49 protein-coding genes and 1 pseudogene (2 of these 50 running past the window's edge) are annotated in these 57671 nt (G+C 62.8%); 23 read left to right on the top strand and 27 right to left on the bottom strand.

All coding sequences use genetic code 11. The annotated features are described in order from the left end of the window. Positions 1-393 carry the 5' end (the start) of a MalY/PatB family protein gene (locus TU79_RS16135; protein WP_057008901.1) on the bottom strand. The gene continues 747 nt to the left of window position 1, outside the view, so only the first 393 of its 1140 coding nucleotides appear in the window; its start codon is at positions 391-393; the stop codon falls past the left edge of the window. 168 nt (positions 394-561) lie between these two features. Here TU79_RS16135 and ggt point away from each other — a divergent pair, with 168 nt between their 5' ends. Continuing rightward, positions 562-2292, top strand: a complete 1731-nt coding sequence (gene ggt, locus TU79_RS16130; RefSeq protein WP_057008900.1) for a gamma-glutamyltransferase — start codon at positions 562-564, stop codon at positions 2290-2292. Between the two features lie 461 nt (positions 2293-2753). Here ggt and TU79_RS16125 read toward each other — a convergent pair whose 3' ends face one another. From TU79_RS16125 to TU79_RS26975, 5 genes and pseudogenes are all read right to left on the bottom strand, one after another. Then, on the bottom strand, positions 2754-4277 hold the full coding sequence (locus tag TU79_RS16125; protein WP_057008899.1) for an FAD-dependent oxidoreductase: 1524 nt from the start codon (positions 4275-4277) through the stop codon (positions 2754-2756). Between the two features lie 85 nt (positions 4278-4362). After that, positions 4363-4899 carry an AAA family ATPase gene (locus TU79_RS16120; protein ID WP_057008898.1) on the bottom strand — a complete coding sequence of 179 codons (537 nt, stop codon included), beginning with the start codon at positions 4897-4899 and terminating at the stop codon, positions 4363-4365. After that, entirely contained in the window at positions 4896-5459 is a 564-nt protein-coding gene (gene pnuC, locus TU79_RS16115; RefSeq protein ID WP_057008897.1) for a nicotinamide riboside transporter PnuC, read from the bottom strand. The genes TU79_RS16120 and pnuC overlap by 4 nt, the downstream gene beginning before the upstream one ends. An 86-nt stretch (positions 5460-5545) precedes the next feature. Further along, positions 5546-6280, bottom strand: a complete 735-nt coding sequence (locus TU79_RS26980; RefSeq protein ID WP_414896193.1) for a methyl-accepting chemotaxis protein — start codon at positions 6278-6280, stop codon at positions 5546-5548. A 123-nt stretch (positions 6281-6403) separates the two neighbouring features. Further along, a pseudogene (locus tag TU79_RS26975) lies at positions 6404-7090 on the bottom strand (cache domain-containing protein); the annotation flags it as partial. 310 nt (positions 7091-7400) lie between these two features. Between TU79_RS26975 and TU79_RS16105 the strand changes: the two are divergent. Both TU79_RS16105 and TU79_RS16100 read left to right on the top strand, forming a co-directional pair. Further along, a complete protein-coding gene (locus TU79_RS16105; RefSeq protein ID WP_057008895.1) occupies positions 7401-8231 on the top strand; it encodes an undecaprenyl-diphosphate phosphatase in 831 nt (276 codons plus the stop codon). Then, a complete protein-coding gene (locus TU79_RS16100; RefSeq protein ID WP_057008894.1) occupies positions 8228-8611 on the top strand; it encodes a DUF1294 domain-containing protein in 384 nt (127 codons plus the stop codon). Before TU79_RS16105 ends, TU79_RS16100 begins: the two co-directional genes overlap by 4 nt. Here the strand turns inward: TU79_RS16100 and TU79_RS16095 are convergent. Together TU79_RS16095 and TU79_RS16090 are read right to left on the bottom strand one after the other, a co-directional pair. Further along, positions 8600-8950 carry an MmcQ/YjbR family DNA-binding protein gene (locus TU79_RS16095; protein ID WP_057008893.1) on the bottom strand — a complete coding sequence of 117 codons (351 nt, stop codon included), beginning with the start codon at positions 8948-8950 and terminating at the stop codon, positions 8600-8602. The two genes, TU79_RS16100 and TU79_RS16095, sit on opposite strands and share 12 nt — an antisense overlap. A gap of 2 nt (positions 8951-8952) precedes the next feature. After that, entirely contained in the window at positions 8953-9861 is a 909-nt protein-coding gene (locus TU79_RS16090; protein WP_057008892.1) for a LysR substrate-binding domain-containing protein, read from the bottom strand. Between the two features lie 126 nt (positions 9862-9987). Between TU79_RS16090 and TU79_RS16085 the strand changes: the two genes are divergently transcribed. After that, complete coding sequence (locus TU79_RS16085) at positions 9988-10599, top strand: FMN-dependent NADH-azoreductase (RefSeq protein ID WP_057008891.1); 612 nt, start codon at positions 9988-9990, stop codon at positions 10597-10599. Positions 10600-10818: 219 nt separating this feature from the next. After that, a complete protein-coding gene (locus TU79_RS16080) occupies positions 10819-11856 on the top strand; it encodes an alpha/beta hydrolase family protein (RefSeq protein ID WP_057008890.1) in 1038 nt (345 codons plus the stop codon). On the opposite strand, the gene TU79_RS16075 is transcribed toward TU79_RS16080, so the two are convergent. The 3 genes from TU79_RS16075 to TU79_RS16060 form a co-directional block, all read right to left on the bottom strand. Next, positions 11850-13022 (bottom strand): MFS transporter, encoded by a 1173-nt coding sequence (locus tag TU79_RS16075; protein WP_057008889.1) that lies wholly within the window; start codon positions 13020-13022, stop codon positions 11850-11852. The genes TU79_RS16080 and TU79_RS16075 overlap by 7 nt on opposite strands. Positions 13023-13274: 252 nt before the next feature. Next, positions 13275-14861 (bottom strand): ABC-F family ATPase, encoded by a 1587-nt coding sequence (locus TU79_RS16070; protein WP_082638529.1) that lies wholly within the window; start codon positions 14859-14861, stop codon positions 13275-13277. A gap of 635 nt (positions 14862-15496) precedes the next feature. Further along, on the bottom strand, positions 15497-16738 hold the full coding sequence (locus TU79_RS16060; protein ID WP_057008928.1) for an MFS transporter: 1242 nt from the start codon (positions 16736-16738) through the stop codon (positions 15497-15499). A 148-nt stretch (positions 16739-16886) separates the two neighbouring features. Here TU79_RS16060 and TU79_RS16055 point away from each other — a divergent pair, with 148 nt between their 5' ends. Next, positions 16887-17699: a class I SAM-dependent methyltransferase gene (locus tag TU79_RS16055; protein WP_057008886.1), complete on the top strand. Its 813-nt coding sequence runs from the start codon at positions 16887-16889 to the stop codon at positions 17697-17699. Positions 17700-17836: 137 nt separating this feature from the next. On the opposite strand, the gene TU79_RS16050 is transcribed toward TU79_RS16055, so the two are convergent. Beyond that, positions 17837-18223, bottom strand: a complete 387-nt coding sequence (locus TU79_RS16050; protein WP_057008885.1) for a TIGR03067 domain-containing protein — start codon at positions 18221-18223, stop codon at positions 17837-17839. A 334-nt stretch (positions 18224-18557) separates the two neighbouring features. Between TU79_RS16050 and TU79_RS16045 the strand changes: the two genes are divergently transcribed. Together TU79_RS16045 and lpxO are read left to right on the top strand one after the other, a co-directional pair. Next, positions 18558-19838, top strand: a complete 1281-nt coding sequence (locus TU79_RS16045) for a GNVR domain-containing protein (protein WP_231986807.1) — start codon at positions 18558-18560, stop codon at positions 19836-19838. 250 nt (positions 19839-20088) lie between these two features. After that, entirely contained in the window at positions 20089-20988 is a 900-nt protein-coding gene (lpxO, locus tag TU79_RS16040) for a lipid A hydroxylase LpxO (RefSeq protein WP_057008883.1), read from the top strand. A gap of 226 nt (positions 20989-21214) precedes the next feature. Here lpxO and ku read toward each other — a convergent pair whose 3' ends face one another. Beyond that, a complete protein-coding gene (ku, locus tag TU79_RS16035; RefSeq protein WP_057008882.1) occupies positions 21215-22054 on the bottom strand; it encodes a non-homologous end joining protein Ku in 840 nt (279 codons plus the stop codon). Between the two features lie 183 nt (positions 22055-22237). Here ku and TU79_RS16030 point away from each other — a divergent pair, with 183 nt between their 5' ends. Together TU79_RS16030 and TU79_RS16025 are read left to right on the top strand one after the other, a co-directional pair. Beyond that, on the top strand, positions 22238-22552 hold the full coding sequence (locus TU79_RS16030; RefSeq protein WP_057008881.1) for a hypothetical protein: 315 nt from the start codon (positions 22238-22240) through the stop codon (positions 22550-22552). Positions 22553-22565: 13 nt separating this feature from the next. Then, on the top strand, positions 22566-23723 hold the full coding sequence (locus TU79_RS16025; protein WP_057008880.1) for a PQQ-dependent sugar dehydrogenase: 1158 nt from the start codon (positions 22566-22568) through the stop codon (positions 23721-23723). Between the two features lie 58 nt (positions 23724-23781). Here the strand turns inward: TU79_RS16025 and TU79_RS16020 are convergent, their stop codons facing one another. Further along, complete coding sequence (locus TU79_RS16020; protein WP_057008879.1) at positions 23782-24261, bottom strand: nuclear transport factor 2 family protein; 480 nt, start codon at positions 24259-24261, stop codon at positions 23782-23784. A gap of 150 nt (positions 24262-24411) precedes the next feature. On the opposite strand from TU79_RS16020, the gene pssA reads away from it, so the two are divergent. Both pssA and TU79_RS16010 read left to right on the top strand, forming a co-directional pair. Further along, complete coding sequence (pssA, locus tag TU79_RS16015; protein WP_057008878.1) at positions 24412-25755, top strand: CDP-diacylglycerol--serine O-phosphatidyltransferase; 1344 nt, start codon at positions 24412-24414, stop codon at positions 25753-25755. A 377-nt stretch (positions 25756-26132) separates the two neighbouring features. Further along, positions 26133-30641, top strand: a complete 4509-nt coding sequence (locus TU79_RS16010) for a hypothetical protein (protein ID WP_139136816.1) — start codon at positions 26133-26135, stop codon at positions 30639-30641. 185 nt (positions 30642-30826) lie between these two features. Here the strand turns inward: TU79_RS16010 and efeO (TU79_RS16005) are convergent, their stop codons facing one another. From efeO (TU79_RS16005) to efeU, 4 genes are read right to left on the bottom strand one after another with little or no spacing between them, the layout of a single operon-like run. Then, a complete protein-coding gene (efeO, locus tag TU79_RS16005; RefSeq protein WP_057008876.1) occupies positions 30827-31645 on the bottom strand; it encodes an iron uptake system protein EfeO in 819 nt (272 codons plus the stop codon). A gap of 16 nt (positions 31646-31661) precedes the next feature. Further along, complete coding sequence (efeB, locus tag TU79_RS16000) at positions 31662-32966, bottom strand: iron uptake transporter deferrochelatase/peroxidase subunit (RefSeq protein WP_057008875.1); 1305 nt, start codon at positions 32964-32966, stop codon at positions 31662-31664. A 13-nt stretch (positions 32967-32979) separates the two neighbouring features. Continuing rightward, positions 32980-34182, bottom strand: a complete 1203-nt coding sequence (gene efeO, locus TU79_RS15995) for an iron uptake system protein EfeO (protein ID WP_057008874.1) — start codon at positions 34180-34182, stop codon at positions 32980-32982. 10 nt (positions 34183-34192) lie between these two features. Next, on the bottom strand, positions 34193-35038 hold the full coding sequence (efeU, locus tag TU79_RS15990) for an iron uptake transporter permease EfeU (RefSeq protein ID WP_057008873.1): 846 nt from the start codon (positions 35036-35038) through the stop codon (positions 34193-34195). Between the two features lie 168 nt (positions 35039-35206). Here efeU and TU79_RS15985 point away from each other — a divergent pair, with 168 nt between their 5' ends. Continuing rightward, positions 35207-36232 carry an AraC family transcriptional regulator gene (locus TU79_RS15985; RefSeq protein WP_057008927.1) on the top strand — a complete coding sequence of 342 codons (1026 nt, stop codon included), beginning with the start codon at positions 35207-35209 and terminating at the stop codon, positions 36230-36232. Positions 36233-36444: 212 nt separating this feature from the next. Next, entirely contained in the window at positions 36445-36828 is a 384-nt protein-coding gene (locus tag TU79_RS26085; protein WP_139136817.1) for a hypothetical protein, read from the top strand. A 53-nt stretch (positions 36829-36881) separates the two neighbouring features. On the opposite strand, the gene TU79_RS15980 is transcribed toward TU79_RS26085, so the two are convergent. From TU79_RS15980 to mexE, 4 genes are all read right to left on the bottom strand, one after another. Further along, entirely contained in the window at positions 36882-37406 is a 525-nt protein-coding gene (locus tag TU79_RS15980) for a hypothetical protein (protein WP_057008872.1), read from the bottom strand. A gap of 207 nt (positions 37407-37613) precedes the next feature. Beyond that, positions 37614-39029: an efflux transporter outer membrane subunit gene (locus TU79_RS15975; RefSeq protein ID WP_057008871.1), complete on the bottom strand. Its 1416-nt coding sequence runs from the start codon at positions 39027-39029 to the stop codon at positions 37614-37616. Next, entirely contained in the window at positions 39026-42205 is a 3180-nt protein-coding gene (locus TU79_RS15970; RefSeq protein ID WP_057008870.1) for an efflux RND transporter permease subunit, read from the bottom strand. The genes TU79_RS15975 and TU79_RS15970 overlap by 4 nt, the downstream gene beginning before the upstream one ends. 15 nt (positions 42206-42220) lie before the next feature. Then, positions 42221-43462, bottom strand: coding sequence for a multidrug efflux RND transporter periplasmic adaptor subunit MexE (gene mexE / locus TU79_RS15965; RefSeq protein ID WP_057008926.1), 1242 nt, complete (start codon positions 43460-43462; stop codon positions 42221-42223). Between the two features lie 284 nt (positions 43463-43746). Between mexE and TU79_RS15960 the strand changes: the two genes are divergently transcribed. Genes TU79_RS15960 through TU79_RS15950 form a run of 3 tightly spaced genes read left to right on the top strand, consistent with a single transcriptional unit; the run spans position 43747 to position 46285 of the window. Then, positions 43747-44163, top strand: coding sequence for a nuclear transport factor 2 family protein (locus tag TU79_RS15960; protein ID WP_057008869.1), 417 nt, complete (start codon positions 43747-43749; stop codon positions 44161-44163). Then, entirely contained in the window at positions 44160-45629 is a 1470-nt protein-coding gene (locus tag TU79_RS15955; protein ID WP_057008868.1) for an FAD/NAD(P)-binding protein, read from the top strand. The genes TU79_RS15960 and TU79_RS15955 overlap by 4 nt, the downstream gene beginning before the upstream one ends. Continuing rightward, complete coding sequence (locus TU79_RS15950) at positions 45626-46285, top strand: glutathione S-transferase family protein (RefSeq protein WP_057008867.1); 660 nt, start codon at positions 45626-45628, stop codon at positions 46283-46285. The genes TU79_RS15955 and TU79_RS15950 overlap by 4 nt, the downstream gene beginning before the upstream one ends. 3 nt (positions 46286-46288) lie before the next feature. On the opposite strand, the gene TU79_RS15945 is transcribed toward TU79_RS15950, so the two are convergent. Continuing rightward, a complete protein-coding gene (locus TU79_RS15945; protein ID WP_057008866.1) occupies positions 46289-47017 on the bottom strand; it encodes an ArsR/SmtB family transcription factor in 729 nt (242 codons plus the stop codon). Between the two features lie 156 nt (positions 47018-47173). On the opposite strand from TU79_RS15945, the gene TU79_RS15940 reads away from it, so the two are divergent. The 6 genes from TU79_RS15940 (at position 47174) to TU79_RS15915 (ending at position 54199) form a co-directional block, all read left to right on the top strand. Continuing rightward, complete coding sequence (locus TU79_RS15940; protein ID WP_057008865.1) at positions 47174-48547, top strand: MFS transporter; 1374 nt, start codon at positions 47174-47176, stop codon at positions 48545-48547. Between the two features lie 112 nt (positions 48548-48659). Further along, a complete protein-coding gene (locus tag TU79_RS15935; RefSeq protein WP_231986808.1) occupies positions 48660-50000 on the top strand; it encodes a lysine N(6)-hydroxylase/L-ornithine N(5)-oxygenase family protein in 1341 nt (446 codons plus the stop codon). A 16-nt stretch (positions 50001-50016) separates the two neighbouring features. Then, positions 50017-50370, top strand: coding sequence for a cupin domain-containing protein (locus TU79_RS15930; protein WP_057008863.1), 354 nt, complete (start codon positions 50017-50019; stop codon positions 50368-50370). Continuing rightward, positions 50367-51470, top strand: a complete 1104-nt coding sequence (locus tag TU79_RS15925; RefSeq protein WP_057008925.1) for an NAD(P)/FAD-dependent oxidoreductase — start codon at positions 50367-50369, stop codon at positions 51468-51470. Before TU79_RS15930 ends, TU79_RS15925 begins: the two co-directional genes overlap by 4 nt. A gap of 4 nt (positions 51471-51474) precedes the next feature. Then, positions 51475-53094 (top strand): methionine--tRNA ligase, encoded by a 1620-nt coding sequence (locus TU79_RS15920; protein WP_082638525.1) that lies wholly within the window; start codon positions 51475-51477, stop codon positions 53092-53094. Then, positions 53087-54199, top strand: a complete 1113-nt coding sequence (locus TU79_RS15915; RefSeq protein ID WP_057008862.1) for an NAD(P)/FAD-dependent oxidoreductase — start codon at positions 53087-53089, stop codon at positions 54197-54199. The genes TU79_RS15920 and TU79_RS15915 overlap by 8 nt, the downstream gene beginning before the upstream one ends. Positions 54200-54213: 14 nt before the next feature. Here TU79_RS15915 and TU79_RS15910 read toward each other — a convergent pair whose 3' ends face one another. The 4 genes in view from TU79_RS15910 to TU79_RS15895 are tightly spaced (each overlapping or abutting the next) and all read right to left on the bottom strand, a layout consistent with a single transcriptional unit that may run on beyond the window. Next, positions 54214-54660 carry a response regulator gene (locus TU79_RS15910; RefSeq protein WP_057008861.1) on the bottom strand — a complete coding sequence of 149 codons (447 nt, stop codon included), beginning with the start codon at positions 54658-54660 and terminating at the stop codon, positions 54214-54216. Beyond that, complete coding sequence (locus tag TU79_RS15905; protein WP_057008860.1) at positions 54657-56984, bottom strand: ATP-binding protein; 2328 nt, start codon at positions 56982-56984, stop codon at positions 54657-54659. The genes TU79_RS15910 and TU79_RS15905 overlap by 4 nt, the downstream gene beginning before the upstream one ends. Beyond that, positions 56981-57634, bottom strand: coding sequence for a response regulator (locus tag TU79_RS15900; RefSeq protein ID WP_057008859.1), 654 nt, complete (start codon positions 57632-57634; stop codon positions 56981-56983). Before TU79_RS15900 ends, TU79_RS15905 begins: the two co-directional genes overlap by 4 nt. Continuing rightward, positions 57631-57671 carry the end of a sensor histidine kinase gene (locus tag TU79_RS15895; RefSeq protein WP_057008858.1) on the bottom strand. The gene runs 1138 nt beyond the window's last position, so the window shows 41 of its 1179 coding nt (coding positions 1139-1179); its start codon lies beyond the right edge, outside the window; the stop codon is at positions 57631-57633. Before TU79_RS15895 ends, TU79_RS15900 begins: the two co-directional genes overlap by 4 nt.

The raw sequence follows: 57671 nt of genomic DNA, 5'->3' as shown, positions 1-57671 counted from the left end.
GATGCGCGGCAGATTCCAGTGGCCGGGCGCCAGGCGGATCGGCCGATAATTGGGGGTTTGCAGCACCACCGGCTGGCCCGGTTGCACAAACCCGTGCAGCGCCATATTGAAGCCGGGTTCGACGCCGGGCAAAAACAGCAGCTCTTCGGGCTGGACGCGCCAGGCGTACTTGGCCCACAGGTCGGCAATGATCGCCTCGCGCACGTCCGGGCCGGCCACGCTGTAGCCGAGCACCTGCTGGTCGAGCCGCGCGTGCAGGGCTTGCAGCACGGCCGGTGGTGCGGCGATGTCCATGTCGGCGATCCACATCGGCAAAACGTCGTGCGGGTAGCGGTTCCACTTGGTGCTGCCGGTACCGAGGCGGGCGTGGATCGTATCGAAATCAAAGCGCATGGGCGGGCTCGTGTCAGGGGGGCGGACAAACAATGGCGGCGATTCTAGCGCAGGCGCGAGCACGCAGGTTCTATCCCCGACAGGTTCTGTACTAAAAACGCCACCGCGCTGGGGATCGGCGTCGGGAAGGGCTAATTTGGTGCATCTCAATCAGCCGAGTACCCATGGATGAACTACCAACCCTTCAGCCGCACCTTGATCGCCACCGCCACCTCCCTCGTCTTCACCGTCAGCGCGGTGCAGGCCGCGTCCCAGGCCCCGGTCGTCGGTGAAAACGGCATGGTGGTCACGGCCCAGCATCTGGCCACGCACGTGGGCGTGGATGTACTCAAGGCCGGCGGCAACGCGGTGGACGCGGCCGTGGCCGTCGGCTATGCGCTGGCGGTGGTGTACCCGGCCGCAGGCAACCTTGGCGGCGGCGGCTTCATGACCGTGCAACTGGCCGACGGGCGCAAGACCTTTCTCGATTTTCGCGAAAAAGCCCCGCTGGCGGCCACCGCCAACATGTACCTGGACAAGGACGGCAACGTCATTGACGGCCTCAGCGCCAAGGGCCATCTGGCCGTGGGCGTGCCTGGCACCGTGTCGGGCATGGAGCTGGCGTTGAGCAAATACGGCACCCTCAAGCGCGCCCAGGTGATCGCCCCGGCGATAAAACTGGCGGAAAACGGCTTCGCTTTGGAGCAGGGGGATATCGACCTGCTGCACACCGCCACCGGCGAGTTCGAAAAGGACAAGGACCTGCGCGGCATTTTCCTGCACAACGGCCAACCGCTGCAGGTTGGGCAGAAGCTGGTGCAGAAGGACCTGGCCAGGACCCTCAAGGCGATTTCCGCCAAGGGCGCCGACGGTTTCTACAAGGGCTGGGTAGCCAAGGCTTTAGTGGATTCCAGCCAGGCCGGCAAGGGCATCATCACCCAGGCCGACATGGACAACTACAAAACCCGCGAACTGGCGCCCATCGAGTGCGATTACCGCGGCTACCACGTGGTCTCGGCGCCGCCGCCAAGCTCCGGTGGCGTGGTGATCTGCCAGATCATGAACATTCTCGAAGGTTACCCGATGGCCGAGCTGGGCTATCACTCGGCCCAGGGCCTGCACTACCAGATCGAAGCGATGCGCCACGCGTATGTGGACCGCAACAGCTACCTGGGTGATCCGGATTTCGTCAAAAATCCCATTGCCCACCTGCTGGACAAGGACTACGCCGCCAAACTGCGCGCCGCCATCGAGCCGCAAAAGGCCGGCGACTCCCAGGCGATCAAGCCAGGCGTGTCGCCCCACGAAGGCAATAACACCACCCACTATTCCATCGTCGATCAGTGGGGCAATGCGGTGTCCGTCACTTACACCCTCAACGACTGGTTCGGGGCCGGCGTGATGGCCAGCACTACCGGGGTGATTCTCAACGATGAAATGGATGACTTCACCGTCAAGGTCGGCGTGCCGAACATGTATGGCCTGGTGCAGGGCGAAGCGAATGCCATTGCCCCCGGCAAGGCGCCGCTGTCGTCCATGAGCCCGACCATCGTGACCAGAGACGGCAAGGCGGTGATGGTGGTGGGTACGCCGGGTGGCAGCCGCATTATCACGGCGACCTTGCTGACGATCCTCAATGTGATCGACTACAGGATGAACATTCAGGAGGCCGTGGACGCGCCGCGTTTCCACCAGCAGTGGATGCCGCCGGCCACCAACCTCGAGACCTTCGCGGTCAGCCCGGACACGCGCAGGATCCTTGAAAGCTGGGGCCACACGTTTGCCGGCCCGCAGGACGCCAACCACCTCGCGGCGATCCTGGTGGGCGCGCCGTCTCTGGACGGCAAGCCGGTGGGGAAAAACCGCTTCTATGGCGCCAATGACCCGCGCCGCACTACCGGGCTGTCGCTGGGTTACTGACGGGAGCCCTTTGGCAAGCGTGTTTGACGGGGCGCTCCAGATCAAAAAGCAAAAGCGCGGCGGCCTGACAGCCGACCGGAATAGGGGAGTGTAAACACGATCAAATGTGGGAGGCTCCGCCAAGTCTTCGACGTAGCGCTGTCGCGCAGCAAACTGGAGCCTCTGTGGCGAGCGGGCTTGCCCCGCGTTGGGGCGCGAAGCGCCCCCAATCAAAGAAAACGCGGTGTACCTGACACTACGCAGAACAGGGTTTTGGGGCTGCTGCGCAGCCCGACGCGGGGCAAGCCCCGCTCGCCACAGGAATGTGGCTGCCTGAAACTTCAGGTTTTAAAATCAATAAGTTATTTTGTGTTTGATAAGCGCTGCGGTGCGACGATTCGACTTGCCTGCGAACGTGTCGGCCCAGCAAACATTGATGTTGCCTGGCCCACCGCTTTCGCGGGCAAGTCCGCTCCCACAGGTCAGTGCCGGGTCTGACGGATCAGCTCAAGCGCTTCGGTTTTGCCCAGCGGTTGGCGCATGCGCCGGGACAGACGCGCCATGGCCTGCTGATACTGGCAGGCGATCACCGTCTCGACCTGATCGTCGCGGCAGAGCAGGGCGATGAAGGTGTGGCGTTGCAGGTCGCCTACCAGATGCAGGCGGTTCCAGTGTTGCGCATGCCCGAGCACCTCGAAGGTCTTGCCGAAGTGGTAAGTCCAGAAGAACGGCACCTCACTGAACGCCTGCGCATCGCCGAGCATGTTGCGCGCGGCCAGCACGCCCAGTTGCTGGGCCAGGCGCCAGTGTTCGATGCGCACCGGCTGCTGGTGCCAGGCGAAGGTGACGTTGTCGCCGGCGGCCCACAATCCCGGTGCCAGTTGCAACTGAGCGTCGGCGCTCAATGACTGGTCGTCCGTGCGGCTGACGCCGTGAACGAAGGCAGTGGCAGGCTTGACGCCGACGCCCATCAGCACCAGGTCGGCGGCCAGTCGCTTGCCGTTTTTGAGCAGCACGGTGCTGACGGCGCCATGGCCGTCGAAGCGCTCGGGCTCGGTGTTGCTGTGGAAGATCACGCCGTTGTCTTCGTGCAGTTGGCGCAGGGCTGCGCCGATACGTCGGCCCAGCTGCGCCGCCAGCGGTACCTCGTGACGACTGACCACTTGCACCACCAGCCCGCGCTGGCGCAGCGCCGAGGCCGCTTCGAGGCCGATGAAACTGTCGCCGATTATCACTGCGCATGCGCCTGACTGCGCGGCGTCGGCGATGCGCGCGGCGTCGTCGCGACTGCGCAGCACGAACACATTGCTCAGTACCGCGCCAGGGATGTCCAAAGGCTGTGCTGCGCCGCCGCTGGCGACCTGCGCGGCGTCGTAGTCGAAGCGGCGCCCGTCCACCAGTTCGATGCATTTGGCGGCGGCGTCCAGGCGTTTGACTTCGCCGTGAATGCCGAGGTCGGCGAAGCTGTGTTCCTCCAGCAGCGGCGGGGTGTCTTCAGCGGCCATTTCCCCGCTGATCACGAATTTGCTCAAGGCCGTGCGGTCGTAGGCGGGATTCGCCTCACGGTCGATCCACAGCAGGCGCCCGGCGAACCCTTCACGTCTCAGAGTGGCCACGGCCGCCGTACCCGCAGCGCCCGCGCCAATGACGGCGAAGCAGCGTGCGTCGAGGCGTGGAGCCGGCGGTTCAGGCGCGATGGGCTGGTCGCCGACGCTGACCACGCCGGCATTCACCTGCACCGGGTATTGCCTGAGCCCGACCAGTGCCGGTGGTTCCACGACGGCACCGCTGTCCACGGCAAAGGCGGCTTTGTGCCAGGGGCAGATCAGGTGCCCGTTGCAGATCACGCCGTCTTCCAGCGGTGCGCCGGCGTGGGGGCAGTCGGCCTGGAAGGCACGCACCTGGTTGCCGATACGCAGCAGCAACAGTGGGTGGGCCGCCGTTTGCACACGCACGGCTCGGTTTTCGGGCAAATTGATCAGGCGGGCAACGATGCGCAGGTTCATGGGCCAATCTCCTTTAGTAGGTTGACTGGCGATGCGGCAGGCGGACTGCGTCGGTCCGATGGTCGGTAGGCGAAGGAGCGAGCGCCTAGGGGCGAGATGGCTGATCCAGCAATTGATGGACGGCGGCAAACGCCTCGGCGCGGCGTGCTGCCCATTGGCCGCGAATCACCAGGGCGGGCTGCCGGTGCCGTTCGATCCAGTCCAGACTACTTTGGAAAAACGCGCGACGGTCTGCCAGTGCCGGCTGGCAGCGCTGGCCGTCGGCAGTCCAGTCGACGTCTTCGGGGGACAGCAGCAGGTGCAGGTCGTAGTGACGGGCCAGCAGTTCTTCGTCCAGCCAGGCGGGGCAGTCGCCGAACAGGGTCAGGCTCCACAGCCGGTTGGTCAGCAGGTGGGTGTCGAGGATCAACAGGTGCGGCTGCCGGGCACGTGCCGCGTCTTCCCAGGCCAGTTGGCCACGGGCGATGGTCGGTATGTCCGCAAGGGTAGTGTCGCGCTGGTGGTGATCGATGAAGTGGCGCACGTATTCGCCCACCATCAGTCCGCCAAAATGCCGATGCAACTCCGTAGCCAGCCAGCTTTTGCCGCTGGACTCAGGGCCCGCCAACACCACCACTTTCATGGGCGCAACGCCGGGTCGGCGCGCCATTCACGCCAGCCTTGCACGGCGATCACGGTGAACAGCGCGTAGAGCGCGGCCGTGAGGTAGAGCCCTTTATAGAGAAACAGTCCGACGAAGATCACATCCACCGCTATCCACAGCGGCCAGCATTGCACGCGTTTCTGCGCCATCCACATCTGCGCCACCAGGCTGAAGCCGGTGAGGGCGGCATCCAGCCAGGGCTGCGCGGCGTCGGTCCAGTGCGCCATGGCGGCGCCGAGCAGCAGGCTGCCAAGCGCGCCAACCGCGAGGCTCGCCAGGATTGCCGGGACCTTGAGGCTGGTCACCTGGCGGCCCTGCCTGACTTCGCCGGCGCGGGTCCACTGCCACCAGCCATACACTTGCAGCGCGGCGTAGACCACTTGCAGCAGCATGTCGGAATAGAGTTTCACGTCGTAGAACACCCAGGTGTAGAGCAGCACCATCACCAGGCCGATGGGCCAGCACCAGGGGTTCTGCTTGACCGTCAGCCAGACAGCAATCACCCCCAGGGCGGCGGCGAACAATTCAAGCCCGGACATGGCGGTACCTTGGGAGCGTGGAAGAGGGCGGTGATTGTACCCAGAGGTCGCTGATCTACAAAACACAGCCACTCTAAACGGTGACACTAGATCCTGAATTGGCGCAGCAGGCTGTCGAGTTGTTCACTCAACCCGCGCAACTGCGCACTGGCCAAGCTGGATTGTTCGGCCGCCCGCGCGGTGCTTTGGGACAGGTCCGCTGCCTGGGTGACGTTCTGGTTGATGTCTTCCACCACCTGCGCCTGCTGCAGGGTCGCGCTGGCGATCGACGCGTTCAGGCCGTTGAGGTTGTGCAGCGCCTGGCCGATGGCGGTGAGGCTGGCACCGGCCTGGCCGGCCTGCTCAATGGTCAGTTGCGAGGCACTGTGGCTGTCACTGATGACCTTGACCGCCGCGTCCGAGTGACCTTGCAGGCGTTCGATCATGGCCTGGATTTCGGCGGTGGATGTCTGCGTGCGCTGGGCCAGCAGCCGCACCTCATCGGCAACGACGGCAAAGCCGCGGCCTTGCTCGCCGGCGCGTGCCGCTTCGATGGCGGCGTTGAGCGCCAGCAGGTTGGTCTGGTCGGCAATCGAGCGGATCACCTCCAGCACGCCGCCGATCTGCGTGCTTTCGCTGGAGAGCGTGCGAATCACGTCCACGGCCTGGCTGATGGTGCCGGAAAGCTGGTCGATCTGCTGCAGGCTGCTGTCGATATTGACCTGGCCCTGCTGCGCCTGGGCCTGGGCGTCGCGCATCTCGCTGGCGGCGTGTTCGGCGTTTTTCGCCACGTCCTGCACGCCGTAGGTGACTTCGTTGATCGCGGTGGCCACCAGCTCCATCTGCTGCGACTGCTGCTGGCTGCGGTCATGGGCCTGGCTGGCGTTGGTGCCCAGCTCCAGGGACGACTGGCCCAGGGCGTTGGCGCAGGTCTGCAATTGCCCCACCACCAGGCGCAGCTTGGCGGTAAAGCTATTGAAATGTCGGGATAACTGGGTGACTTCGTCGCGCCCGTGGGTGTCGAGGCTGCGGGTCAGGTCGCTTTCACCGCTGGCGATGTTGGCCATGGCATTCACCGCCTCCTGTAACGGCTGCACGATGCTGCGCGCGATCAACAGCACCAGCAGCGCCATCGCCAGCGCGATGCCCAGGCCGATCAGCGAGGCTTTCCACACCTGGCCCTTGAACTCGGCCTGCACGTCGTCCACGTACACCCCGGAGCCGATGATCCAGCCCCAGGGTTCGAACAGCTGGATGTACGAGGTTTTCTGCACCGGCGCTTCGGCGCCTGGCTTCGGCCAGCGGTAATTGACGATGCCAGCGCCTTTGGCTTTGGCCAGGCTCACGAACTCGTTGAACACTGCAAAGCCGTCCGGGTCGCGGATCGCCGAGAGGTTCTGGCCGTCGAGTTTGGGGTTGGCCGCGTGCATGATCATCACGGGCGTGAGGTCGTTGATCCAGAAGTAGTCGTCATGGTCGTAACGCAGGCCACGCACGGCGCTCAGGGCCTGTTTCTGCGCGGCGTCACGGGTCATGACGCCGCTGGTTTCAAGCGTGTGGTAGTAGGTGAGGATGCCGCCGGCGGTCTGCACCACGTGCTGGGTTTGCTGGCGCTTGGCCTGGTAGAGGTCGTCGTGGATCTGCTTGAGCATCAGTACGCCCAGGGTCAGCAGCATCAGTACGGCGACGATCAGGATCAGCCACAGGCGGCGGCTGATCGACATGGTGCGCAAACTGTTCATCGTCCTGTCACTCCGGGCTTTTTATAATTGTGGGTGTTGCATCGACATTTTCGGCGGGTCTGATAGGCTTTCGGCCCGTCAGCGCAAAACCTGAGTACTGTCTGATTTTTCACGGATTTTTTGCAGCCCTGCGGTGCGCGTCAGCGCCGGGTCGTGTCGTCAATGAACCACTTAAAAATAGAAACCAGGCGTGCCGTCGCGCATGACCTTTGGGGGAAGTATGGATTTTTGGACCGCCATTCAGGCATTGATTCTTGGCATCGTGGAAGGGCTGACGGAGTTCCTGCCGATCTCCAGCACCGGCCACCAGATTATCGTCGCCGACCTGCTCGATTTCGGCGGTGAGCGGGCCATGGCGTTCAACATCATCATCCAGCTTGGCGCCATCCTGGCGGTGGTGTGGGCGTTCCGGCGCAAGATCCTCGATGTGGTCACCGGCCTGCCGACCCAGCGCAATGCTCAGCGCTTCACCGTCAACCTGCTGATTGCGTTCCTGCCGGCGGTGGTGCTCGGGGTGGTTTTCGCCGACCTGATCCATCACTACCTGTTCAACCCGATTACCGTAGCCACCGCGCTGGTCGTGGGCGGCATCATCATGCTGTGGGCCGAACGCCGTGAACACCAGGTGCACGCCGAAACCGTCGACGAGATCACCTGGAAGGATGCGCTCAAGGTGGGTCTGGCCCAGTGCCTGGCGATGATCCCGGGCACTTCGCGTTCCGGCTCGACCATCATCGGCGGCCTGCTGTTCGGCCTGTCGCGCAAGACCGCCACCGAGTTTTCGTTCTTCCTGGCGATGCCGACCATGGTTGGCGCAGCGGTGTACTCGGGCTACAAGTACCGCGACCTGTTTCAGCCGGCCGACCTGCCGGTGTTCGCCATCGGCTTCGTCACCTCGTTTATCTTCGCGATGATTGCGGTCAAGGGCCTGCTCAAGTTCATCGCCAGCCACAGCTACGCGGCGTTTGCCTGGTATCGCATCGGTTTCGGCCTGCTGATCCTCGCAACCTGGCAATTCGGCTGGATCGACTGGTCGGCAGCCAACGCATGAGTCTCCAGCACCCACGCCTTAAAGCGCTGATGTTCGCGCTGTTGTGCGCGGCGCCGCTGCTGGGTTCGGTGCTGGTGTGGCAGCGCGGCGAAACCCTGCTGCCATTGGCCGCCTACGCGGTGGTCAGTGTGATGGCGTTCTTTTTGTACTGGAGCGACAAGCGCAAGGCGCAGAGCGAAGGCCGGCGCATCCCGGAAAACATCCTGCACGCTGTGGAACTGGCAGGCGGATGGCCGGGCGCGCTGATTGCCCAGCAGGTGTTCCGGCACAAGACGCGCAAGGTGTCTTACCAGGTGCTGTTCTGGGTGATTGTGCTGCTGCACCAAGTGTTCTGGCTTGACCAGTTGTTCCTTGGCGGCACGCTGTTGTCAGTGCTCTAGCCATAAACCGGGCTGGGTTCGCCTGGGCAGCTTGCTCACCACCAACTGGTGCGAGCGCTGCAACAAGCCGCGCAGTTCCTGCGCGCCGAGCGGGTAGGGCAGATTCATGATGATCCACTGCGCCCGTGCCAGGTACGGCGCCGGGTGGATGCCGGGGCGGTCGACATGGCCGAGGAACAGTTCCTTGTCGACCTTGAACGCCAGCGAGTCACCGCGCAGGTTCTGCAGGGCGAACATCTTTTTGCCGGCAATCGAAAAGACGCGCACGCCGCCCCATTTGTAGTCTTCCCGCGCGCCGGGCAGGCTCAGGCAGAACTGCGCAACTTGCGCTTCGGTCATTGTCATAGCAAGCGGTCTCCACAGCCTTTGAAACCTTCATCCAGGTAATCGATCCACGCGCGAATCGCCGGCAGCACGCCGCGCCGGTGCGGGTAGACGGCCTGCAGCCAGCCGCCCGGCAATGACCATTGCGGCAGCAGTTGCACCAGACGGCCGCTGGCCAGTTCCTCTTCGCAATACATCATTGGCAGCACGGTAAAGCCCAGGCCCATGACGGCGCTGGCCTTGCGCACGATAAAGTCGTCGATGCCCAGGCGCGCCTCCATCACCAGATCGTGGGCATTGCCCTGTGGGTCGAGAATGCGCTGATGGACCATGCGGTCGGCTTCCAGTGCGCCGAGTATCGGCAGCTGCTTCAGGTCTTCGAGAGTATTGACCCGCCGCTCGCGCATGAAGCCTGGGCTGGCCACCAGCACGGTCTGGGCCTGGCGCAGGCGCTTGGTCACCAGCAACGGGTCTTCATCGCCCAGCTCGCGCACGCGCAGGGCCACGTCGATGCCTTCGGCCACCAGGTCGACGCGGCGGTTGACGAGCGTCATGTCCAGTTGCACCAACGGGTACGCCGCGAGAAACCCGGCCACCAGTTCCGGCATCATGTGCTGGGCCATGCCCACCGGGCAGCTCACCCGCAGGCGGCCACGGGGTTCGCTGGACATGCTGGCCACAGCCTCGTCGGCCATTTCCGCTTCCAGCAGCATCGCCTGGCAGTGGCGCAGGTAACGCTCGCCCACGGCGGTCAGCGTCAGTTGCCGGGTGGTGCGTTGCAGCAGGCGTGCGCTCAGGCGTTCTTCCAGCTCGGCGATGCGCCGCGACAGCCGCGACTTGGGAATCCCCAGCAGCCGGCCGGCCGCCGCAAAGCCGCCGGCTTCGACGACTTTGGCGAAATAGTAGAGGTCGTTGAGGTCTTGCATCGGGCGCCTATTGTCCTGTCAGTGGGACAAACTATCGCATTTTAGCGGGCTTATCGGCTATTGGTTTCATGCGTAGCATCACCACCATCTGATCGCCACTGTCGATCCCACTCACGGAGATCCACCATGAAACTGTTGCATATCGATTCCAGCATCCTCGGTGACCACTCGGCTTCCCGTCAGCTCAGTGCCGAGGTGGTCAAGGCCTGGCAGACCGCGCAGCCGGGTGTGGACGTGACGTACCGCGACCTCGCCAGCGACGCGATCAACCACTTCTCCGGCGCCACCCTGGGCGCCCTGGGCACCGCTGCAGAACTGCGCGATGCCGCACAGAAGCACGAAGCCGAGCTGAGTGCCGTGTCGCTGGCTGAATTCCTCGCCGCCGATGCCGTGGTGGTGGGTGCGCCGATGTACAACTTCACCATCCCGACTCAGTTGAAAGCCTGGATCGACCGCATCGCGGTGGCCGGCCAGACGTTCCGCTACAGCGAAGCCGGCCCTGAAGGCCTGTGCGGCAACAAGAAAGTCATCATCGTCTCCACCGCCGGTGGCCTGCATGCGGGCCAGGCGTCGGGCGCTGCCCATGAAGGCTACCTGAAGCTGCTGTTCGGCTTCCTCGGCATCACCGATATCGAAGTGGTGCGGGCCGAAGGCCTGGCCTACGGCGATGACGTGCGCAGCAAGGCGATGAGCGAGGCCAGCCTGCTGATCAATGAGCAACTGTTCGCCGCTGCGTAAGGCTTGTGTAAAATTCGCCGCGCTCCGGTATCAATCTGAAGCACGGCGCTTAAACTCTGTATTCTGATCGCCTGAACGCGAGCGGAGTACGGAGTTTTTTCGTTTGCGTGCGGTCCTTTCAATGTGGCCCGGGTTATGCAGACCTTAGGCAGACAAGGGTTCACGAACCCGGGTTTCTCATTCGATGTTGGTTCTCACGCGGCACAGGTGGACATCCCCATGATGCGTCTATGTGCAGTAATGGCTCTTTCCCTCCTCGGCGGCCTGATTTCAGTGCAGGCCGCACCGGTGTCGCTCCCCTATTGGAGTGTGGGTTTCCATCGCATGAGTTTTCTCGACCCGGTGGATCAGCAGCCGATGAAAGCCGTCGCGTTCTACCCCTCCACGGGCATGGAGCACACCACGCAGGTGGGCGCTTACACCGTTGGCGCCACGGAAGATTCCAAGGTCGCCATCGGGCGTTTCCCGATGCTGATGCTGTCCCATGGCAACACCGGCACGCCGCTGGCGCTGCATGATCTGGCCACCTCGCTGGCGCGCAAGGGCTTTGTGGTGGTGGCGGTGCTGCACCCCGGCGACAACTACAAGGACCACAGTCGGCTGGGCACGGTGAGCAACCTGTACGGGCGGCCGATCCAGATTTCCGAAGCGATCACCGCCACCCTGAGCGACCCGATGCTGGCGCCGTTCGTCAATGTCGAGCAGGTGGGGGTCATCGGCTATTCGGCGGGCGGCGAGACCGCGTTGATCCTCGCCGGGGCCAAGCCGGACTTTGACCGCCTGCGCCGCTATTGCCAGGAACGCCCCGAAGACCACGACGCCTGTACCACCAAAGGCGAACTGGTGGTGGACCGTGACGATTTGCAGCCCCATGCCGATGCACGCATCCACGCGCTGATGCTGATGGCGCCGCTGAGCCTGATGTTTGGTCGCCACACCCTGGCGGATGTGCATGTGCCGGTGCTGCTCTACAGCGGTGACGGCGACAAGCTGGTGGCCGTGGACAAGAACGCCGCCGCGCTTGCGCGCAAATTGCCCGAACCGCCGGACTTCAAACTGTTGGCCGGCGCCGGGCACTTTGTGTTCATGGCGCCGTGCGACAGCGATCAACTGGCGGCCATGCCGGCGGTGTGCACCGATGCCGACGGGGTTGACCGCGAGGGCATTCACCGCGACTTGATCTCCGAGGCCGGGCGGTTTTTCAGCCACACGCTGGGCCAGTCCAGCCGGGCCGGTTTGCAGACGGCCGATCAGTAAGCGCGACGCTTGAGCAGCAGGGTCACGCCCAGCGCGCTGACCGACAACAGCGCCGCGCAGAAGAAGATCCAGCCGTAACCCAGGTTCAGCGCGATGGCGCCCATCAACGGGCCGGCAATCGCCAGCGCCAGGTCAAAGAACACCGCATACGCACTCAGGCCCGCGCCGCGACTGCTATTGGGGACCTGCCTGATCGCCTCCACGCCCAGCGCCGGGTACACCAGCGACAGTCCGAAACCGGTCAGCCCGGCACCGAGCAACGCCACGCCGGTTGTTGGTGCCAGCCAGAGCAGAATCAGGCCCAGGGTTTCGATGAACATGCACGCGATGGCGGCGCGAAAACCGCCAAAACGGCTGATGGCGGAAATGAACAGCAGGCGCGACAGGATAAAACACACCCCGAACACCGTGAGGCAGTACGCCGCACCGGGCCAGCCGCGATTGAGGTAGTACAGCGTAATGAAGGTGGTCAGTGTGCCGTAGCCAATCGAGGCGAGGCACAGGCTGGCGCCAAACGGCGCGATGCGCCCGAATACCGCGAGGAAGGGCAGCCGCTCGCCGCGCACCACCGGCACCGAGGGTTTATTGCGGATCAACACCAGCCCGAGTGCCGCCAGCACTGACAGCGCCAGGCCCAGACTCGTGTAGCCATAGTGCGCAACCAGCACCACCCCCAACGGGGCGCCAATGGCAATGGCGCCGTAGGAGGCAATGCCATTCCAGGAAATCGAACGCGCGGTGTGTTCGGCACCGACGGCGCCCATGCACCAACTGATGGTGCCCACCCCGATCAGGCCTTGGGCCACACCCAGCAGCAGGCGCGAGGCAATCAGAATGCCCAGGCTCAGGGACGGCAGGCTCTGCGCCAGCGTGGCAAAAAACGTCAGTAAGCCGCTGAGCAGAATGCCGGCCAGGCCCAGCACAATCGCGCGTTTGGTGCCCACGTTGTCCGATACACGCCCGGCAAAGGGTCGGCTGAGCAGGGTAGCCAGGTACTGCGCAGCAATGGTGACCCCGGCCACCACCGCGCTGAAGCCCAGTTGCTCGTGCACATAGCTCGGGATCACCGCAATGGGCAGGCCGATGCAGATAAAGGCGATGAAGGTGTAGAAGACGATAGAGACGATCTGCAGGGTGATCGACAGAGAGGAGGGGGTGGCAGGCATGGCAACTCATTCGCGGGCGGGCGGTGGCTGCATCATGGCAAGGGCGGGCGGGAAATGAAAGCAGGCTAACTACTTCGTCTGAGGCCTGTCTCATCGAGTGAGCTTCTGTTGTGGCGAGCAGGCTTGCCCTGCGTTGGGCTGCGCAGCGGCCCCAATCAAAAACACCGCGTTCTGGCTGGCAGAATGCGGTGTCTGGTTTTAGGGCTGCTGCGCAGCCCAGCGCAGGGCAAGCCTGCTCGCCACGGAGGCCCCTTAGAACACCACGCCCTGGCTGCGCAGGTAGTCGTCGTACGTGCCGCTGAAGTCGATCACGCCGCTGGCGCTCAGCTCGATGATGCGGGTGGCCAGGGACGAGACGAATTCGCGGTCGTGGCTGACGAAAATCAACGTGCCCGGGTAGTTCTCCAGGGCCAGGTTCAGCGCTTCGATGGATTCCATGTCCAGGTGGTTGGTCGGTTCGTCCATGATCAGCACGTTGGGTTTTTGCAGGATCAGCTTGCCGAACAGCATGCGGCCCTGTTCACCACCGGAGATCACCTTGACCGACTTGAGGATCTCGTCGTTGGAAAACAGCATGCGGCCCAGGGTGCCACGAATCACCTGCTCGCCCTGGGTCCACTGGCCCATCCAGTCGAACAGGCTCATGTCGTTTTCAAAGTCGTGGGCGTGGTCCTGGGCGTAGTAACCCAGCTCAGCGGCGTCGGTCCACTTGACGGAACCGGCGTCCGGGGTCAGCTCGCCCACCAGCGTGCGCAGCAGGGTGGTCTTGCCGATGCCGTTCGGGCCGATGATCGCCACGCGCTCGCCGGCTTCAACCTGGAAGTTGAAGTCCTTGAACAGCGTTTTGCCGTCAAAGCCCTTGGCCATGCGATCAACCATGACGGCCTGACGGTGCAGCTTTTTGGTCTGTTCGAAACGGATGAACGGGCTCACGCGGCTCGACGGCTTGACCTCGGCCAGCTGGATCTTGTCGATTGCCTTGGCACGGGAGGTGGCCTGCTTGGCCTTCGAGGCGTTGGCCGAGAAGCGGCTGACGAAGGATTGCAGTTCGGAGATCTGCGCTTTCTTCTTGGCGTTGTCCGACAGCAGTTGCTCGCGGGACTGGGTCGCCACGGTCATGTACTCGTCGTAGTTGCCCGGGAACAGGCGCAGCTCGCCGTAGTCCAGGTCAGCCATGTGGGTGCACACGCTGTTCAGGAAGTGACGGTCGTGAGAGATGATGATCATCAGGCTGGAGCGCTGGGTGAGGATGTTTTCCAGCCAGCGGATGGTGTTGATGTCCAGGTGGTTGGTCGGTTCGTCGAGCAGCAGCACTTCCGGGTCGGAGAACAGCGCCTGGGCCAGCAGTACACGCAGCTTCCAGCCTGGGGACACTTCGCTCATCGGGCCGAAGTGCTGTTCCAGGGGAATGCCCAGGCCCAGCAGCAGTTCACCGGCACGGGATTCGGCGGTGTAGCCGTCCATCTCGGCGAATTCGGTTTCCAGCTCGGCCACGGCCATGCCGTCGTCTTCGCTCATTTCCGGCAGCGAATAGATACGGTCGCGCTCGGCCTTGACCTTCCACAGCTCCTCGTGGCCCATGATCACGGTGTCGATCACGTTGAATTCTTCGTAGGCGAACTGATCCTGGCGCAGTTTACCCAGGCGTACATTCGGCTCCAGCATGACCTGGCCGCCGGACGGCTCAAGGTCGCCACCGAGGATTTTCATGAAGGTCGACTTGCCGCAACCGTTGGCACCGATCAGACCATACCGGTTGCCGGCGCCGAACTTGACCGAGACGTTCTCGAAGAGCGGCTTGGCGCCGAACTGCATGGTGATGTTAGCTGTGGAGATCAATTACTTTACCTATCAATAGCTTGGGGTGCGCTTATGTGAGTTGGACCCAGGGCGGGGCCATCTGGAGCCTTTCCATTGGCTCCAGTCCGAGCTTGTTGATCCAACGCGCATAAGTCGAGAGCAGCACCTGACGTGATGGCCGGGCTGCTGGGAGATGAAGGCGGGGTTCATGCCAGACATGGCGCGCATTGTCGCATAGGTATGACGACAGTTGTATGGCGGTGTGCAGGCGCAACAGCTGTGAGTCGGCTTTGGACCAATGCGCCGCAAGGGCGCGCAGTATCAATAATGGCCAGGTGCCACCGTTCGTCGGTTCGACAGCGGCGCCGCTGAACGATTTTCCCAGGTTGGCGCTCTATCTCCGCGGACATAATCAGGTGCAAAAATGCAACGATCACTGCGGCGCTCTGCGGTAAGAACCTGGGCTCAGATCTACACCCAGGTTGTAAACGAACAGAATATTGAGGACAAATATTTCAAATTGCTGAGGACGGCCGATGATATGGAGAGCAGCGGCCTCATCGATGGGAGAGAGTGGAGGAAGCTTGTGCGCAAAGCCGGCGAATTCCTCGCAAGCACCGCAGAGTGAGTCAGCGGGTGAGCGCTGACTGGCTCTCCCCACCTTGCACCCCTATTCAAGCGACCGTCGTAACCCCCGCAAACGTCGGTTTTTTTGCCAGCGTCTCCGGCATGGCCAGCCATACCAGCGCCAGTGCCACGGCGGCGACGCCGGCCAGGGTCAGGAACGCGGCGTTGTAGCCCGCCTGCTGCACCACAAAACCGGCCAGGCTGCTGCTCAGTGCTGCCCCCAGACCAAACACCGTCGAGATTGCACCCAGGCTGACATTGAAGCGCCCGGTCCCCTGGGTCAGATCCTTGACGATCACCGGGAACAGCGCGCCGAAAATGCCTGCGCCGATGCCGTCCAGCAATTGCACGGTCACCAGCCAGTAAGGGTCGCCAGACAGGGTATAGAGCACCCCGCGCAGCGGCAGAATAATGAAACCGGCCAGCAGCAATGGTTTGCGTCCCCACACATCTGCCTTGGCGCCCACCAGCCAGGCCACCGGCACCATTACCAATTGCGCAGCGACGATACAGGCCGAGGTCAGCGGCGTAGCCATCTGCAGGTTGATCTGCGAGAGCTTCTGGCTGACCAGTGGCAGCATGGCGGCATTGGCCAGGTGGAACAGGGCGCAACAAATAGCGAACAGCAGAAGCGGTCGGTTGGACAGCAATACCGTCACGCCGGAGGGTTGCTCGTCGTCAGTGTGATGGGCGGGGTCGAAACCGCGTGCAACGTCGTGGTCAATAGCTGCGGCGGGCACGCAGCTGATCGCCACAAGACTGGCGACTGCCATGAAGGCCATCAGGTAAAACACCACCACCGGCCCGAACAGATACGCCAGGCCGCCGGCCAACAGCGCGGCCACCGCATTCCCGGCATGGTTAAAGGTTTCGTTGCGCCCGGTGCGCCTCGTGAAGGCCTTGGGCCCGGTAATCCCCAGGGAAATCGCTGAAATCGCCGGGGCAAATACGGAAGCCGCCACGGCGCTGGCGGCCTGGGTCAGCGCCACCAGACTGAAATTGCTGACAAACGGCAGTATCAGGCAACTGGCTGTCACCAGGATGGCGGCAATGGCGATCACTGCGCGCTTGCTGCGGGTTCGATCGAGCAGCGCGCCGGCCGGCCCCTGGGTCATCAGCCCGGCGATGCCCGCCAGGGTCATCACCACGCCGATGCTGGCCGGGTCCCATTTATGCACTGCGAGCAGGTAGATGGCCAGGTACGGCCCGAGACCGTCACGCACATCGGCCAGGAAGAAGTTAAGGCTGTCCAGGGACAGGGTAGTGCGCAGGTCGGAGTGTCGGGCCACGGCAGGATCTTCGAGAGCGGCGTCCACGGGGCTGGACGCTCGTTGGGCTAATGACCTGCGGCACTTGCTATAAGTTTCGCGCGAGGCTGAGGGTTTCATCTTACGGGTGATTGGCTTATTTTCTGTTGTATTCGTTATATGGAGAAACATGCAGATGCCATCAGCTCTACAGGCCATTGCCAGCAATAAGGACGCCTGGAATGCGTCCGCCAAGCTGCATAAGGATACCGACACCTGGCGGGCGTTAATGGAGGCGGTGACCAATCCCGGGTTTTCCTGCCTTGATACGACCCTCACGGCTGTGCTGCAAGACATTGGCGTCGCGGGCAAGGACATTGTGCAACTGTGCTGTAATAACGGCCGCGAAAGCCTGTCATTGTTCGGCTTGGGCGCGCGTTCTGTAGTAGGTGTCGATCAATCTGTGGAATTTCTGGCGCAGGCTCGGGAACTGGCTGGCGCCTCGCCTCATGAGCCCGTGTTCATCGAATCCGATGTCCATCAACTTCCCGAGCGTTTGCAGGCGGGCTTCGACATTGCTCTTGTGACCATTGGTGTACTGGGCTGGATGCCGGATGTGGCGCTGTTCATGCGGCATGTCGCGAGCACCTTGAGGCCTGGCGGCACGCTGGTGGTGTACGAAACGCATCCGTTTTTGGAGATGTTCGACCCGCGTGCGACCAACCCGATGCTGCCTGCCAGTTCATATTTTCAACGCGAACCCTTTGTGTTGCAGGAGTCGATTGTCTATGAGGGTGCACAGCACTTGAAGGGGCCAACTTCCTACTGGTATGTGCACACCCTGGGCAGCGTGATCAGTGCGGCGGTGGCTGCGCACTTGCAGATCGGTCATTTGCAGGAGTACCCACACTCCAATCGCGAGGAACTTTACGACCAGTACCAGCACCAGGCTGCGCAGTTGCCGCTGTGTTTCACGATGACAGCCACCAAGCGTGTGCCCTGAAGCTGTTTCCCACAGGCAAAAAAAAGCCCGCGAGGAGAGGCGGGCAAGTGATTCACTGGAGTAGGTAGGCCTCACCCTATAGGTCGGAAAGTGAAGGCTTCGTGAAAATCCTGTCGTGAATTCGGATGCTGTGGTGATCAGGACCTGCGCACAAACGTGCGCATGGTTTGCCCTGGGCCGGTACTGAATAAAGCAGGACGCGGCTGGCCCGCATCCGCAGCGATAAACACGAAGGTGTCGCCATCAAGGCGATAGCTCGCGGGTAGCGCCTTACCGGCATCCTCACCCATGGCGTCTACCCAGGTAATGCTTTTGGGGTGCTGACTGCTGTCCAGAGTGAATTGTCCGGCCAGCAAGACTTCGCCATCAACGGTGACCACTTCAAAGCGATCTGCGGCGATTGTCGTAATCGCACCGGGTGCGCTGTGGGCATCCGCAGGGTTGAGCACGCCGCTGTCTTCGAGCGACGTCTGCTCCCAGGTGCCCTGGAGGGCCTGGTAATCCGGGTCGGTGAGGGTCTGCATATAAGGTCCTTTTAGTTTTCCCTTTGTCGGCAACTATTTATCGATCTTTTTACTACGCTTGTGATTAGAATAATCCTACGTCATGTGTGCCTTTGCTAACGTCTATATAAATGCGACGGAAATAAACTACGGCGTCATGGGATTTTTCTTCTAGACCTAGTGGTCAGAACTCAGTTGGCGAACCTTGTTATCGGCGTCAGGTCGTTGTCCCTGATGGGTGTTCGAGGTCTTCGCGATGGCTCTTTGATATTAGCTTTCAGGTGCATACATTTTGAATCGAACTTCCCCACCCAATACTTCTCCTGCGTCAGATGAAATTGACCTGTTTGAATTGATGCATGCAGTGTGGCGACAGAAAAAGCTGGTATTGGGTTGTACGCTCCTGATGGGCGTGCTCGGGGCAGGCTATGCGTTTCTGGCGCCTAAAACCTACGAAGTCAGCAGTGTTCTGCGTCCGGCCGCGATCAATGAGCTGGACGCGTTGAACCGCTCCGAGGTCTACAAGCTGCCGCCGGCCGATGCTCTGGCCAAAGTCGGCGCACAGCTGGATTCCTATGAAGCACGGCTTGGCTTCTTTCGGTCCCACGAGCAGTTGTTCACCGCCTTTCAAAAGCCGGGCCAAAGCCTTGAGCAAAGTTTTGAGGATTTTAACCGCAACTCGGTCAACTTGATTCTGCCGGATCCCAAGAAATCCGACTCCCTGAGCAGCTACATTCGCCTCGAATTGCAGTATCCCGCCGACGTGGATGGTGTGGCGATTCTCAACGGATTTGTCGACTACGCTATCGGCTCCGAGCGTGAGCAAGTGGGCGCCGACCTCAAAGTGATCGTCAATAACCGCTTGAACGAGCTGAAGGGCAAGATTGACGCGGCGCGTGCCAATTACGAAACCGAGAAGGAATCCAAGATTGCCAAACTGCTGGAGGACGACCGCCTCAAGCGCGCCCGCCTGCAGGATGAGCTGAGCGCCCTGCGCCTGCAGATGAAAATGGAACGCACCAACCGTCTCGCCGAGTTGGCGGAGGCCATTTCCATTGCCAAGTCCATGGGCATCAAGACGCCTACCACACCTTCTTCCATGGCGGACTCCACGCGAAGCGGTTCGAACCAGGTGATGCGTACCGAGGTCAATAACCAGCAGATTCCGCTGTACTTCCTCGGTACCGAGGCCCTCGAGGCTGAGCGCACGGCGTTGCAGCAACGTACCAGTGACGATTTTACCAATCCTCGGATTGCCGAAATTGGCAAGGAATTGCAGTTGCTCGAGGCCAATCGTGAGGTTGAAGTACTGCGCAAGCGTGGGAACGAGGACATTTTCCTCAAGGACGTGGAACCGTTGCGTGCTGAAGTCGCTCGGTTGCGCAATCTGAACATCGACATGAGTAACCTGAAACTGGTCACGGTTGACCGTCGCGCCCAGGAACCGCTGGCGCCGATCAAACCGAAAAAGCCTCTTATCCTGGCGGTGAGCCTGATTGCAGGTTTGGTCCTCGGAACGCTGATCGCGCTGACCCGTGAGTTGATCAGCTCACGCAACCAGCCTGTGCCTTACTCGTCTCTTGAAGATGGGCGCTTTGCCCGTCGCGAGCGCAAGGACGACGAACCGTTGGCCTGATACGCAGGGCCTGCCGCTGGGCAGGCCCTCAATTGCTCGATGCACACTTCGTCGACAGTTTTTCACAATTCTTGGTTAACCTTTGGTTACAAAGTGTGGCTAAATAACGGCCAATGGCCGTAAAGCGGTTTGCCTCAAATCGCTGATTATCGCCTGTCTGTAAATTGTGAAATCAGGTGCTGCTTATCCATCCTCGGCCGTCGTGGGCACGCAGGAGCAGCCTGTTCTCTACTGACTTGTGACGAATTCCTTGAAACTCACCATCGTTGTTCTCTACGTCGTCTCCATTGCGTATGTCCACCTGCGCGGTCGGGTGCGGCACAAGCTGGGTCGCCAATTGAGTGATCACTCCACCTTCCTGGCGCCGATCAACTGCTTTCTCTATCTTTTTTCAAGGCTGCCGAGCCGGCCGTACCTGTCGCCCAGTGACTTCCCGGACCTGAGCCCGTTGCAGGAGCACTGGGAGGAAATCCGCCAGGAAGGCCAGAACCTGATGCGTGCCGGGGAGATCAAACGGTCGGACCAATACAACGACGTGGGTTTCAACTCATTCTTCAAGTCCGGCTGGAAGCGCTTCTACCTGAAGTGGTACGGCGACAGCCATCCGTCGGCAATGAAGCTGTGCCCGCGCACCACCGAGCTTGTGCAGAGTATCGGCTCGATCAAGGCGGCGATGTTTGCCGAATTGCCGCCGGGCTCCAAGCTGGTGCGCCACCGCGATCCGTACGCCGGTTCCTATCGTTACCACCTGGGGCTGGATACGCCCAACGACCCGGGCTGCTACATCAATGTGGATGGCGAGAGTTATTACTGGCGTGACGGCGAGCCGGTGATGTTCGACGAGACCTATATTCACTACGCGCAAAACACCACTCAACATAACCGCATCATCCTGTTCTGCGATATCGAGCGGCCGATGAAGTACCGTTGGGCGGCGGCATTCAATCGCTGGTTCAGCCGCAATGTGATGGCGGCGGCGGGCTCGCCCAATGATGCTGGCGACAAGACCGGCGCGCTGAACCGAGCGTTTACACGCCTGTACAAGATCCGCCTGCGCGGTAAAGAGCTGAAAAAGCGCAACCGCACGCGCTACTACCTGGAGAAGTGGGCGATATTCGCCGCGCTGGCGGCTGTTTTCCTGTTGATCTGAAGCGGCGCCAGGCTGCCACGCTTTGGCGAGCCTGCTTACCCCGGTGCCGCTCAGTTAAACGCAGATCCCTTGTGGGCGCTGGCTTGCCTGCGAAGACGGTAGTCCAGCAAACATTGATGTTGATTGACCCACCGCTTTCGCGGGCAAGTCGAACCGCCGCTCCCACATTTGATCTGCATCGCTTTGAGCGTTGCGTCGGCTTAACTGAACGACCACGGACAGTGACTCAGGAAGCCTTCTTACCGGATTTTTTCACCGCTGGTTTTTTTGCCGCAGGCTTGCCCGCCAGGCTGCGCTTGAGCAGCTCGGTCAGGTCGATCACATCGGCGGACTTGCGCTCTTCAACGCCTTCAGCGCTCTCCACATCCTCGATCTTGCCCGCCTTGGCCTTCTTCTCCACCAGCGCCATGATCTTCTCCTGAAAGCTGTCGCGGTATTCCTCCGGCTTCCAGTCCGCGCTCATGTCTTCCACCAAGCGCTTGGCCATGTCCAGTTCGCCCTTGGCCAGGGTGGGCTTGATCACGTCGCTGCCCAGTTCCAGCTCGTCCAGGCTGCGCACCTCGGCAGGCCAGCGCAGCATCACCAGCACCAGCGCAGAATCGAGCGCCATCAGCGCCGCCAGGTGCTGCTTGGTGTGCAACACCACATTGGCCAGGGCGACCTTGCCGGTTTTTTTCAGCGTCTCGCGCAGCAATGCGTAGACCTTGCCGCCGCGTTTGTCGGGCGCGAGGAAGTAGGGCGTGTCGATATTCTGCAGAGGGATCTGATCGCTGGCGACAAACGCGATGATCTCGATGGTCTGGGTGGATTTGGGGTGGGCCGAGCGGATTTCCTCTTCGCTCAATACCACATAGCGGCCCTTCTCATAGGCCACACCCTTGACGATATGTTCCTTGGTGACTTCCTTGCCGGTGGTCTTGTTGATGCGTTTGTAGCCCACCGGGTCCATGCTGCGCTTGTCCAGCCAGTCGAAGTCGACGCCCTGAGAGGAGGTCGCCGAGACCAGCGACACCGGGATGTGAACCAGGCCGAAGCTGATGGCGCCTTTCCAGATTGACCTTGGCATGAGTGCGGCTCCTTGTGAGTTGACGGTCTTCTGGTGACTCGCCGGATCCGGCAAAAGTTTCGCCACGCGGATGTGCGGACAGATCGTGTTACACCTGATGAGGAAGTATTTAGTGTCGAAATACGAACCCGGGGCGTAGCGTGTTATCGAAAGCAGGTACCACTCGCTCAGAGAGGCTTCGTCATGAACACTTGTGTGCGTCACCTTGCAGCGCTCGCGTTGGGCTTTACGCTTGTTTCCATGGCCCAGGCGCAGAACCTGCCCGGCAACAGCAACGCCAATCAGGGGCCGATTCATCGGGCCAACCCCAACAGCATGCAGGGCACCCAGCCCAATGCGCCGGCCCTGCGCGGCAGCCAGACCGGCCCCACCACGCCTGCGCCGACCCTGGAAAACCGCGGCATCGGCAACCGCTACCCCCAGCGCGAGGCCGCGCCCAGCCGGCCTTCGACCCAAACCAACGCCCCCTCCTATGATGCCAACGGCAACCGTCGCTAAGGATCCGTGTCTTATGTCTCTACGCAAAACGCTGCTTGCTGCGCTGTGCGCAACCACTTTTCTCCCCTTCGCGGCGGTATACGCTGCTGATCAGCAACAGTTTCCCAGCGAACAGGGCAGCGTCACCGCCACGCCTGTCGCCAAGGGTCTCGATCACCCGTGGGCAGTGGCCTTCTTGCCGGACAAGCAAGGTTTCCTGGTGACCGAGCGTCCCGGCCATCTACGGTTTGTCAGCCCCGAGGGCAAGCTTTCGGCGCCGCTGAGCGGCGTGCCCGAGGTCTGGGCCAAGGGGCAGGGCGGTTTGCTTGATGTGGTGCTCTCGCCGGACTTCAAGCAGGACCGCATGGTGTACCTGTCTTATGCCGAAGGCGGCGGCAAGGGTGGCACGGCCGGCACCGCGGTAGGACGCGGGCGTCTGGCGGAAGACTTGAGCGGGTTGAAAGACTTCAAGGTAATTCTGCGTCAGGAGCCCAAGCTGTCCACCGGCAACCATTTTGGCTCGCGGCTGGCGTTCGATCGTGACGGTTATCTGTTCGTGACCCTGGGCGAGAACAACGACCGGCCCACTGCTCAGGACCTCGACAAGTTGCAGGGCAAGGTGGTGCGCATCTTCCCCGACGGCCGGGTGCCCGACGATAACCCGTTCGTGGGCCAGCCGGGCGTGCGTCCCGAGATCTGGTCCTATGGCCAGCGCAATCCGCAGGGCCTGGCCCTGAACCCCTGGAGCGGTACGATCTGGGAGAACGAACACGGCCCGCGCGGTGGCGATGAAATCAACATCATTGAGCGTGGCAAGAACTATGGTTGGCCGCTGGCAACCCACGGTATCGATTATTCGCTGACGCCGATCCCCGAGGCCAGGGGCAAGACGGTAGAGGGCACGGTGGCGCCGCACCATGTGTGGGAAAAATCACCGGGTATCAGCGGTATGGCGTTCTATGACGCCGACCGTTTCAAGCCGTGGCAGCACAACGTATTCATTGGCGCGCTGGCCACTCAGGAGCTGATCCGCCTGCAGTTCGACGGCGACAAGGTGGTGCATGAGGAGCGCCTGCTGGGGAAATTGAAAGCACGCATCCGCGACGTGCGCCAGGGGCCCGATGGCTACCTGTATGTGCTCACCGATGAGGCCAATGGCGTGTTGTATCGCGTCGGTTTGAACGAGGACTGACGAATTCGAGCACAGCCAACCGTGGGAGGGTGCAGCCCCTTCCACCGTTGACGGAATGCTAGAGGCCCAGTTCGGACAGCCCCGGATGATCATCCGGGCGTCGGCCCAGGGGCCAATGGAACTTGCGCTCGCTTTCCTTGATTGGCAGGTCGTTGATGCAGGCAAACCGATTGGCCATCAGGCCGTTTTCATCGAATTCCCAGTTCTCATTCCCGTAGGAGCGGAACCAGTTGCCCGAATCGTCGTGCCACTCATAGGCATAACGCACGGCGATGCGGTTATCGGTGAACGCCCACAGTTCCTTGATCAGCCGGTACTCGAGTTCTCTGGCCCATTTGCGCGCAAGGAACTGCCTGGCTTCTTCACGGTTGCTGGCGAATTCGGTACGGTTGCGCCACTGGGTGTCCAGGGTATAGGCCAGGGATACGCGCTGCGGCTCGCGCGAGTTCCAGCCGTCCTCGGCCAGACGGACTTTCTCGATGGCCGACTCGCGGGTAAACGGCGGCAGCGGCGGGCGGGCTTCAGACGTGGATGACATCGGCAAATCCTCAGGATCAAACGTCGCCCCTGGCGGCGGCGACAGATTAACGGGTGTGTGACGGCGCCGATGATAGCGCAGCTTTCGAGACCTCGGCAGCCTCATGGTGTAAGCTCGGGGCCTCTTCGGATTCGACCCATTGCGAGCCTTATGCCGTCGTTCTTCAAACGCTCCCTGCTGCCCAAACTGCGCGGTTTTCCGCTCTCCACCGATGCGATTGAGGTGCTGTCCGGCGCTGCGGCGTTTCGGCACTGCCTGCTGGAAAAAATCCCCCGGGCCACCCGACGCATCTACATCGTCGCGCTGTACTTGCAGCAGGACGAAGCCGGGCAGGAGATCTACGACGCGCTGCACGCCGCCAAGGCCGCGCGGCCCGAGCTTGAGATCGTGGTGGTGGTCGACTCGCTGCGGGCCCAGCGCGGCTTGATCGGCGCCGGCAAACAGCCGGGCAACAGCGCCTGGTACCAGGCCATGACCCAGTCCCATGCGAGTGAGGTGCCGGTGTACGGCGTGCCGGTGCAGACCCGCGAGCTGTTCGGCGTGCTGCACCTCAAGGGCTTCGTGATCGACGACAGCGTGCTCTACAGCGGTGCCAGCCTGAATAATGTGTACCTGCACAAGTTCGACAAGTACCGCTTCGACCGTTATCACCTGATCCACAGCCAGCCGCTGGCCGACTCCATGCAGCACCTGGTGGAACATGGCCTGGTTGCCTCCAGGGCCGTGCACCGCCTGGACCTGCCGAACCCGCCGACTACCCGCAGCCTGCGCAATGACATCGGCGACCTGCGCAGCCGTCTCAAACACGCCGCGTATGACACCACGGCCGGGCAGTTGCCCAACGGTCACTTGTCGGTCTGCCCGCTATTGGGGGTGGGCAAAAACAATCCCCTGAGCCGCGTGATCCTCGAATTGATCGCCAGCGCCCAGCAGCAACTGACCATCTGCACACCGTACTTCAACCTGCCGCTGCCGGTGACCCGTGAAATCAACCGGGCCCTGGCGCGGGGGGTGAAAATCGACATCATTGTCGGCGACAAGACCGCCAACGACTTCTACATCCCGCCCAGCGAGCCGTTCAAAGTGATTGCGGCGCTGCCGTACCTGTATGAAATCAGCCTGCGCCGTTTCGCCAAGCGCCATCAGCCGATGATCGACAGCGGCCAGTTGAACCTGCACCTGTGGCACCACGGTGACAACAGCTACCACCTCAAGGGCATGTGGGTGGATGAGCGCTACACCTTGCTCACTGGCAACAACCTCAACCCACGGGCCTTTCGCCTCGACCTGGAAAACGCCCTGTTGATCGACGATCCGCAAGGCCAATGGCTGGCGCCGCGCGCCCAGGAGCTGGCGCAGATCTTCCAGCACACCACGCGTATCGACGGCTATCAGCACCTGCAGACGCTGGTGGATTATCCGGCGGCCGTCGGCAAGTTCCTGCGCCGGGTCAGTCGGGTACGGATCGAGCGGTTGCTTTACCGCATCCTGTAGCGGGCAGCCTCACAGGGTGGCGCCTTCATCGGGTGTATTGAGAACTCCCCTACATGCGTCCTATGGGTTATCTCATAGGCTTTTTGTTGACGGTTCTTAAGGACGAGAGCTCTTGCGTTCAAACGTGAAGAGAACTTGAAATGTCGACACTTGCATCAGTGGGTTCTGCCCCATCTTCATTCGTATCTACAGTCAGCCGAGCTGAAAACGAACCTGACCATTCTCAGGCAGGATCACAGTCTGGGGACGTTCGCACGGTGACTGAGGTTCCGGGCGCACCACGGCGACAGGATGGGCAACTGAGACAGGCGCGGTTTGAGCCTGCCGCCGCTCGCCACAAGCGCGAGAGTCGGGCCGCAAATACTGGCCCTGCGGCCTTGGAAGAATTCGGAACCCCAGGGTTTACGCAAAAGGCTGATGAAAGGTTACAGCAAGCCTTGATTGAGTGGCTGATAACCGGCAAGTCCAAAGACCACCTCTTCCCTCGAAATGCCTCTATCCAGCCCTTCATTGATGTCTTCAACAAGGCCGCACGGGAGCCAAAGGTGCAGGCCTGGTTAAAATCCATGGGCATGGATGTCTCATCGGTGCGCGTGTTCAGCGAGGGTGTGGAAGGCACTGTGTTGATCAAAGGCAAGCAGGTCAAATGCAGATTCACCGCCACTGACGGGTCAGGATGGAACGAGGTCGGCGCCAGGTTGACTGAGGCAGCGGACAAACTGTCCCCCAACTCCGCCGGGGTACTGCTGCCGCAAAAAGGGCGCTTCGTGGATCTGGATACAGTCTTCAATTTCTACGGTGTGGAACCGCCCCACAGCGATCAGCAAAAAGCGTCCCTTGGTGAACTGCTCAAGACCGCCGGCTGGCCGGCGATAACCGACGATAAGCGCAGTCTGTGGCGTCAGCAGTACGCGCAGCTGCTACAGAAAATCAGCGATATTGATGCTCGGTCAAGCCTCGCGACTCAGCTCTGGCAGTTGGTCAAAGGCGCCGATGACACCCTGATGCTCAGCCTGGGTGATAGCGTGGCAGAAGTCGGGCCCGATTCGACACTGGCACAAAAAAGCCAGGCACCGCGCGAGCACTTTGCCGGGTGGCTTGCGCTGCCCGCGTTCAAGGCATTCATTGAAAAACTTGGCTACGGCGGCGCGGACCAGGTCTACAGGGTGTTCGATGGCAGTCTGCAAATACGCGACCGGCGTAGCCAATGGTTTTCCCTGGACCGTTTTCTGCAGGACGAGATCAGCAAGGTCAGTGCAGGTGGCAGTTCGACCGAAAGACAGGCCGTAGAGACCCTGAAGGCCGGCTTCAGCCAGTTGCGGGAAATGTGCAAGCCAATCGGCAATACGCTGTACTCCAGGCCTCTATACGATGCGCGGCAATACCTGGCGTTTGCCGGGCTGGGATCCCCCCGCACGCCGGCGCAGGTTTACGCGGCCATCAGCGGGCTGAGCGAAAATCTTCCGCCAGCCCCACCGCGCTGGACCCTGCCGTCTACACGGCCGGAGAACCCGAATCGTGCATGGGCGGATGCGGATTTTGGCAAGTACCTGCTCAGCTCGATGCAAACCGGTTATGCACTTGTAAAGATCCCTGAGGATACGTCCCTGGCGCCTGCTCTGGACATTTACCACCAGGTCCTGGCCCAGCCCGACCTGCAGGCGTGGATCAAAAGCAAAGGGTTGGAAACGCAAGGGCTTGAGCTGCACAGGGATAGCATCAGCGGCTATGCCAACCGTGACGGCGTGCGCACGGCCGTGACCTTCAGCACCGCTGACGATTCCGGCTGGTGGCAGGTCAGCGAGAAACTGCGCTTGATCACAGCGGTGCTGGACCCGGCGGACGAGGGCCTGTATTACCTGGAAGAGGGGGAGTCGTGGCTGCCTGTCGGAGTCGTCGTGCAGGGGTATGGATTGCCGCAGCTTGACGCTTACGAAGGCCGAAAACCGGTGATGGCTCAGCTGCAAACCGGCGGGCTGGTGATGCCCGCTGGACAGTACCAGAGCCTCAGCAGCCGTCTGGAGCACGTGCGGCAAACGATCGGTGACCTGGATGAGCGCGCCTACCTGGCCGATTACCTGGAGCGCAAGATCGGCAATGCGCCTGACGATGCGCCTTGGGACTGGTCCGAACATGCGGCGCAGCCATCCGCCAGCTCAACGTTGGTCGCGGGTGATGATGGGGTTCGGGCAAGTCTTCAGCGATTGACTGAATCGCCCGCGCTGCGCACTCATCTGGAAAAAGCTGGCTTCTTCTGGGAGGGGCAGCCATTTCGGCTGTCCGAAGGCAAATTCGAGCATCAGCTCCCGGACGGGCATTGGCTGGATCTTACAAGCGTCATCAGTGCGGATCGCGGGCTGGACCTGGAGCTGCGGCGGTTGATGGATCTGAGTCATTCCCGGGGACATGCGCTTTATTCGGTGCCGTCATACGACGTCCGCCAACTCCTGGACCATAAGGGCCTGGGCTCACCGCGCACGGTTGGCGAGACGCGCAATGTGGTGCGATGGTTGCGCAGTGCGTTGCCGCCGGCGCCGCCGTTGGGGAATTACTCCGACCTTTTGGAAGAACCGTGGTCTCCTGTCAGATTGACGGCAGGCGATAAAGCCAGCCTCAAGGCCGAGGCCGACAGGCGTCTGGGTGGGCAGAGACCGCGGGGTTTCGACTACCTTGAAGAGACATCGCTGGAACTGCTGCAACAGAATCCGGCGGAGCACCTGGAAAAATTTCTGAACAGCCGCGAGGTTCTCAACGACGGTGACACTTTTGCCCGCATGTTGAAATGGCATGCGTCACCAGTGCCCAAAGCCGTGCGGCAACAGTTGGCGCTCGCTGCGCTCACCTTGCACGCAGGAGTGAACGTACCGCCCCGGCCCGGCTATATCGCGGGCTATGCACTGTACCAAACGAGCAACATGGGGCGCACCTTCAACGCAGTACGGCGCGACCTTGAGAGACATCTGCAGCTTGAGCGGGGCCTTGACCCGAAACTTGCGGTGCTGGTGGCACAGGTCGGCCTTGCGCAGGGGGCGCCCGAGTTGCTGATCAGGGACGTGCCCAAGGAAATCAGAATTGGCACGCCTGCCTGGATGGAGCTGCGGCTGGGTGCTGCCATGGCAGAACTGAAGGGCCCAGGTACCAGCCGCATGATGAACGAACAGCAGATCAGCGATCTGACCACGCTGGCCGCCACCAGCGAAGAGCAGGCTACCCTGATTCAGCTGCCGGCCATGAGGATCCTGCTCGACTGGGCAGTGCTCAATGGGGTCATCCCTGCTGCTGTGGCGGGAGAGCATCCCGAATCGGCGCTCAAAACTGCCTCCGCAGCCTTCTTCAAACAACGCCGGGAGGTCAACGACGCCTTGAACGCCGTGGCAGAGCTACCGGCGCGCAAGGCCATTGCCATCAGGGAACTGCTCAAGGTATTTCCGGGCATCACGCGCAACGAACTGGAAACGATGAAAGTACTGCTTGCCGACGCCGATGCTCGACGCAATAGGCCCATTTCCGAGCCTCGCGCACGTTCGCTCATCGAAACCTACATGACCGGCGACTTGATGCCAGGCAAATGGATACTCAGGCGTGACATGCCTGAAAGGCTGTCAAGGCATCGATCGACTCCCTTTCAGACGAACCTCGCCGTTGACGCGCCCGCCGAGAAGCGCGCAGCACTCGATGAACGAATTCGTAGACTTCCCGCGTTGAAGCCGCTGCTTGAACAAGCCGTCGATGCGCACAGCGCGACCCTCAAGACTGCCTACGCCACTCAGCTCAAACTCATGTTTGCCAAACTCCCCCTGGCCGACCGTCAACTGCTTGACCACCCGCAGAGCGTCGTCACTGTGTTTACCGTGCGCGGCGAGACCGGGCTGCCGCCCGCCACGCAGACCGACGCCGATGTGCAAGCCGCGAGAGGTCGGCAAGGTACATTGATGAGGGTCGAACTGGGCAAGCAGGTGTGTTATTTCGAGGTGTTTGCCAATGGGAAAATCATCAAGCGCACTGACCTTCCTCAACAACTGAGAGAGGGCGATGTGCTTAAAGGTAAACCCAGTCCGTTAGGTTTGGATGGTATCTACGTAAAGGCCTTTACGGGCGGATTCAAACTTAACCTGGACCTGGACGCTTACCTTAAAGGTGCTACGCCCAGGCCGAACGTGTCGTCCAAGGTTATCGTTGAACGCATTGGCGAGCCCATTGGCGGCGTTAAAGCGGCCGGTGGTGCACCCCGCTCGGACATGATTGACACGTATGCATCGCCGAAGACCCACAGCATCGCGACGCTGATTGCCGACAAGAATTTGTATGAAAGCGATGAGCAGATGCTGCTCAGGGCCGAAGGTACCTTGCCGCTGGAAAAAAAACGCGAAGCGCTCGCCCGGGACAAGGCTATTTTGAAGGGCCTCGTCCCCTTTCTAGGTGCTTATCAGGCGTTTTCGGACGGCAATATTGGCAGTGGGTTGTTCGCCCTGACATTGGACGTGGGCGGGCTCCTTATTGGAGCCGGAGGCCAGGTGCGGTCGTTGTTGCGTACGGCCAAGGCGCTTACGCCCAACCCGTTGGGTAGCGCAGTTCGCCGGCTGGGAAGTGCGGTTGCGCCCCTGACACCGCGCAAGGCCTGGACAAAGCCGGTTGCAAGCTTCAGCGACAGGGCGTTCAACTTCATCAAGGAGTCGGCATTGTTGACAAACGGGGTCATGAATCCGGCGGATGGTTACGCGCAGTTGACAGAAGCCGCCGTCAAGGGCGTGTTCAATCTATCGCGGCTGGCGCCAAGTGCATCGTTGCTCGGCAAGGCTTCGCCCCACCTGATCACGATTGAAGAGAAATTGAGGGCTTATTGGTTGGCCGGTGGATGGGATTCGGCACCCGCGCCTCGCCAATGAGGCCAGGCCGGTACCCGTCAGGGTGCCGCCGTCGTAGCGTCCAGGGTCAACGTGCCTGGTATGCGCTCAACCCTGAAACGGGTAAGCCCGATGGAACACCGTTATCTGACTTCCACGCGTGGCCCGGCAAACACACCCAAAGCGTTCGGGCGCCCATACAGGCGGTCCGAACACTCCGTGGCATATCAGTTCAAACCCAACTTGCCACGCAGGGTCGACAGGTCTTCGGCCAACGTATTGACCGGACCCACCAGGGCCTTGCGGTCGTTTTCCTTGACCTTGTCGTAGGTCTGGAACCCACCGTCCAGGGTTTTGTATTTGGCGAGGATCTTGTCCACCGTTGCGAAGTTCTTGTCGACCTTGGCGAGGAACGCCTTGTCCTGTTTCTCAATCTGGCCGCGGAACAGGTCGACGATTTTCTTCGCGCCGTCGATATTGCCCTGGAAGTCGTACAGATCGGTGTGGCTGTAGCGGTCTTCCTCACCGGAGATCTTGGTCGCGGCGACTTCTTCGAGCAGCGCGGCGGCGCCGCCGACGACTTTTTCCGGCGGGAAGGTCAGGCCGTCGACGCGGGTTTTCAGGTCATTGACATCGGTGTTGAGCTTGGCGGTCAGCGCTTCCAGGCCCTGGGTGCTGTTCTGCGAGAACAGCGCGTATTCGATGCGGTGAAAGCCGGTGAAGTCTTCGGCGGTCACGCCTTTTTCGTGGTCGTCGACACGTGAGTCGATGGACGCATCCAGGTCGCTGAACAGTTCGGCAATCGGCTCGATGGACTCGTAGTGCACACGGGTCGGTGCGTAGAGTTTTTTCGCCGTGGCCAGGTCGCCCTGGTTGATCGCAGCGGTGAATGCCTGTGTTTGAGTGACCAGCTCGGCGATTTCTTCGGTGACGTAGAGCTTGTAGTCCGACACCGGACCGACCAGGTCCAGCGGCGCGGTGGCGGCAAATGCGCTCAGCGGCGAGAGGGTCATCAGCAACGACAACGCAATAATCGACTTCTTCATGGGACGCTCCGGTTTTTTAGGTAGTGGCAGTGGTTTGAGGGGGCGTGGCCGCCAGCAGCGTGCGTCCGATAAAGTCCCTGGGCCCGGTAACGCCCGGCAGGGTGAAGAAATACCCGCCGCCCACCGGCTTGAGGTACTCCTCCAGCGGCTCGCCATTGAGCCGGGTCTGCACGCTGATAAAGCCTTTCTCCAGGTCAGCCTGGTAGCAGATGAACAGCAACCCCATGTCCAGCTGACCGTTCTTGTTGACACCGTTGGAGTAGTTGAACGGCCGGCGCAGGATCAGGTTGGCCTGGGTCTGCGGCGTGCGCGGGTTGGCCAGGCGGATGTGCGCATCGAGCTTGGTCAGCTTGCCTTCCGGGTCCTTGCTGTAGTCCGGCACCTGGGATTCGCTGTGGCCCCCCATGGGTGCACCGCTGGGTTTGACGCGGCCGATGATGCTTTCCTGTTCCTGCAACGGGGTGCGGTCCCAGCGTTCGACGAAGTTGCGAATGATGCGCACCGCCTGGTAGCTGCCATGGGCGGCCCAGGCCGGTTCATCGCTGCCGGGCTGGACCCAGACGATCTGGTCCATGGTCTTGGCATTGTTGGAATCCGGATTGGCCGAACCATCGCGAAAACCGAGGAAGTTACGCGCGCTCTGCGCCGGTTCGCCGGGTTTGGTCGGTGCCTGGGGCGGCACGCTGCCTTCCTGTTTCCAGCGCACCAGCAGCAGGTCGGGCAGGTTTTTCACGATGTCGCGCAGGGCATGGATATTGGTGTCGGTGGTGTTGGCGCAGAATTGCAGGCTCAGGTCGCCGTGGCACTGCGCCGGCTCCAGCGCATCGTTGGGGAAACCGACCATGCGGCTCAGCCGCTTGGGCTTGACCGCGGCAAGGCCGAAGCGCTCATCGAACAACGACTCGCCGACCGACACCGTGACCGTCAGATTGTCCGGCGTCACCACCGGCCCAAGGATGCCGGAATCGGTGGGCGGCAGCTTCGGGTCGACCTGGGGCACGGTGCCGCCGGTCATCAAAAAGCTGATGCGCTCGTTGAGCGTGCGGAACAGCCGCTCCAGGTCTTCGCGGTCGCTGGCCAATACGTCGAATGCCACCAGCATGCCGCAGGCCGGGCGGGGGGTGACGATGCCGCTCTGGTGCGTGCCGAAAAAATCGTGGTGGTCCCGGGTCTTGTCACTGCGCGGTGCGCTGGTGACCTGTTCGGCCGCGGCGGCCATCGCCGGGCAGCTCAGGCTGCTGCCGGCAATCGCGGCGCCGGTGGCGGCCATGCCCAGCAGGACACGGCGGCGTTGTGCGCAAAACTGCTCTGAATCACTCATCTATGTGTTCGTCTCACTGCAGGCCGGAAAGGCCAAGGGCGGGGTCGATTCCATCGAGTGCGGCGGCCAGTGCCTTGGCCTTGTCGGCGATCTGCTTGCGCTGATCGGCGGTGATGCTGTCGTAGCGGGCGAAACCGCCATCCACCTTGAACCCCTGGAGTTCGCTGTCGAAGGCGGCGAGGGTGCTGTCGATGGTGGGCAACAGGTCGGCGGCGGACTTGTTCAGCAGTGGTCGCATCAGGTCCACCACTTTGTGCGCAACCTGAAGGTTGGCGGCAAACCCGTTAAGGTCGATATGGCTGTAGCGTTCCTCTTCACCGCTGGCCGCGCGTACATCGGCCAGGCTGTTGAGGTTGCGCACCACACTGCCCACCAGTTGCTCCGGCGGCAGGGACTGGGCCAGCAATTGTTGCTTGAGGGTGGTGACGTCGTTGACCAGGCGCTGGGCAATCGGGGTCAAGCCATCAAGGCTGCGCTGCTGGAACAGGCCGTACTCCAGGCGATGGAAGCCGCTGAAGGCCGGATCCTGCTCGCGCTGTTCAAAGTAGTCGGCGCGCGCATTGATCGCATTGTCCAGTTCGGCCAGGCGTTGAGCGGCGGGCGCCAGGCGCTGGTAGGCCTCACGCGCCGGCACATACAACGCCTGTGCCTGGGCCAGGTCGCCGGCCTCTATCGCGTGCCGCAGTGCACCTGTTGCCTTGACCAGCGCACTGCCCTGGGCGCTCAGGTACACGCGAAATTCCGACAGCGGTCCGATAAACGCCACCATCGACGGCTTGGCCTTGGCCTGGGCGTCGGACTGTGCAGTCGGCGTCACCCGCAGGGTGCCGCGCGGGTTGCTCAGCAGCCCGCAGGTGATCGCGTAGTCGCCGGGCTGCAGGTTGGCGTTGATCACCTGGCTCAGGCCCGGTGCAATGTTCTCGCGCTCCTCGACCACCAGCACGCCGTCGAGGATTTCCCACTCCACGGCGCGATCCGAACGGTTGACGATCCGGAAGCTTGCATGGCCGGCCGGTACGGTCAGCGCGTTGGGCTCGCAGGCATGCCCGTGGATGGTCACGGTGATCTCATTGTGGTTGGCCTGGCGTTTACTCGCGGCCAATTGTGAGGCGTAGTAAAACAAACCACCGGCGGCGATCATCACGACCACCGAGCCCGCCACGGCCCAGCGCAGGGCGCGGGACGGCGGAGCGGGTTGAGGCGTTGGGCTGGACAAGAGACGGTCCTTACTGACTGGAAGCGGAAGAAGGTTGGGCGACAGGCGCAGCGGGCGATGCGGGCAGGAAAAACATCACCAGCGCCATCACCAGGTAAATCAGGTAAGCGCCGAGGGTGCTCACGGTCGGCGCTTCCTGGTAGCCGAACATCCCGGCCAGTACCGAGCCCAGCGGGCTGTCCATTGGCAGCGCGCTGCTGAAATCGAACAGCACGGTTTGCAGGTGGTTCCACACACCGGCTTCATGCAGGGCCTGCACCGAGTTGGCGAGAATGCCGGCGGCCACCACCAGGATGAACAGGCCGGTCCAACGGAAGAACGCGCCGAGGTTCAGGCGCATGCTGCCGCTGTAGATGAGGAATCCAACGATGATCGCCAGGATCAGGCCGAGCAGCGCACCGATCGGCGCGCCAGGACCTTCGCTCTGCTGGAACACCGCCAGCAGGAAAAACACGGTTTCCAGGCCTTCACGGGCCACGGCGAAAAACACCATCAGGATCAAAGCCGTAACCTGGTGCCGGGAACCTGCCAGGGCGTGATCAAGGGAGGCGTGCAGCGAGTGCTTGATCGAACGCGCCACCTTGCGCATCCAGAACACCATCGAGCTAAGGATGACCACGGCCACCAGTCCGACGATGCCTTCGAACAATTCCTGCTGCTTTTGCGGAAATTCCGCGCTGATCAATTCCAGGCCGCCACCTACCAGCAAAGCCAGTGCAGCGGCGAGGAACACCCCGATCCATACCGCAGGCATCCACTGGCCACGGCCGGTTTGCTGCAGGTAACTGGCGATGATGCCAACGATCAACGCGGCCTCGATGCCCTCGCGCAGCATGATGAGAAAGGGGACAAGCATTCGGCACCACAGGGTAATTAGATAGGGTGCTAAGTTGTAACATAATGATACTCATTGCTAAACAGGAAATATTGACGTTTGCTGAACCTCGGCTGAACGGTGGTGGCAAAGCGCAAGCGCCCTTATGATGCTCGCCATCTTCAGCGTGATCGGATTGCCTCGCAGCCCATGTCGGAAAAAGACACCATCTCTGTCCACCTTGTGCGCGAGGCCCTGCTGCAGAGCTGTGCGCCGGGCGCGGTCACGCTCGAGGCCCTGAGCAAGGTCGGCATCGACCCGGCGCTGTTGGAGCAGCCGCTCGCCCGCGTGCCCGCCACGGCCTATGCGCGCCTGTGGCGTTTGCTCGCGCGGCGCAGTGACGATGAGTTCTTTGGCATGGACCCGCGCAAGCTCAAGTCCGGCAGCCTGGCGTTTCTCTGCCGGGCGTGCATGGCACAGCCCAGCCTTGCCGCAGGGCTGGAGACAGGCCTTGGGTTTCTGTCGTTGATGCTGGAACGCCTGCCGGCGCAGTTGGTGCGCCAGCAGAGCCTGGCGGAAATGGTGCTGCTCGAACCTGAACCCGAGCCCAGGCGAGCGTTTACCTATTTCACCTACTGGATGATCGTGCACGGCGTGGCCTGCTGGCTGGCGGGGCGGCGCATCCCGATTCTGGCCATCGAACTGCGTTGCCCGCCGCCGGATTTCTGCGACGACTATCGGGTGATGTTTTCCGACAATCTGCGCTTCAATCGTCCGCGAACGCGCATGATCTTCGCCGCCGATTGCCTCGATCTGCCGATCAAGCGCAGCCCACAGGAGCTGCAGCGTTTTCTCGCCCATGCGCCGGCCAACATACTGGTCAAATACCGCGACCCGCAAAGCCTGGCCACGCGCATCAAGCACGACCTGCGCCAGATGCCCGCTGACACCTGGCCGGAAACCGACGGCCTCGCGGCCTCGCTGTGCGTTTCCGCCTCCACCCTGCGACGGCGCCTGGCTGAAGAAGGGCAGACCTACCAGGGCCTCAAGGACAACGTGCGTAAAGAGTTGGCCATCGTATGGCTGGCCGAACCGCAGATCAGTTTTGCCGAGATTGCCGCCCGGTTGGGGTTTGCCGACACCAGTTCCTTTTATAAAGCCTTTCGTAAATGGTCAGGATCAAATCCGGGCCATTATCGAAGTTTGATCCTGAACGAAATAATGCCTGGCAAGTAGTGCCAGTGCGGGACTAGGACGTTGCTGACAACGTCCTTCTGTTAAGTATGACAGAGCGGTCCTTACTGTTTTTAGGAAGCGGCTGGCTTACATCGAATAAAAAGTCATGCACAGTTTTGGTCACGGTCCTACCCGGTGGCTGAGACGTGCAGTTCCAACCCTGAGTAATGCGCCGTAAACATCAAGCTCATTACTCTTGTCAGGGTGAACGTATGAAAGGTTTTATTGCATTGTCTGTTGCTGCGTTGATGTTGGTTTCTGTTGAGGTGTCGGCGCTGTGTTTAAATATCTCGGAAAGTTATACCGGCGTTGTACCACCTGACACCGAAGGCACGGCTTTCGGACCCTTCACGATAACCGGGGATAATGGTTGTTTAAACGCAAATATATCTGCAATGGTTTCCGCCGGTGGTGCAGGTAGAGCGCCGCAGATTTATATTCAGCAAGCAGTGGGGGCCGCGTGGAAAATAGTGGCGGGCAATCCATTGTCGGCGAACGCGCTGTGGGTAGGCCCCTTTGGTACTTATCGTGTGGTACTGATAAACCCCGATGGGGCGCCTAAGTCCTATTCAGGAACAGTCAGGTACGGTCGCTGACAGCCTGAAAGCCACAGTGTGCTGTAGCGCCAGCACGCTGTGGCAGGCGATCGTCATGCATATTCATCAACCGACAGATCTTCTCTCGAAGAGTTCACGAAGTATGCCAATGCATTAATTGCGCGGTTAGCGTCGAACATGCCTTGTATATACTCAGGAATTCCTTGCGATCTACCAACATTTGGATTGCTTTTAACAAACGCGAGATAATCCTCCAGTTGCTCATCGAACAAGGCCAATGCATTATATTTGACGTGCGTATTCGCCTGGCGACCCTGCGCATCAAACCCGCCGTCCCCGGATATGAAAATACCGAAAGCATTGACGTCGATTACGCCACTCTCATATAACCGCCTCCCCACCACCTTAAGTTCATCGGTGCTGATCGACGTCATGTCGTAATCCTTCAGAAATGCCTTCAGCTCCGTCAACTGCTCCTGTTTCCACAACTTCAATTCGTCAGCAGCTTTGGACGCCTCGGTAAATGTGTACACGTTAGTCGTCTTGGTGGGGTTCTTGATCAAAAAACCATCCGACTGCTTGGACAGGGTATTGGGTATTGTCAGCATCATGTCCATCTGCGTTGCCTCGCGGGAATTAAACGTACATACCGTTATCGACCGCTCATGGCCGACTTTAAGTTGATTGCTTAATTTGAGAAGTGTCTGACAGAAGTTATAACTTGTCCCGTAGCTCCTTTCCCAAAAGCCAAAAAAAGCCCCGTGACCGAATGGGCCGCGGGGCTAAAATTGGCTGGATGCGACCAACCAAAGGAGCTCTTCACATTACTTCGCGTTCGCGATGACCGTATCCGGTTGCCAGCCGCCGCCCAGCGCCTTGTAGATCGCTACAATCGCGCGATACAGATCCACTTCGGCCTGAGCCTGGGCGTCTTCGGCGGCCAGACGTTCCCGTTGGGCATCAAGCAATACCAAAAAGTCCACGGTGCCTTCGCGATAACGAATCGCCGCGAGATCGGCAGCGGCCCGGCTGGACTCACTCTGACGGATCAACGACAGCAGCCGCTGTTGGCGTTTGCCGTAATCACTGAAAGCATTTTCCGATTCTTCCAGCGCCAGCAGCACCTGTTGCTCATAGGTCGCCAGCGCGCCATCGGCCTCGGCATCCGCGCCGCGCAAGCGCGCACGCACGCTGCCCAGGTCGAACGCCGCCCAGGTAATGCTTGGGCCAAGCGCCCAGGCGTTGGCTGCCGCCGAGCCGATCTGCGAACCGCGCCCGGCGGTAAAACCGAGGAAGCCGCTGAGGCTGACCCGTGGGAACAGGTCGGCCTTGGCCACGCCAATGCGGGCGGTGGCGGCGGCCAGCTTGCGTTCGGCGCTGAGGATGTCCGGACGCCGTTGCAGCAGTTGCCCCGGGTCGCCAATCGGCAGCGCCTTGGCAATCGCCGGCAGGTCTTTGGGGCTCAGGTCGACGCTGAGCTTGTCCGGGCGCTGGCCGAGCAGGGTGGCGATGCGGTTACGCTCGCGCACCTGTTCGGCCTGCAGTTGCGGCACGCTGGCTTCCACCGAGGCCAGGCGTGCGTCGGCGCGCTCCACATCGAGCTGGTCGCCCACACCGGCATCACGCAGGCTCACCGTGATGCTGCGCGAGTCCTGCTGGTTCTTCAGATTGTCCAGGGCAATGCGTTCGCGCAGTTGCGCACCGCGCAACTGGCCGTAGGCATCCACCAGTTCGGCAATCATGCTCACTTGCAACTGGTACAGGTCGGCCTCGGCTGCCTGCTGGTCGGCGTCGCTGGCTTCCAGGTTGCGCTGGATGCGGCCGAACAGGTCCAGCTCCCAGGCCATGTCCAGCCCCAGGTCATAACGTTCGCTGTTGACCCGCCGGGTGGTCTGGCCAGGAATCTGCCCCTTGGCCAAATCACTGCTGGCGCGGCTGGTGATGGTCGGCATGGCGTCATTGCTGGCGTCATCACGAATCGCCCGGGCCGCACGCAGACGGGCAAACGCCACGCGCAGGTCACGGTTGCCTTGCAGCGACTGAGTCACCAACTGATTGAGGGTCGGGTCCTCGAACTGCTGCCACCAGATACCTTCGAACTTGGCGTGATCGTATTGTTTTGCATCCGCGGCGGCGGTGATGTTCGCCGCCTCCGGGGTCTGGGTTTTGTAGTCCGGGCCGACGGCACAGGCGGCGAGCGCCAGCACCAGCAAGCTCGGCAGGAATAGTTTCACGCTCATGGCTGTGTCTCCAGCTTCAAGGCCCTGGCCGCTTTGCGCGCCTGGCTGCGCTCCACATAGCGACGGATCAGTACGTAGAACACCGGCGTCAGCAACAGGCCGAAGAAGGTCACCCCGATCATCCCGGAGAACACCGCCACACCCATGGCATGGCGCATCTCGGCACCCGCACCGCTGGACAGCACCAGTGGCACCACGCCCATGATGAAGGCGAACGAGGTCATCAGGATCGGCCGCAGACGCAGGCGGCAGGCTTCGAGCACCGCAGCCAGCGGGTCAAGGCCCTCGGCCTGTTTGTCCTTGGCGAACTCGACGATCAGAATCGCGTTCTTGCACGCCAGGCCCACCAGTACGATCAGACCGATCTGGGTAAAGATGTTGTTGTCGCTGCCCGAGATGATCACCCCGGTGATCGCCGACAGCAGGGTCATCGGCACGATCAGGATCACCGCCAGCGGCAGGCTCCAGCTTTCGTACTGGGCGGCCAGCACCAGGAACGCCAGCAACACGCAGAGCGGGAACACGAACAGCGCGGTGTTGCCCGAAAGAATCTGCTGATAGGTCAGGTCGGTCCACTCGTAGGTCATGCCATTGGGCAATTCATCCTTCAACAGCTTTTCAATCGCCGCCTGAGCCTGGCCGGAGCTGTAGCCCGGTGCGGCGTTGCCGTTGATCTCTGCGGTGATAAAGCCGTTGTAGTGCATCACGCGGTCGGGCCCCGAGGTGTCGCTGACCTTGATGAAGGTCGCCAGCGGGATCATCTCGCCCTTGTTGTTGCGCACTTTCAACTGGCCGATCTGGTCTTCGTCCTGGCGGAACGGTTGTTCAGCCTGCACGTTGACCTGGTAGGTGCGGCCAAAGCGGTTGAAGTCGTTGGCGTACAACGAGCCCAGGTAGATCTGCAGGGTGTCGAAGATGTCGCTGATCGCCACGCCGTGGGTCTTGGCCTTTTCACGGTCGATGGCGGCATCGACCTGGGGCACGTTCACCGTGTAGCTGGTGAACAGACCAAACAGCTCCGGCACGCCACGGCTCTTGGCAATGATGTTCTGCACTTCCTTGTACAGCTCGTCGTAGCCCAGGTTGCCACGGTCTTCGACTTGCAGACGGAAGCCCCCGATGGTGCCCAGACCCTGCACCGGCGGCGGCGGGAAGATCGCCATGTAGGCTTCCTGGATGCCGCTGTACTGGCCGTTCAAGGCACCGGCAATCGCACCGGCGGACAGGCTCGCGTCCTTGCGCTCATCGAACGGCTTCAAGGTCACGAACACGATGCCGTTGTTCGGGCTGTTGGTAAAACCGTTGATCGACAGGCCCGGGAAGGCGATGGCACTTTCCACGCCCGGCTGCTTCAAGGCGATGTCGGACATGCGCTTGATCACCGCTTCAGTGCGGTCCAGGCTGGCGGCGTCCGGCAATTGCGCGAAGGCCACCAGGTATTGCTTGTCCTGGGCCGGCACGAAACCGGTGGGGGTGTGGGCAAAGCCGAACCAGGTCAGCACCATCAACCCGGCGTACAGGAACAACGCGATACCGCTGCCGCGAATCACCCGGCGTACGGTGCCGACGTAACCGTGGCTGGCTTTCTCGAAGAAGCGATTGAACGGCCGGAACAACCAGCCGCCGAACAGCTTGTCGAGCACCCTGGAGAAACGGTCCTTCGGCGCGTCATGGCTGCGCAGCAACACGGCGGCCAGGGCAGGGGACAGGGTCAGCGAGTTGAACGCCGAAATCACCGTGGAAATCGCAATGGTCAGGGCGAACTGCTTGTAGAACTGCCCGGTCAGGCCGCTGATGAACGCCGCCGGAATGAACACCGCACACAGCACCAGCGCGGTGGCGATGATCGGGCCGGTCACTTCGCTCATGGCCTTTTCAGTGGCCGGAAAGGGTTCCAGCCCCAGTTCGATATTACGCTCGACGTTCTCCACCACCACGATGGCATCGTCCACCACGATACCAATGGCCAACACCAGGCCGAACAGCGACAGCGCATTGAGCGAAAAGCCGAACAGGTGCATCACCGCAAAGGTCCCGATCAACGACACCGGCACCGCCACCAGCGGGATGATCGACGCGCGCCAGGTCTGCAGGAACAGGATCACCACCAGCACAACCAGAATCAATGCTTCGAACAGGGTGTGCACCACCGCCTCGATGGAGCCGCGCACGAACACCGTCGGGTCGTAGGCGATGCGGTAATCCATGCCTTCGGGGAAGCTCTTTTTCAGCTCCGCCATTTTGGCGCGCACTTCGTTGGAGATGTCGATGGCGTTGGAGCCAGGGCGCTGGAAGATCGGGATTGCCACGGCCGGCTGGTTGTCGATCAGCGAGCGCAGGGCGTATTGGCTGGAGCCCAGTTCAACCCGTGCGACGTCCTTGAGACGGGTGATCTCGCCGTTGTCACCGGCGCGGATCACGATGTTCTCGAACTCTTCTTCCGTCACCAGGCGACCCTGGGTGTTCACCGACAGCTGGAAGCTGGTGTCGGTGGGCGCAGGCTGCGCGCCCAGGGCACCGGCCGCCACCTGGCGGTTCTGTTCGCGAATCGCCGTCACCACATCGGTGGCGGTCAGGTTGCGCGAGGCGGTCTTGTTCGGGTCCAGCCAGACACGCAGGGAGTAGTCGCCCATGCCGAACAGTTGCACATCGCCGACGCCGCCGAGGCGGGCCAGCTCGTCCTTGATATTGAGGATCGCGTAGTTGGACAGGTAGAGCATGTCGTAGCGCTGATCCGGCGAGGTAACGTGCACCACCATGGTCAGGTCCGGGGAGGCCTTGTCCACGGTGATACCGATGCGCGTCACTTCCTCGGGCAGTTTGGGCTGAGTGCGCGTCACGCGGTTCTGCACCTGCACCTGCGCGTTGTCCAGGTCGGTGCCCAGGGCGAAGGTGATGGTCAGGGTCAGCTTGCCGTCAGCGGTGGATTGCGAGGACATGTACAGCATGTTCTCGACGCCGGTGATTGCCTGCTCCAGCGGCGCGGCCACGGTTTCGCCGATGACCTTGGGGTTGGCGCCGGGGAAGTTGGCGCGTACCACCACGGTGGGTGGCACCACTTCCGGGTACTCGCTGATCGGTAATTGAAACAGCGAGATTGCACCCGCGATCAGGATCAACAGCGACAGTACCGCTGCGAAGATCGGCCGCGAAATGAAGAACTTGGAAAAATTCATCTTGAGTCGTATCCCTTAACCGCGTGGAGTCGCGACAGCGGCGAGCTTGGGCGCGGTTTTTTCCGGCGCCACCTGTTCGAGGTTGCTGGCTTCAAGCGCGTGTCGTTGTTGGGCGAGGGCGGCGAGGGTTTCCTGGCTGGCCATCGGGATGGTCTCCGGGGAAACCGGTGTACCCGGGCGCACGCGCTGCAGACCCTTGACCACAATGGTGTCGTCCTTGCCCAGGCCGTTGCGCACGATGCGCAGGCCTTCGATCTTCGGCCCCAGTTCCACCGCGCGGTAAGCCGGCTTGTCGCCTTCCATCACCAGCACGAACTTCTTGCCAAGGTCGGTGCCCACGGCCTCGTCATTGATCAGCACGGCCGAATAGGTGCCGCTGCCCACCAGCTTGAGGCGGGCATACAGGCCAGGGGTGTATTCGCCCTTGCTGTTATCGAACACGGCACGCCCGCGAATGGTGCCGGTGGCCGGGTTGACCTGGTTGTCGACGAAGTTCATCTGGCCCAGGTGCGGGTTGCCGGTTTCATTGGACAGGCCCAGGTACACCGGGGTGCTCGCGCCACGACGGCCCTGGCGCGCCAGCTCGGTGTACTTGAGGTACACGCGCTCGTCGGCGTCGAAGTAGGCGTACACCTTGTCGGTGGAGACCACGCTGGTCAGTGCGGTGGTATCGGCCGTCACGAGGTTGCCGGCGGTGATCTGCGCGCGGCTGACCCGCCCGCTGATCGGCGAGGTCACGCGGGTAAAGCTCAGGTTCAGTTTGGCCAGGTCCAACTGCGCCTGGATCCCGGCAACGGCGGCGCGGGCTTCCTGGGCGGCAGTGGTGCGCGAGTCGGCCAGTTCGGCGGAAATCGCGTTGCTCTGGCGCAGACGGTCACCGCGCTGGGCTTCGTTATCGCTGCGGGTGGCGGCGGCCTTCGTCTGTTGCAACTGGGCTTCAAGCTGACGCACTTGCGCCTGGAACGGGCGGGGGTCGATCTGGAACAGCAGGTCGCCTTTCTTGACCAAAGCGCCTTCGGTAAAAGCGACTTGATCAATCTGGCCAGAGACCCGGGGACGAATCTGCACGGTTTCCGGGGCTTCGAGACGGCCGGTGAATTCGTCCCACTCATTGACCGGTTGTTCCAGCACCTTGGCCACGCTGACTTTCGCCGGAGGCATGGCGGCGGCCTGATCGGGGGTCTTGCCGCAGGCGCTCATCACCACCACGGCCAATATCGCCAGGGGGAAGCGCAAGTGTTTGAGTGACTGTTCCATGAGGTGCATCCGCCAATGTATTTGAGATGGGCGGATCATGCGCGGGGTGAGGGTATGTCACGAATCGAATGAGGCGAAGGTGACTATCATTCGGAATGATATAAGCAAACAGGCACGCCAGCTCCCACAGAGACGTGGATCGGCGAGTTGCACCTGCCTTTGCTTTGGCTTTTGATCTCAAGCGCCCCGTCAGACACTTCGACCCAGCCCGAAGCATCCCCCCTCAGCCATTCCCTATAGTCACAGGCTCTCTCAGCCCAGCGCTGCCACCCAAGGAAACCGCCATGACCTCGTCCATCGACCCTGGCCTGCTGGATATCTACGAATCCTGGCACACCACCGTCTGTGCCGGCGATCTGGCCGCCACCGCGGCGCTCTATGCCGAAAACGCAGTATTCGAAACGCCGCTGGTGCTGGCCATCTACCCCGATCACGGCAGCGGCGTGCTGCAAGGCCGCGCCACCATCCAGCGCTTCATGGAAGACAGCAAACGCAAGTTCCCCAGCGACCTCGCCGAGTGGTATCGCAGCGACAAGGCTTTTATCAACGGGCGCAACCTGACCTGGGAATACCCGCGCAAGACGCCCAAGGGCGAGCAGGTCGATTTGATGGAAATGATGGAAATCGAAAACGGCCTGATCACCTACCACCGTGTGTACTGGGGCTGGTACGGCGTGCGTTTGCTGGCGCGGGCGTTGTGAGCTTCAGTCGTGCGGTCGCCATCATCGGCGCCTCGGTCACCGGCGTTGCGGCCTTTATTGCGCTGGTGCGCCTGGGTACGGCGCGGCGTATCGACCTGATCGATCCCCAGGGGCTCGCCGATTCGATCGCCTTCACCACCGCCGAGGAGGGGCTGTTGTGCAACACCTCGGTGCAGACGATGTCGGTGCTCGACGATGACCCGCAGGACTTCCAGCGTTACCTGCACGCCCAGGGCATTGCCGCCAGTGAGGACGGTTTTGTGCCCAGGGCCTGGGTGTCGGGCTACCTCAAGCAGCGTTATACACAATACCGCGACCTCGCCGAAGCACGGGGCATCGCACATCGAGTCGTGCGCGCAACCGTGCGGCGTATCAAGCCGGTTGGGCCCGGTTGCTATCACTTGCAGCTGGACGATGGCGACGACCTCATCACCGCTGCGGTGCTGGTGTGCACCGGCAGCGCGGCGCCCTGTGTGCCGCCGCAGGTCGCGGCACATGTGGGCGCGCCGGGCATTTTCACCACGCCTTATCCCACCGGCGCCTGGTTGCAGCACTTGAATGCCCGGTCACGGGTGCTGGTGCTCGGCAGCCGCCTGTCCGCTGTCGACAGCGCATTGCTGCTGTGCGGCGCGGGGCACCAGGTGTTGATGGCGTCACCCTCCGGGCGCTTGCCGGGCGTGCGCACGGCCACGCCACGGCGCAGTGCGGTTGCCCTGGATGAAGCGCGATTTGCCCGGCTAAACCTGGAAAGTCCCAAGCTGTACTGGCATCTGCTGCGCCTGCTCGCCCAGGCGGCCAAGGCCATCAATGGGCGTCCGCTGCGCGAGCAGATTGATCGCAGCCGCGACCCGGCCCAACGCCTGCGCGGTGAAATCGCCCTGGCCAGCCGTGGCGCGACCGATTGGCAAAACCTGCTGGTGCACTGCATGGACCTGGCGGACCTGAAACTGCGCGCCGCGCCCGCGACGGTACGCATGGCCGCGCTGCAAAACTGCTGGGAAGCAGTGGGGCGCTATCTGTTCGCGGTGCCCCTGCAAACCGCCGTCACCCTGTCGCAGTGGATCGACGAGGGTCGCCTGCAACTGGCCGCGCATGTGCCCACCCGGCTTGAGTGGCAGGGCCGGTGGATCGCCCACGACGACCATGGCAACAGCCACGCGGTCGACGCCGTGGTGTGTGCCAGCGGTTTTCACAAACAACCGTTCCATGTCACGCCCCAAGCCCTTGAATTACAGGCGCCGGCCGGCACCCCCTGCATGCCACCGGCGGTCTCTGCGCAATTGCAGGTCAGCCTGCCGGGTGCCGACCGCCCGGACAACATCTGGCTGCTGGGCGTGGCGTCCTACCTGGCGGCGCCGATGGTCAACTCGGTGTACCAGTCGGTGCGCCAGGCTGCCGAGGTGGCACTGATGCTCAGCGAGCACCCGGCCTTCAGCGACGAACAGACAAACGAGGCAGTGGCATGAAAGTGTATGGCGACCGAGGCTCAAGCAACACCCGGCGGGTGCTGACCACCGCTGCTTGCCTGGGGCTGGACGTTGAATTCGTCTTCCTCGACCTGTTCAGCGGCCAGAACCGCACGCCGGAGTACCTGGCCCTCAACCCCAACGGCACCATCCCGACGTTCGTTGACGGCGATGTGGTGCTGTTCGAAGCCTCGGCCATCATGATCTATCTGGCCGAGCAGGCCGGTTCTGCACTGCTGCCCCAGGGCAAGGCGAAGTACGAAACCCTCAAGTGGATGTTCTGGGCCGCCGAGCATTTTCGTCGCGGGCCCACGGTGCTGATCGAGCAGCGGTTTATGGAGCGTCTCAAGGGCAATGCCGAAAACCCCGCACTGGTGGCCGAGGCGCTGCACGCGATCCATCGTTACACGGCGGTGCTGGATGAGCATCTGCGCACCCGGACGTTCATGGTCGGCGACGCCCTGACCCTGGCCGATATCGACCTGGCGGCGCCGCTGAGCCATATTCCGCGCACCCAGGCGCCGTTCCTCGAGTATCCCCATGTGGCGGCCTGGTACGCGCGCATCAACGCCCTGCCAGCCTGGCAGCAGAGCGGGGCGGCGCAGGAGCGGCGGATCGTGGACATTGAAGGGCTGTTCAGTCCTCAGCCCGCTTGAGGATCAGGCCGTGGTCAAGACGCGCAGCGGCGCTTCGAGATGGCGCAGGTGCTCAATCCCCAGGTGGGTCTTGAACGCACGCCAGCCGGCCACGGTGACAAACACGGCACGGCTGCCCGCCTGCCGGCGCAGCCAGCCCAACTGGGTAAAGGTGTCCAGCAGATGGCTGCCGAGCGGGCCGGCGATATGGTGCTCGCGCTCGGTCCAGTCCAGGCAGCGCCACGCTTGCACGTGGTCCTGAAAGCACGGTTCACCGCTTTCCGGGTTCAGCGATTGCAGCCACTCGATGCCGCGCAGGCTCAGCACGTATTCGCGCTCGTTGCGCTCCAGGATATAACCGCGCTCCAGCATGCCCTGGGTCACGGCCACACCGACCTGACCCGCCAGATGGTCGTAGCAGCAGCGCGCGAAGCGCAGATCATGGGCCGCGCGGTTGGGCAGGCTGCGCCAGGAACTGGTTTGCGGGGACACTGCGGCCAGGCTTTCGAGGACATGGGACACGTCGGGGCCGGCCAACTGATAAAAGCGATTGCGGCCCTTGATTTCAACGGTGAGCAGGCCGCCGTCGAGCAATTTGGCCAGGTGCGAGCTGGCGGTCTGCGGTGTCACGCCCGCCGCATCGGCCAGGGCACTGGCCGACAGCGCACTGCCGTCGGCGAGGGTGATCAGGATCACGGCGCGTACCGGTTCGGCGATCAGGTAGGCGATGGATGAAATTTTAGGTTGGGTCATTCCCTTGAACTCCGCGCTGTGCCAGGTGATATCAGGGCGAGAATGACACAAACACTAACACTTCGACACGCCTCGAAGCGTTTATCGGACAAAGCTGCTTATAGTCACGCCGCAATGAGTCACGCCGCAATCTTGTCGTTAAGGAAACACGCAGTCATGGAACTCAGCACGCGCTATCAACGACAGGTACTGATCGCCACCAGCCTCAGTTACGTGGTCGTCATCCTCGACACCTCGATCGTCAACGTGGCGCTGGAATCCATCTCCACCACCTTTGGTTCGGACATCACCGGGCTGCAATGGGTGATCAACGCCTACACCCTCACATTCGCCAGCCTGCTGCTCACCGGCGGCCTGCTCGGCGACCGCTTCGGCGCAAAAAAAATCTATGCCCTGGGCCTTGGCCTGTTTGCCCTGGCGTCCGCGCTGTGCGGCCTGGCCACCGACCTCCCGGAACTGGTCGGCGCCCGCGTGCTGCAAGGGCTGGGCGCGGCGTTACTGGTGCCGTGCTCGTTGATGCTGATCAACAGCGCCTACCCGCAGTCCCATCAGCGCGCCAGTGCCATCGGCGTGTGGGCCGGCTGCGGCGGCATCGCCATGGCCGCCGGGCCTTTGGTGGGCGGGGTGCTGATCGAACTGTTCGGCTGGCGCAGCATTTTCCTGATCAACGTGCCGATTGCGTTGATCGGCGTATGGCTCACCTCACGCATCCCGCACGCCGCGCCACTGGCGCCCAACCGACACCTGGACGTTACCGGGCAAATCGCGGCGATTATCGCGCTGGGCTCGTCGGTGGCCGTGTTGATCGAGGGCGCCAGGCTGGGCTGGAGTTCCGAATGGGTCTATGCGGGCGTGTTCGTCGCGTGCATTGCCTGGTGTGTGTTCCTGGTCACCGAAAGCCGCCACAAGGACCCGATGCTGCCGCTGCAGTATTTCCGTAATCCGACCTTTTCCGGCGCGACCTTCCTGTCGATGGCCTCGGCCCTGGTGTTCTACGGGCTGTTCTTCCTGCTGAGCCTGTATTTCCAGACTCATCGCGGCTGGTCACCGCTGGAAACCGGGCTGGCCTTTCTGCCGCTGACCGCCATGGTCACCCTCGGCAGTTTCACCTGCGGTCGCCTGACCCGTGCCTACGGCCCACGCGCCGTGCTGGTGGCGGGTTTCGGCTTGTACACCCTGGGCTTTATCGGCCTGTTCGCCCTGGCCGGTGACGCGCCGTACTGGCGTATCGCGCTGTGCTACCCGGCGGTGGGTTTTGGCGCGGGAATCATCACCCCGGCTGCCACCGCCGTACTGATGAGCGTGGTCGACCGCGCCAAGGCCGGCGTCGCCGCCGGCACCCTGAACGCCAGCCGGCAAAGCGGCTCGGCCTTTGGCGTGGCGATCTTCGGCGCGTTGCTCACCTCGGTTCAGCCATTGGACGACGCCATTGAGGTCGCGGTCGGCGTCGCGGTCGGCTTGTCGCTGCTGGCCATGCTGCTGTGTGTCCTGATGCTCAAGGCCCCGATTGTGCAGGCCGTGGAAAGTTGATGCGCCACCCGCTGTAACAGCACCACCCGTAACAGCCAGCGCCCGGCGCGCCTTCGTGATCATCGCGAGGCGTTGCTGCATCTGAAACCATCATCAATTAGGGATAGTGATCATGAGTGTGCTCTCTGCAGCCGCAGTGGTAGACATGGCGGGAATCGGCATCGGTCCGGCCAACCTGAGCCTGGCGGCACTGGCCCGGCCCCATGCGGGCATCAGCTCGGCCTTCTTCGAGCGCAGCAGCGAGTTCCAGTGGCATGCGGGCATGATGGTGCCCGAGGCCAGGTTGCAGGTGCACTACCTCAAGGACCTGGTCAGCCTGGTCGACCCCTCCAACCCACTGTCTTTTCTGGCCTACCTGTCGAAGAAAAAACAGCTGCTGAGTTTTATCAACGCCAATTTCGATCAGGTGCTGCGCCGCGAATTCAACCAGTACTACCGCTGGGCGTGCAGCCAGTTGCCCAACCTGCACTTCAATCGTGACGTGCGTTCGGTGACCTTCGACAACGGCCTGTTCATGCTCAAGGGCGATACCTGGATGCAGCCGGCGCGCAACCTGGTGCTGGGCACCGGCCAACAACCATCGGTGCCGGCGTTTGCGCAGGCGCACCTGGGCGAGACGCTGTTTCATGCCTCGCAATACATGACCCGCAAGCGTTCGCTCAAGGACAAACGCGTGGTGGTGATTGGCGGCGGCCAGACCGGCGCCGAGATCATCCAGCACCTGCTGTCCGACACCAGCGCACTGCCGGCCAGCGTGACCTGGGTGTCGCGGCGCTGGAATTTCGCGCCGCTGGACGAATCACCGTTTACCAACGAGCTGTACACCCCGCAGTACAGCGACCATTTCTTCGCCCAGCCCGAGGCCGTGCGCCAACCGCTGCTGGCCGAGCAAAAGCTGGCCAGCGACGGTATCTCGCAATCGCTGTTGCAGTCGATCTATCGGCGTCTGTACGAACTCAAGCATGTGCTGCATCACCCCTGTCACATCCGTCTGCTGCCAGGCCGCGAGCTGACGGCCGTGCAGCCCCGCGCGCAGCACTGGAGCCTGGCGCTGCTGCACGGGCACAGCCAGGCCCGCGAGGAACTGAGCGCCGACATCGCCGTGCTGTGCACCGGCTACGCCTACCAGATGCCGGCGTGCCTGGAGGCGCTCGAACCGCGCATCACGCGGCGCAACGACGAGTACGTGTTCAACCCGGACTACTCGGTGCAATGGGACGGCCCGCAGGGTTCGGCGCTCTATGTGCAAAACGCCGCGCGCAGCCAGAAAGGCATCGCCGACCCCAACCTGGGCCTGATCCCCTGGCGTTGCGCGCACATCATCAACAGTGTCAGCGGCCAGCCCCTCTACGACCTGGACGAGCCTGAAGCCTGCGTCCAGTGGGGCGCCAGCGCTGCCTTCGACGACGTCAGCGATGGGCGCTTCGATCGCCTCGCCGCCGTCGCCAACTAGACCCAGGAGTCCCGTCATGGAACCCATCACACTGCCCCCCAACGGCAACGCCCCGGTGATTCGCGAAACCGAGGAACCCGTTGCGCTGCAAGGCGTGCACCTGTACCTGCACCACTTTTCCGGCCGGCTGACCAATGCGCCGATCCAGTCCTCGCGCTTCACCATCGAGCCCGGCTGCGGTACCGAAGAAGACAAACACGCGGTGAACGAAATCTGGTTTATCAGCGGCGCCGATCTGGAGGTGTATTACGACGGCACCTGGCACGCGGTCAAAAATGGCGGCAGCGTGTATTTCGAGCCGTGGCGCCCGCATTTTGTGCGCAATAACAGCACCACCCAGGCCCAGGTGTTTTCGGTGTGGTGGGCATGAGCCGGCAGGCCGATTTCGACCTGGTGATTGTCGGCGGCGGCATTATCGGTGCCTGGGCCCTGCACCACGCCGTGCAGCGCTACCCGCACTGGCGGATCCTGCTGATCGACCGCTTCCGCATCGGCGACGGCGCCACCGCGCATTCGGCGGGCGTGCTGCTGGCCACCGGCAAGTCCGAGCGCGAGCGGCGCCTGGCCGGGGAGAGCGCCGGGCTGTATCGCGCCTTGCGTGACCGGCTGGGCCTGCGCACCACCCAGGCGCCGGTGTACTGGCTGGCCCATCACGGGTTCACTGCCGATATCCGGCGCGCCGTGGTCGAGGCGCCCGTGCTGCCGGCCGATGTGTCGCTGCAGGCCCTCGGCGAACGCCTGGGTACCGCGCTGCACCTCGGCGCCGACGAACACCTGTCCAGCGGCGGCACGGCGGAAAGCTACGAGCCGCCGCTGGTGGCACGGCTGCTGATCAGCCAGAGCCTGGCCAGTGCGAATGTGCAGTGCATCGAAGGGGTCGGCGTGGAGGCCATCACCCGCACCGGCCTGCGTCTCAGCGACGGCTCCCGCGTGCAGGCGCAGCGCACCCTGATGGCCACCGGGCCGTGGGTCAATGAGTCGCCCTTTGCCGCCGTCGCGGCCGAACACGGCCTGCGTGTGAAGAAGGTGGTGGCCCTGCATATCGACGGCCGGCCGCCGGCGGATGCCGCCGCGCTGTTCCTGCCGCAATCGGACGCCTACCTGATGCCGTTGCCGGCGCGTAACCAGTGGCTGTTCAGCTTTCGCTGCGACGAATGGGACGTGGCGCCGCGCAAACACGCGCTGGAAATCAACGCCCACGACGTGCAGGTCGCCACCCGCACGTTGGCGCGCTACCTGCCCGACCTGGTGGCGCGTTGCCGTGGTGGCCGGGTGTTCTGCGACAGCTACAGCCCCAGCGGTGAGTCGCGGGTCAGCTACCACCCCGAGCAACACCTGGTGTTCGCCGGGGCCGGCAGCGGTGCGGGTTTCCGCCTGGCCCCCGGCATTGCCCGCGAAGCCCTCGACCTGCTCGTGACGCACTGGCCCGACACGGCCGCCGCCACACCTTCCGCCGCCTTGATGGACTGAACCGATGACCGCCCCTCCCGCGCAAACCTTCTTCCTGATGCCGATTCCGCCCACGCCCAACGGCCGCTTGCACCTGGGCCACATCGCCGGACCCTACCTGCGCATGGACATGCTCGCGCGCTACCTGCGCAGCCAGGGTCACCACGTTGACGTGGTGTCGGCGGTGGACGGCTTTGACTCCTACGTGTTGTGGAAGGGCCTGCAGGAGCAGCGCGCGCCCGAAGCCGTGGTGCGCGACTACCACGCCCGGATCGCCAATGACCTGCGCGCCCTCGACGTGCACGTCGATGACTTCCTCGACCTGGTGCAGGGCCCGTATGCCCGCCAGCATGCCGCCAATGCCCAGCGCACGGTGGAGCGGCTGGTGGCGCTGGGCGTCACCGAAAACGTGACCGAGCGCGTGCTGTATTGCCCCGGCACCCGGCGCTATATGGCCGGCGCCTGGCTGGTGGGTCAGTGCCCGTATTGCCAGGCCGGCGCCGGCGGCTACTTTTGTGAAGCCTGTGGCGCGCTGTTCCGCCCGGAAAGCATGCTCAACCCGCAGCCACGCATGGGCGACAGCCCGCTGCAATGGGTCGAGGTCGAGAGCCTGTTCCTCAAGGTGGCCGACCCCGAGCAGTTGCTGCACCGCATGAGTGCCAGCGGCGCGCCGGCATCGATCATCGAGGTGATCGCGCGCTTTTTGCAGCGTGAAAACGGCCGCGTGCGCCTCACCGCGCCCGGTGACTGGGGCGTGGCCTGGAGCGCGGACCGCTTCGGCAACCCACGGGTGCTGTTCGAGTCCGGCTGGGAATACGCGCTGACCTGCGCCGACCGCGCGCTGGAGCAAACCCCTGAGCACGGCCACGCGATGCTGCGCAGCAGCGCAGTGACCACGCTGGTCAGCTTCGGTATCGACAATGCGGTGTTGCTGCTGGCCGGCAGTGCGGCGGTGATGGATGCGTTGCAGGATCACCGGTCGTTCGACTACGTGCTCACCAACTACTTCTACAACCTGCAAGGCGCGAAATTCTCCACCAGCCGCCTGCACGTGGTGTGGGCGGCCGACATCGTCGACCACACCCCGGCCAGCAGCGACGGCGTGCGTTACTTCCTCAGCCGCGAAAGCCCGGAAAACGGCGAAACCAACTTCGCCATCGAAGCATTCATCGAGGTGGTCAACGTGGAGCTTGCGGGCGCACTCGACAGCCGCATCGACCTGGCGCTGGCCCACCTCGATCAGCAGCGGCAGGTTATCGAGCCCGGGCTGCGCGCGAGCCTCGACGCGGCCGTCGAACGCCTCGCCTTCGCGTTCCGCCTGGACGCGGTCTCGGTGCGTGACGCCTGGGGCGTATTGCACCAGTGGATGCAGTGCCCTGAGCTCGACGTGACCGACAGCGCCGATGCCTACCTGTGGCTCAAGGGCCTGGCCTACCTGGCGGCACCGACCATGCCGCGTGTGGCCGCCTACCTGTGGCAGCGGCTGGGGCATGACGGGCTGCCGAGCCTGCAGGGGTTGTACAACGCCTCGACGCCTCGCGAGAACAGTGCGCCGCGCCCGCGTTTCAAGCCGTTGTCGCCCGCCAGCCTCGCACCCTGCCTGCCCGCCAGCGTGGTGCTCGACGGCGCTCCCGCCCATGCATGAGTCCGCCGACGTCATCGTGATCGGCGGCGGCACCACCGGCACCAGCGCGGCCTGGCACCTGGCGCGGGCCGGTGTGTCGGTGCGGCTGCTCGACAAGGGCGCTATCGCCAGCGGCGCGTCCGGCGCGTCGCCTGGGATCGTGCGTGAGTATTACGCCGACCCCGCCCTGAGCCGGTTGGCGGCGCAAGGGGTGCAGGCATATCGCGATTGGGCGCAACGCTATCCGGGCGCCTGCGGCTATCGGCGCACCGGTTTTCTCACCGGCATTGCGCCGCGCGAGCAGGCCGCGACCCAGGCCAATGTGGCGCGCTTGCCCGGCCTGGCATGGCTTTCACCGGCGGCCGCACGTGACCTGATTGCCGACCTGCACAGCGATGCGCTGGCCGGTGCGGTGTATGAACCCGACGCCGGCTATTGCGACCCGCGCCAGACCGCGCAGAGCTTTGCCGCGGGCGCGCGCGACCTCGGTGCGGTCATCGAAGAGGGGCGGGCCGTGCAGCGCATCGTCTGCGATGGCGGGCGGGTGACTGGCGTGCACACCGATCGCGGTTTTATCGCCTGCGCCCGCGTGGTCAACGCCGCCGGGCCCTGGGCTGCGCCACTGGGCGCCGACTGCCAGGCGCCGCTGCCGATCCATGCCACCCGACAAACCGTCGGTATCGTTCAGACGCCCGGCGCGCATCCGCCCATGCCTGGCTACTGCGACCGCGACGCCGGGTTCTACCTGCGCCCCGACACACCGGGCCGCTACTTTATCGGCTCATTGATCGCCAGTGAAAGCCAGCCCATCGACCCGGACGCCTTCGAGTGCAGCCTGAGCGATGCAAGCGTGTTGGCCCACCGCGACCGCGCCGCGCAACGCCTGAGCCGTCTGCTGGACGCGCAACCTGTCGGGCACCGCGTGTCATTCTTCGACAGCACGCCGGACGGTAACCCCATCGTCGGCGCCGACCCGCGCATTGGCGGCCTGCTGATCGCCGCAGGGCTGTGCGGGCATGGCTTCAAGTTCGCGCCGCTGTTTGGCGAGGCGATTGCGCAGTGGGTGGTGCAGGGCACGCTGCCTGCCGTGCTGGCGCCGTTTGCGCTGGAGCGCTTTATCGAGTGACCCGGCCGCCGGTTTCAGGAGCGTTGCAGCAAGGCAATCTGCTCGGCCGGCACCAGGGTGCGCAGGGTTTTGTAGAGCGCGCGGGTTTCCAGGAGGTTCCACACCCGCAGCATGGTTTCCAGCGCGTCCAGCGGTTTGCTGATGAAATCCCGCGCGCCGAGGGCCAGGGCGCGCAGGCGCGTGTCGCGGGTGGCGTCGGCGGTGAGCACCAGGATCGGCAGGTACTCGCCGTGGGGGATGCGCCGGTTGAGCTGTTCGAGCACCGCAAAGCCGTCGAACTGCGGCATATGCAGGTCGAGAATCACCAGGTCCGGCTCGAAGCTGTTGAACAGCTCCAGGGTGCGCAGCGGCTCGGTGCTGCTCAGCACATTGGTCAAGCCTTCGCGCGCCAGCAGTTGCTCCACCAGGTCGAGGTTGGGGCGTTGGTCGTCGATAATCAGAATGCGCAGGTCGAGGTTCACGCGGGCTCCGGAAAATACTGGTCGAGGTGGGCGAGAAACGCAGGCACGTTGATCGGTTTGTTCAGCACGGCGGTGGCGCCGGTGTGCTGCAAGGCTGTGCGGGTGAGGTTGCTGGCATCGGCGGTGAGCATCAGCACCGGCGTGTCGCGGGTCAGCGGCGCGCGGCGCAGGCGTTGCAGCACTTGCAGGCCGTCGATGTCGGGCAGCGATACGTCCAGCAGAATCAGTTGGGGCGCATGCTGCGCGGCCAGGTCCAGCCCGAGCTGGCCCTGCATGCTCGACAGCAGCTTGATGCCCGGCCTGCGCTGCAACAGGGTTTCGATCAGCGCCAGGCTGGCGAGGTTGTCTTCGATACACAGCACCTTGCCGTGGATCGCCTGCGTGCCGGGGGCAGGGCGGGCCAACGGGGCATCGCTGACGGCAGCGCCGGGACGTTGCGTTTCCTGCACCCGTACCAGCGGCAACTCCAGGGTAAAACGCGAACCGATGCCCGGCTGACTGTGCACCTGCAGGGTGCCGCCCATCTTCTCCAGCAGGCTCTTGCTCAGCGCCAGGCCCAGCCCGCTGCCTTCGACGGTGGGGTCGGCGCCCAGACGCTCGAACGGCTTGAACAGTTGCCCAAGGTGCCCGGCCGCAATGCCCTTGCCGGTGTCGCACACCGACACGCCGATGCGTTGGCCGTGCAGCGTCACCTCGATGCTCACATGGCCGGGGCGCAGGTTGTACTTGATCGCATTGGACAGCAGGTTGAGCAGCACCTGGGTAAGGCGTTGGCGGTCGGCGACGATGCCCAGGTCGGGGGCGAGCGCCGGCAGTGGCTGCAACTGGATGCCTGCGTCCGCCGCCATCGGCGACACCAGCGTCAGGCACTCCTGCAGCACTCCGGCCAACGGCAATGGCTCGATGTTGAGCGGCAGGCGCCCGGCCTCGATCTTGGCGATGTCCAGCACTTCATTGATCAGCGTCAGCAGGTGTTGCCCGGCACGCAGGATGTGACCGACGTTGGCTTTCTGCGCGGCCGGTGCGTCCATTTCCAGCAGTTGTGCAAAGCCCAGGATCGAGTTGAGCGGGGTGCGCAGTTCGTGGCTCATGCGCGACAGAAACTCGCTCTTGGCGCGACTGGCGCGTTCGGCCTCTTCGCGCGCGGTGCGCAGGGCGATTTCCGCCGCGCGGCGGTCGGTGATGTCGCGGGTGATCTTCGAGAAGCCGCGCAGCGCACCGGTGCCGTCGTACTGCGCGGTGATCACCACGCTGGCCCAGAAGTGCGTGCCGTCCTGGCGGCAGCGCCAGCCTTCTTCGGTGTAGTCGCCGTTGCGCGTGGCTTCGCGCAATGCCATGGCCGGGTGCTGCGGGCATTCCTCGGGCAGGTAGAACACCGAGAAATGCTGGCCGATGATTTCCTGTTCGGTGTAACCCTTGATGCGCTCGGCGCCGTTGTTCCAACTGGTGACGTGGCCCGCCGTGTCGAGGGCGAAGATCCCGTAGTCCTTGACCCCGTCGATGATCAGCCGCAAGCGCTCTTCGTTGTCGCGCAGCGCGCGCTCGCGCTCCGACAGCAGCAGGCCGGCCTCCACCAGGCGCGTGCCCAACTGGCCGATTTCATCGTGTTCCGGCGGTTGCGGCAGCAGCGGGTGACCCAGCGCCAGGCGCTGCGCGTTGCGTTGCACGTTCTGCACCCGGGCGACGATGCCCTTGGACAGAAACAGCACCGCGACGATGGCGCCGAACAAGCCGCAGACCGCCGCCAGCCAGGTCGACAGCAGCAGGCGCTCGCGGGTTTCGGCCGCGGCCTTGCTGCGTTCGGCCAGCAACGAATCCTCCAGCCTGAGCATGGTGCTGATGTGTTGGCGCAACGCATCGAGGATGTGCTTGTTGCTGATCAGAATCGCGCTGATCGATTCCGCCGTGGCCTCGCGGTCGTTGAGCATGGCTTCCAGGCCGTCGACCTTGTGCGCGATCAGCGGCTTGATTGCGTTGAGCTGCTCGCGCACCCGCGGGTCGCGCACGTTGCTGTCGAGCCTGTGCAGCGCCGATTCGATCTGCGGGCCGGCCGTGCGGTAGCTGGGCAGGAAGTCCTCGCGGCGGGTCAACAGGTAGCCGCGCACGCTGCCCGCCGCTTCGGCCAGCAGGGTGTGCACGGCCTGGATATCGCGCTGCACGCGCAGCACCCGACGCACGTCCTCTTCGGCGTGGGCCGTTTGGCGTTCGGTGATGTAGATCAACACCAGGGACAGCAGCAGCACCACCAGTGGCAGCGAAATCACCAGCAGCGCCTTGCCGCGCAACGGCAGGTCGGCCCAACGCTGCGCCTGCAAGCGCCTCATGCCTGGGTCACCAGGCCCAGGGCGATGCCGCGCACCGCCGCCTGGGTGCGGTCAGCGGCGCCCAGCTTGCCGATTACCCGCTCGACATGGGCCTTGGCGGTGCCGGTGGTAATCCCCAACTGTGCGCCGATTTCGCGGTTGCTCATGCCCGTGGCGACCAGGCCCAGCACCTGGCGCTCCCGTGGCGTGAGGTGTTCCATGGGCGCCGCGCCGCCGACGTTGCGCTCGGCCATGCGCCGCAGCAGGCGCGTGCTGACCAGGCTGTTGAGCGCTTCGCCACCGGCGGCCACTTGCTGCAGGGCGGCGATCACCTCGTCACGGCTGGCGTCCTTGAGCAGGTAGCCGACGGCACCGGCATTGATCGCCGCTTCCAGGTGGTCGGGGCTGTCGTCCATGGTGAACATCACCACCTTGAGGGCCGGCAGGCGTTGTTGCAGCAGGCGCGCCGCGCCAAGGCCGTTAAGCACCGGCATGCGGATATCGAGGATGACGATGTCCGGCAGCAGTTGCTCGCACAACGCCACGGCCTGTTGGCCATCGCGCGCCTGCCCGACCACCTCGAATTGCGGGTGGCCGGCCAGCAGGGCGACAAAGCCGGTGCGGGTCACTTCGTGATCGTCCGCGAGGACCAGACGCAGTACATCGCTCATGGGCAAGTTCCGTTGAAGTGGGCAGGCACGCTGGCCT

This window comes from Pseudomonas trivialis, assembly GCF_001439805.1.
In the GTDB taxonomy this organism is placed as follows: Bacteria; Pseudomonadota; Gammaproteobacteria; order Pseudomonadales; family Pseudomonadaceae; genus Aquipseudomonas; species Aquipseudomonas trivialis.
This window is presented reverse-complemented; position numbering and strand designations above follow the sequence as displayed.

Bases quoted from the DNA above. Each gene is read 5' to 3' on its own strand.
- TU79_RS15950 (WP_057008867.1), top strand. From the start codon at position 45,626: ATGAAAGTGTATGGCGACCGAGGCTCAAGCAACACCCGGCGGGTGCTG.
- TU79_RS26980 (WP_414896193.1), bottom strand. From the start codon at position 6,280: ATGGAGCTGGTGGCCACCGCGATCAACGAAGTCACCTACGGCGTGCAG.
- TU79_RS15905 (WP_057008860.1), bottom strand. From the start codon at position 56,984: ATGAGGCGCTTGCAGGCGCAGCGTTGGGCCGACCTGCCGTTGCGCGGC.
- TU79_RS16030 (WP_057008881.1), top strand. From the start codon at position 22,238: ATGAACACTTGTGTGCGTCACCTTGCAGCGCTCGCGTTGGGCTTTACG.
- TU79_RS15970 (WP_057008870.1), bottom strand. From the start codon at position 42,205: ATGAATTTTTCCAAGTTCTTCATTTCGCGGCCGATCTTCGCAGCGGTA.
- TU79_RS15915 (WP_057008862.1), top strand. From the start codon at position 53,087: ATGCATGAGTCCGCCGACGTCATCGTGATCGGCGGCGGCACCACCGGC.
- TU79_RS16100 (WP_057008894.1), top strand. From the start codon at position 8,228: ATGAGTCTCCAGCACCCACGCCTTAAAGCGCTGATGTTCGCGCTGTTG.
- efeB (WP_057008875.1), bottom strand. From the start codon at position 32,966: ATGAGTGATTCAGAGCAGTTTTGCGCACAACGCCGCCGTGTCCTGCTG.
- TU79_RS16020 (WP_057008879.1), bottom strand. From the start codon at position 24,261: ATGTCATCCACGTCTGAAGCCCGCCCGCCGCTGCCGCCGTTTACCCGC.
- TU79_RS15900 (WP_057008859.1), bottom strand. From the start codon at position 57,634: ATGAGCGATGTACTGCGTCTGGTCCTCGCGGACGATCACGAAGTGACC.
- TU79_RS15960 (WP_057008869.1), top strand. From the start codon at position 43,747: ATGACCTCGTCCATCGACCCTGGCCTGCTGGATATCTACGAATCCTGG.
- TU79_RS16125 (WP_057008899.1), bottom strand. From the start codon at position 4,277: ATGAACCTGCGCATCGTTGCCCGCCTGATCAATTTGCCCGAAAACCGA.
- ggt (WP_057008900.1), top strand. From the start codon at position 562: ATGAACTACCAACCCTTCAGCCGCACCTTGATCGCCACCGCCACCTCC.
- TU79_RS26085 (WP_139136817.1), top strand. From the start codon at position 36,445: ATGAAAGGTTTTATTGCATTGTCTGTTGCTGCGTTGATGTTGGTTTCT.
- TU79_RS16120 (WP_057008898.1), bottom strand. From the start codon at position 4,899: ATGAAAGTGGTGGTGTTGGCGGGCCCTGAGTCCAGCGGCAAAAGCTGG.
- TU79_RS16095 (WP_057008893.1), bottom strand. From the start codon at position 8,950: ATGACCGAAGCGCAAGTTGCGCAGTTCTGCCTGAGCCTGCCCGGCGCG.
- TU79_RS15940 (WP_057008865.1), top strand. From the start codon at position 47,174: ATGGAACTCAGCACGCGCTATCAACGACAGGTACTGATCGCCACCAGC.
- TU79_RS15975 (WP_057008871.1), bottom strand. From the start codon at position 39,029: ATGAGCGTGAAACTATTCCTGCCGAGCTTGCTGGTGCTGGCGCTCGCC.
- TU79_RS16025 (WP_057008880.1), top strand. From the start codon at position 22,566: ATGTCTCTACGCAAAACGCTGCTTGCTGCGCTGTGCGCAACCACTTTT.
- TU79_RS15930 (WP_057008863.1), top strand. From the start codon at position 50,017: ATGGAACCCATCACACTGCCCCCCAACGGCAACGCCCCGGTGATTCGC.
- TU79_RS16075 (WP_057008889.1), bottom strand. From the start codon at position 13,022: ATGCCTGCCACCCCCTCCTCTCTGTCGATCACCCTGCAGATCGTCTCT.
- TU79_RS16045 (WP_231986807.1), top strand. From the start codon at position 18,558: ATGCATGCAGTGTGGCGACAGAAAAAGCTGGTATTGGGTTGTACGCTC.
- ku (WP_057008882.1), bottom strand. From the start codon at position 22,054: ATGCCAAGGTCAATCTGGAAAGGCGCCATCAGCTTCGGCCTGGTTCAC.
- TU79_RS16080 (WP_057008890.1), top strand. From the start codon at position 10,819: ATGATGCGTCTATGTGCAGTAATGGCTCTTTCCCTCCTCGGCGGCCTG.
- mexE (WP_057008926.1), bottom strand. From the start codon at position 43,462: ATGGAACAGTCACTCAAACACTTGCGCTTCCCCCTGGCGATATTGGCC.
- TU79_RS15985 (WP_057008927.1), top strand. From the start codon at position 35,207: ATGTCGGAAAAAGACACCATCTCTGTCCACCTTGTGCGCGAGGCCCTG.
- TU79_RS15920 (WP_082638525.1), top strand. From the start codon at position 51,475: ATGACCGCCCCTCCCGCGCAAACCTTCTTCCTGATGCCGATTCCGCCC.
- TU79_RS16055 (WP_057008886.1), top strand. From the start codon at position 16,887: ATGCAGATGCCATCAGCTCTACAGGCCATTGCCAGCAATAAGGACGCC.
- pssA (WP_057008878.1), top strand. From the start codon at position 24,412: ATGCCGTCGTTCTTCAAACGCTCCCTGCTGCCCAAACTGCGCGGTTTT.
- TU79_RS16090 (WP_057008892.1), bottom strand. From the start codon at position 9,861: ATGCAAGACCTCAACGACCTCTACTATTTCGCCAAAGTCGTCGAAGCC.
- efeU (WP_057008873.1), bottom strand. From the start codon at position 35,038: ATGCTTGTCCCCTTTCTCATCATGCTGCGCGAGGGCATCGAGGCCGCG.
- TU79_RS16105 (WP_057008895.1), top strand. From the start codon at position 7,401: ATGGATTTTTGGACCGCCATTCAGGCATTGATTCTTGGCATCGTGGAA.
- TU79_RS15925 (WP_057008925.1), top strand. From the start codon at position 50,367: ATGAGCCGGCAGGCCGATTTCGACCTGGTGATTGTCGGCGGCGGCATT.
- TU79_RS16050 (WP_057008885.1), bottom strand. From the start codon at position 18,223: ATGCAGACCCTCACCGACCCGGATTACCAGGCCCTCCAGGGCACCTGG.
- efeO (WP_057008876.1), bottom strand. From the start codon at position 31,645: ATGAAGAAGTCGATTATTGCGTTGTCGTTGCTGATGACCCTCTCGCCG.
- TU79_RS15945 (WP_057008866.1), bottom strand. From the start codon at position 47,017: ATGACCCAACCTAAAATTTCATCCATCGCCTACCTGATCGCCGAACCG.
- pnuC (WP_057008897.1), bottom strand. From the start codon at position 5,459: ATGTCCGGGCTTGAATTGTTCGCCGCCGCCCTGGGGGTGATTGCTGTC.
- TU79_RS15980 (WP_057008872.1), bottom strand. From the start codon at position 37,406: ATGGACATGATGCTGACAATACCCAATACCCTGTCCAAGCAGTCGGAT.
- TU79_RS15935 (WP_231986808.1), top strand. From the start codon at position 48,660: ATGAGTGTGCTCTCTGCAGCCGCAGTGGTAGACATGGCGGGAATCGGC.
- TU79_RS16085 (WP_057008891.1), top strand. From the start codon at position 9,988: ATGAAACTGTTGCATATCGATTCCAGCATCCTCGGTGACCACTCGGCT.